This window comes from Nocardioides alkalitolerans, from assembly GCA_038184435.1.
Taxonomy (GTDB): domain Bacteria; phylum Actinomycetota; class Actinomycetes; order Propionibacteriales; family Nocardioidaceae; genus Nocardioides; species Nocardioides alkalitolerans_A.
On the sequence record CP116227.1, the window covers coordinates 2,435,466 to 2,493,136 of the forward strand.

A 57,671-nucleotide genomic window follows, 5' to 3' on the forward strand; every position below is an offset into this window, starting at 1 on the left:
CAGCGCCTTCAGACGCGCGCGCTCGGTGTCGGGCAGCTTGCGCGAGATGCCGCTCGTGGTGCCGTCCGGCACGTAGACGAGGAACCGGCCCGCCAGGCTGATCTGGCTCGTGAGGCGGGCGCCCTTGTGGCCGACCGGGTCCTTCGAGACCTGCACGAGGATCGTCTGGCCCGAGGAGAGGACCGACTCGATCTTGCGGGGCTGGCCGTCCTTGTGACCGAGGCTCGACCAGTTGACCTCGCCGGCGTACAGCACCGCGTTGCGGCCCTTGCCGATGTCGATGAACGCCGCCTCCATCGAGGGGAGCACGTTCTGCACCCGACCGACGTAGACGTTGCCGATGAGGGACGTCTGCGACTCGCGGGCCACGTAGTGCTCGACGAGCACCTTGTCCTCGAGCACGGCGATCTGGGTCAGGTCCTCCTTCTGGCGGACCACCATGACCCGCTCGACGGACTCCCGGCGCGCCAGGAACTCCGCCTCGCTCGCGATGGGGGCACGACGACGACCGGCCTCGCGGCCCTCGCGGCGGCGCTGCTTCTTCGCCTCGAGACGCGTCGATCCCGAGACCGCGGTGATCTCGTCCTCGATCGACCGACCCTGGCGCACCTTGGTGACGGTGTTGTCCGGGTCGTCGTGGGTGCCGCCCGACGCGTCGCCCGAGCGGCGACGGCGACGACGGCGGCGCGACGACGAGCTGCCGCCCTCCTCGCCCTCGCCGTCGGCCTCGGTGGCGTCGTCGGACTCGTCCGCGGACTCCTCGCCCTTGTCGGACGCGTCGTCCTGCTTCGGGCCCCGACCGCCGCCGCCCTGGCCGCCACGACCGCGTCCGCCGCGGTTCGAGCGGCGCTCGCCGCCCTCGCCCTGGGTGTCCGTCGCGTCGTCCGACGCGTCGTCGGTGGAGTCCTCGGCGTCCTCGGCGCCCGACGACGCGGCGTCGTCGTCGCTGTCACCGTTGCCGCCACTGCCGCCGCGACGACGGCGGCGGCCTCCCCGGCGGCGGCGACGCCTACCGGCGCCCGACGACTCGGAGTCGTCCGAGTCGTCGTCGCCGTCGTTCTCGCCGTCGTCCTCGGTGTCCTGCGAGTCCTGGGTGTCCTGCGTGTCCCCGTCGTTCGGCGTCTCGACCTCGGTGGTCGCGGGGGCCTCGGCGGCGACCTCGTCGGCCTCCTCCTCCGTCGGCTCCTCCGTCGGCTCCCCGGTCGCCTCCTTGGTCGGCTCCTCCGCCTCCACGGCGGGCGCCGGCGCAGCGACCTTGCGGGTGCGGCGGCGGGGGGCGGGGGTCGGCTCGGGCGCCTGGAACAGCGGTACGGCGAGGGCACCGCCCGCCGCCGGGGTCTCGGGCTCGGCCGGCAGGTCGACGGGCGCGTCGGCGGCCACGGTCGCCGTCTCGGCCGGCGGGGCCGTCTTCGTGGCGGCGGCCTTCTTCGCGGTGGTCTTCTTCGCCGTCGCGCGCTTCGCCGCGGCCTTCTTCGCGGGCGCGGCAGCGGGCTCCGCAGCGGGCTCAGCGGCGGGCTCGGCAGCGGGCTCGACAGCGGGCTCCGCCGGAGCGGCCTTCTTCGCCGCACGCTTGCGGGTGGCCTTCTTCGCCGGAGCCGGCGCCTCAGCGGACTCCGCAGCCTCCCCGGCGGCCGGCTCGACGACGGCCTCCACAGCGGGCTCGGCAGCGGGCTCGACAGCGGGCTCCGCCGGAGCGGCCTTCTTCGCCGCACGCTTGCGGGTGGCCTTCTTCGCCGCAGCCGGCGCCTCAGCGGACTCCGCAGCCTCCCCGGCGGCCGGCTCGACGACGGCCTCCACAGCGGGCTCGGCAGCGGGCTCGACAGCGGGCTCCGCCGGAGCGGCCTTCTTCGCCGCACGCTTGCGGGTCGTCTTCTTCGCCGGAGCCGCGGCCTCGGCGGGCTCAGCGGGCTCGGCGGCGGGCTCAGCGGCGGCCGCCTTCTTCGCCGCGGTCTTGCGCGGGGCCCGCTTGCGGGGCGCGGGCGCCTCGGGTGCCTGGAAGAGCGCGTCCTGCGGCGTCGCGCCGGCAGTGGTCTCGTCGGGCTGGTCGGACGGGTTCTCGTCGAGCACGGTGCTCCTGTCGGCCCCACGGCGAGCGCAGGGCGAGTCGGTACGCCGCAGCCGGGGTCTCCCCCGCCGCGGGCGCAAAGCCTGTCGTCGCACCGCCGGTGGCGGTGCGCGGCGGGCGGTCGTCGTGCTGCCGCGGTCGCTGACGCGGGGCCGCTGTCACCGACCTCCGAGCCACGTCGCGGCGGCGCGACCGAGCACGCTCACCGTCCGCGAGTATCGCACACGCCTCCGGAGGAGACCGGTTCCTCAGGCGACGGTCGGGGCGAGGGGGTCGCCGACCGTGGACGATGCCTCGTCGAACGGGCCCTGCGCCAGACGCGTCAACCGGGGCGACTCGCCGGGCTCGACGCCGCTGGTGGCGCGCAGCCCGGTGAGGACGTCGTCGGGCCGCACCGCGGGCACGGCGTGGCGCAGCACGAGGTCGAGCTGCGGCGTACCGGCGTCGTCCTCGACGACCGCGAGGCGCACGACGGCGGCGCGGCAGTCGAAGGAGCGGACGCCCTTCTTCGTCATCCGCTCGACGAGCACCTCGTCCGCGGCGAGGAAGGCGGCCACGCCGGCCTCGAGCTCCGCCCGCGGGGTCGAGGTCTCGATGCGCCAGTGGCTGGCCTGCAGCAGGTCGGCGAGGGACCCGCCGGGCGACTCGACCACCTCGACGACGTCGAGACCGTCGGGCAGCGCCTCGTCGAGCAGCGCGTGGACCTCGGCGGGGTCGACGACGGCGGCGAGGGCGATCTCGAGGTACTCCGCCTCGCTCGCCGAGCCCGTCGGCGCGGCGTTGGCGTAGGAGATGCGGGGGTGCGGGTTGAAGCCCGACGAGTACGCCATCGGGATCCGCGCCCGGAACACCGCCCGCTCGAACGCGCGGCTGAAGTCGCGGTGGCTGGTGAAGCGGAGCCGGCCGCGCTTGGTGTAGCGGATGCGGAGCCGCTGGACGGGCGGGGCTTGCTGCTCGGGCTGGTCACGCACGGAGGACAGGGTACGGACACTCCGCCGGGTCCTGCCGCATCGCCGTCGACGGGTAGACGGTGCCGATCCGGGTGCCGTCCAACCAGGCGGTCAGGCGTGCGGCCTCGACCCGGAGCGCCGCCACGGCGTCGGGGCCCAGCGGTTCGAGCGGGCGGACCTCCACGACGCCGTCCGGGTCCTGCACCCAGCAGCCGACGACGCGGCCGTCCCACCACGCGGTCGTGCCGGCGTTCCCGTTGCGGTCGAAGATCGCCGCACGGTGCGGCCCGAGGTAGAAGTCCCGCTCCTTCCAGCCCATGACGGTCGGGTCGAGCACGGGCAGGAGTGCCGCCCACGGCGCGACCGGCGCGGGCACCCCCGCCAGCAGCGGGTCGTCGGCGGCCACCCAGGCGGGGCGCCCGTCCTCGAGCGCCACCGCCACCGCGCCGACGTCGGCGAGCGCGCGCCGTACGACGCCCTTGGTGGCCCCCAGCCACCAGACCACGTCGTCCTCGGTGCCCGGGCCGAAGGTGCGCAGCCAGGCGGCGACGAGCCGCGCCCAGCCCTCGGCGGGGTCGAGGGGCGCCGGCACCTCGTCGAGCCAGTCGCCGATCGCCGTCCAGCGCGGCCGGGAGAGGCGCCAGTGCTGGGTGTTGGTGCCGCGGACGACGTGCGCGGACAGGCCCAGGTTGGTGACGACCCGGCCCGCGAGCTGGCGGACCTCGGCGGGCGCGCCCTCGGTCGTGAGCTCCGGCAGCACGGGCCGCAGCTCCTGCGCGGTGAGGCCCTCCGGCGCCGTCGCGAGGGCGGCGAGCACCCGACGTCGGGCGTCGTCGAGCCAGGCGTGGCCGTCGGACGCGACGCCCAGGACCACCGCGTCCTTGGCGACGCGGTTGCGCTCCGCGGCCAGCACCCGGGCGCTGGCGCTGCCCCACGCGGCCGGCAGGAGGTCGCGGGGGAAGACGAAGAGGGTGCGGCGCATCGCCAGCTGCTTCACGACGGCGCGGGTCTCGTAGAGCTCCACGTCGACGTCCGCGAGCGCCAGGTCCCGCACCCGGGCGTCCAGCGCGAGGTGCACGGTGGCGGGCTCGGTCGCGTGGAGCACCGTCATCGCGCGCACGGCGCCGAGCACGTCGTCGTACCGGTGCTGCGGCGCGACGCCGTGCCGCCGCGCGAGCAGGATGCGACGTTCGTCGTCGGTGACCGTGCGGACCATGGTGGGATCATGGCGCACCCCCGACGAGGGCTGCAGCCCGAGATGCCCCCTGCCGATGGAGCTGGTCCCGCGATGAGCGACCCGCACGACCCCTACCGCCCCGACCTCACCAAGCCGTCGCGGAGGCGGGGCCGCAGGGGTACGGCCCACCCCAGGGCACCAGCCCCTACCCGCCGCAGCAGACCCCCTGGGGCCAGGTGCACCCGGGCGGTGCACCGGCGCAGTGGACGCCGCAGAGCCCGTACGGCGCGCACCAGCCCGCACCGCGCGACGGCGTCTCCCTGACCGGCTTCTTCGTCAGCCTCACCTGCTGCCTCGGCCCCCTCGCCGTGATCCTGGGCCTCATCGGCCTCCGTCGCACCGGGCCGGGACGGCGGGAGGGCCGGTGGGCGGCCGTGTCCGCCCTCGTCATCGGTGGTCTCGGCACCCTCGGGATGGTCATGGCCGTCGTCGGCGGCGTCTGGTTCTGGAACAACACCAAGCTCATCGAGGAGACGTCGGTCGGCGGCTGCTACGACCGCTGGCTGGAGGACTCCAGCTCGGTCCCGCTCCTGGAGCCCCGGGACTGCGACGAGCCCCACGACGGGGAGATGGTCGCCCTCACCGACCAGGCCGAGGTCGACGAGGTGTTCGCGAGCCTCGGCGTCGACCAGGACGAGGCGTCGGGCGACCAGCGTCGGGAGGCGTGCGCCCTCCTCGCCCCGGAGCGGTACCGCGACGCGCTCGGCAGCGACGACGTGCGCGCGCGATTCCTCTCGGACTGGGAGGATCCGAGCGGGTACGACGTCATCGGTTGCTTCGTCGAGGGCGCCGACGGCCAGCTCACCGCACCGCTCGCCCAGCGGTGACCACGCAGCACACGAACCAGGAGCCTTGATGAGCAACCCGTACGAGCCGAACCTGAACAAGCCCGGCGACCAACCGCAGCAGCCGCAGCAGCCGCAGCAGCCGCCGGCGTGGGGGCAGCCGGGCCAGGGCCAGCCGGGCCAGGGGCAGCCGGGTCAGTACGGTCCCAGCTACCCGAGCTACGGCCAGCAGTGGGGCGGGAGCCCGTACGGCGCGCAGCAGCCCACGTCGACCGACGGCATCTCGATCACGGCGTTCGTGCTCAGCCTCACCTGCTGCCTGTCGTTCATCGGCCTCATCCTGGGCTTCGTCGGCCTCAGCCGCACGAAGAACGACCAGCGGAAGGGTCGCTGGGCGGCCGTCTCCGCGATCGTCATCGGCGCCCTCGGCACGCTCGCGGCCCTCGGCACCATCGCGGTCGCCGTGTTCGTCGGGACGAGCGCGATCGATCCGCGCGACGCCGAGGTCGGCGACTGCGGCAACATCCTCAGCGAGGACCGCGACACCATCACGATGACGTCGAAGGACTGCGGGGACCGCCACGACCTCGAGGTGGTCTACGTCGGCACGTTCGACGAGATCGAGGACTCGCAGTTCCTGCCGTCCGACCCCGACGACCTCACCGACGCCGGGATCTCCGCCGGTGTCTGCACCGACCTGATGCCCGCCGAGGACGTCGCCACGCTCGACGAGTCGGACGACGACCTCCGCTACGGCATCGTCACCGAGGACACCTCGCCCAGCGGCGACGAGGCGTTCTTCTGCTACGTCGAGCGCCTCGACGGCGAGAAGCTCGAGGGTTCCCTGCTCGGCTGACCCACCCCCGTGGGGTCAGCCCCCTCGGGGTCACCGGACCGTGATCGTGCGCTCCTGGTTGGCCCCGAGGGCGAGCGGCCCGCCCGAGTAGCCGATCGTCATGCGGTAGGTCCCCCTGGCCAGGGCGGGGAGCGCCGTGCGGTGGGTGCCGCCGGAGAGGGCGCGGGCGCCGGAGTACCAGACCTGGCGGCCGTCGGCGCGGTAGATGCGGATGCCCACCGACCCGGCGGGCCGGGGCACCGACGCCTTCCCGTTGCCGGTGAACGCGGCGCCGACGAGCATCGTCCCGGTCGCTCGCGGGGTCGGCATCCGGCTGATCGAGCTGCCCACGACGGTGGCGCCCTTGTGGACGGCGAACGGGCTCGTCTGGCGGGTGCCGTTGCCCGCACCGCTCGTCGCGAGCACGAAGGTCGCCGTGTAGCGGCCGGGAGCGAGCGCCGCCGGCACCCGGAAGGACGCACGTCCGTGGGTCACGGTGGCCGTCTGCCGGGCACCGACCCCCGTGAGGGTCACCGTCCCGGCCCCGTCCGCCACGCCGCTGACGCTGACGCCCACCCAGGTGGTGGTCGCGTAGCGCTGCCCCGTCGATCCCGCGAACGTGAGCGCGACCGGGGGCACCGGCGTACCCGTCGTCGGCTGGCTCGTCGGCGCGGTCGACGGCTCGGTGGTCGGGACGGGCTCCGTGGTCGGGTCGTCGGTCGGGGGGCTGGTGGGCTCGTCCGTGGGAGGCCCGGTCGGGCCGGGGCACGCGACGACGCTGCCGTGGTAGCTCCGGTCGGTGCTCCCCGAGCGGCTCGTCTCGCTCCACAGCACGGTCACGTTGCTGACGCCGAGGGCGGAGAAGTCGAACGCGGCGGGGGCGCTGGCGGTCCAGCCGTCGATCGTGCCGCCCGCGACCTGGCGCACCCCCGTGTAGGACCGCGTGCCGTCGCCGCGCCGGTAGGACACGTCGGTGAGGCGCACGTCGGTGGCCGTGGGCGCCCAGCGCACCGTGCAGCCGTCGACCGTCGTCGTCGTGCCGCGCGTGCCGGTGCCCAGCACGCAGTCGAAGGTGTCGAGCGGGGCGCTGCTCCACCAGGCGGCGTCGGGGTCGGCGCCGTTGCGGGCGTCGTACGTCGCGGTCGCACCACCGGCGCGGACCGTCGCCGTCGCGCCGGCACCCGACAGCGTGAGGGCGGTCGCGGGGTCGCGGCCCGCCGCGCCGTCGACGTACACCTCGACGGGCTCCGCGAAGCGGCTCGTGAAGGTGACGTCGCAGCCGGTGACCGTGGTGGTGACGAGGTCGTCGGCGCGGGCGGGACCGAGGTACCACTCCCACGACAGCTCCTCCGGCTCGGCCAGGGTGTGGCCAGCGGCGGCGACCGCCTTGAGGTAGACGGTCCCGGCCGTGCCCCCCGACGCGGCCGGGACCGTCAGGCGCCCCGTGACCGGGGAGCCGTTCGCGTCGACGTAGGTCACGCCGGGGACGCTGGGGACCTCGACGGCGTTCCACGCGACGTACGTCGGCGTCGCCGGCCGCACCGCCGCGGGGTCACCGGCCGTCGCGGGTGCCCCACCACCGGCGAGCGCCAGGGCGGCCAGCACGGTCACCACCGTGCCCGTGACCGCTGTGGCGCCTGCCGCGACGCCCGTCCGTGCCCGCATGTCGTGCCTCCCGAGTCGAGGGTCCTCGGCTGGTAGGTCGGCAGGCACGGGGCGATCTGGAGGAGAACGGTGGAACCGGCTCGGACCGGGAGAAGGAAAACGCGGACCGATCGCGAGCTGGTGCAGAAAAGTGCGGCTACGACACCCCGGACGACGCCAGGACGGTCCCAGCCGCACATTTCCAAGGGCGCACCACCACGGCGGCCGGAGCCGAGCCCCCGCTCACACCACCGAGAGCGGCAGCAGCGTGCGTCCGGTGGGGCCGACCTGGATCTCGGTGCCCATCTCGGGGCAGACACCGCAGTCGTAGCAGGGCGTCCAGCGGCAGTCCTCGACCTCGACGTCGGACGACCCGTCGGCCACCGCGAGGGCGTCCTCCCAGTCGGCCCACAGCCAGTCCTTGTCGAGGCCCGAGTCGAGGTGGTCCCAGGGCAGGACCTCGTCGTACTCCCGCTCCCGGGTCGTGAACCACGCGAGGTCGACGCCGGTCCCGGCGAGCGCAGCGTCGGCCGCGGCGACCCAGCGGTCGTAGGAGAAGTGCTCGCTCCAGCCGTCGAACCGGCCGCCGTCGCGCCAGACCGCCTCGATCACACGGCCGACGCGGCGGTCGCCGCGGGAGAGCAGTCCCTCGATCGTGCCGGGCTTGCCGTCGTGGTAGCGGAAACCGATGGCGCGGCCGTACTTCTTGTCCGCCCGCACCGTGTCGCGCAGCTTCTTCAGCCGCTCGTCGGTGGTCTCGTGGTCGAGCTGCGCCGCCCACTGGAACGGGGTGTGCGGCTTGGGCACGAACCCGCCGATGGAGACGGTGCAGCGCACGTCGTTGCGGCCCGAGACCTCGCGGCCCTTGGCGATGACGCGCTTGGCCAGCTCGGCGATCTGCAGCACGTCCTCGTCGGTCTCGGTGGGCAGGCCGCACATGAAGTAGAGCTTCACCTGCCGCCAGCCGTGGGAGTACGCCGCGGCGACGGTCGCGATGAGGTCGTCCTCGGTCACCATCTTGTTGATGACCTTCCGCATCCGCTCGCTGCCGCCCTCGGGCGCGAAGGTCAGGCCGGAGCGGCGACCGTTGCGCGAGAACTCGTTGGCGAGGTTGATGTTGAAGGCGTCGACGCGGGTCGAGGGCAGCGAGAGCGAGACGTTGGAGCCCTCGTAGCGGTCGGCGAGGCCCTTGGCGACCTCGCCGATCTCCGTGTGGTCGGCGCTCGAGAGCGACAGGAGGCCGACCTCCTCGAAGCCCGACTTGCGGATGCCGTTCTCCACCATCGTGCCGATGGTCTCGATCGACCGCTCGCGCACCGGGCGCGTGATCATGCCGGCCTGGCAGAAGCGGCAGCCGCGCGTGCAGCCGCGGAAGATCTCCACCGAGAAGCGCTCGTGGACGGTCTCGGCGAGCGGCACCAGCGGCTTCGCCGGGTACGGCCAGGCGTCGAGGTCCATCAGCGTGTGCTTGCGGACGCGGTGCGGCACGCCGGGCAGCGCGGGCTCGTAGGCCGTGATGGTGCCGTCCGCGCCGTACGCCACGGAGTAGAACTTCGGCACGTAGACGTTGCCCGTGACCGCTAGGCGCCGCAGCAGCTCGTCGCGGCCCGAGAGGCCGAGCTCGTCGTTGCCGGGGCGACCCTGGCCCTTCCACTCCCGCACGACCTCGGAGATCGCGAGCACGACCTCCTCGCCGTCGCCGAGCACGGCGGCGTCGAGGAAGTCGGCGATCGGCTCGGGGTTGAAGGCGGCGTGGCCGCCGGCGAGCACGACCGGGTCGTCCGCGCCGCGGTCGACCGCGTGCAGCGGGATGCCGGCGAGGTCGAGCGCGGTCAGCATGTTCGTGTAGCCCAGCTCGGTCGAGAAGCTCAGGCCGAAGACGTCGAAGGCGCCCACGGGCCGGTGCGCGTCCACGGTGAACTGCGGGATCGGTCCCCGCTCGTCACCGGCGCGCAGCACGGCCTCCATGTCGGGCCACACCGAGTAGGTGCGCTCGGCGACGATCCAGTCGCGCTCGTTGAGCACCTCGTAGAGGATCTGCACGCCCTGGTTGGGCAGGCCGACCTCGTAGGCGTCGGGGTACATGAGCGCCCAGCGCACCGTCGGGCCGGTGCCGGCCTGTTCGCCGCAGTCCCAGTCCTTGACCGTCGAGTTGAGCTCGCCGCCGACGTACTGGATCGGCTTGGAGACGCTCGCGAGCTTCGGCTCGAGACGGGCGAAGACGGACTCGGGGGCGGAGTCGGTCACGGGGGACGGCACGAGGACACCTCGGTGGTCGGGGGCAGGACGACGTCCCAGGGTACGGCGCGCGCCCGGCCCCGGCCTACTCCTCCCGCCCCTGCCGATCCCGTGCGCTACTTCACCACCGTCAACGTGAACGCCGACGAGCCGGACAGCGCCAGGTTGGGCGAGTTCGGGAGGAAGTAGGCGCGCAGCGCGTAGGACCCGACCTTGAGCTTCGGCAGGGTGAGCGTGACGGCCGTGCCGGCCTGCGCCGCCGTGACCGCGACCTGGCCGACGACGGCGGTGCCGCTGCGCACCTGCAGGACCCCGCTCGCGCCGCCGGGCAGCCCCGGCACGGTGAAGATCGCCTTCGGCTTGGCCTGCTGGGCGGTGGTCACCGTCGACGGCGACACGCCGCCGACGACCTTGGTGGCCAGCTTCGCCACCTGGCGCGCCGCCGACCGGGCGGTCGCGGTGCCGCCGTCCTCGCCGGTGGCCCGCACGTCGACGGCGAGCGACTGGTTCGCGTCCCCGACCTTGACCACGTAGGTCTTCCGGGTCGCACCGGCGATGGGCTGGCCGTTCTTCAGCCACTGGTAGGAGAACTCCAGCGCGTCGGAGTCCCACCCGCCGTCGGTCGCCGTCAGGGTCTGCCCGTACGCCGCGGTGCCGGTGACCGTCGGCGCCCCCGTGTTGAGCGGGACCACGGGGTCGGTGAGGCTGATCGCCGGGATGCGCACGAAGCCGGTGCTGGGCACGACCACGTGGTTGCCGGGACCGGGCGTCCCGGGGAAGGAGGCGGAACCGCCGAGGTAGCGGCGCCCGTAGCCCTCCTTCTCCACGCCGATCGTGATCGTGCTGCCGGGCGGGGCGTAGACCGTGTAGGTGCCGATGGAGGACGACGACGTGACGTCCTCCTCGTCCCAGACGCCCGAGGGGTACTGGCGGTAGGCCACGACGTCGACGTCGGAGGCCCCCTCGCCGTCGATCGTCACCTTGCCGCCACCCCCGGGCGAGACCGGGAGCGTGAAGGTGCCGACCGCGAGGGAGCCGCTGGTCGGGACGGTGCGGGAGTTGTCCGACGTCGGCGACGGGCCCAGGTCGCCCGTGCCGCCCAGGTAGCGCGTCTGCAGGCTCCGCTTGCCGACCCGGACGCTCATCGGCAGCCCGGGCGGGGCGTCCACCGGCAGCGAGAACGAGCCGCCGGCGGTCGTGGTGACCGTGTCGTCGGGCTCCCAGTGGTCGCCCTGCCAGAGCAGGGTCTGCACGTAGGCACCGGACACGCCCGCGCCCGCGGCGTCCTTCGCGACGCCGCTGAGCACCGGGCGCAGCGGGAGTTTGACGTTCCACTTCAGGGGCGTGCTGCCGCTGCCGCCGCTGCGGAACTGCACGACGCCCGGGTCGGTCCACGTGGTCGGCTCGGTGAAGATCTCCGGGCCCCACGCCGTACGGCGCGGCACGGCCACGTCGGAGTAGTCGGCGTAGATCACGTGGTAGACGCCGTACGTCGGCACCGACAGCGAGTAGGTCCCGTCGTCGCCGGTGACGACGGACGTCAGCGCGTCCCACTCGGTGGAGGAGCTCCACCGGGCGAGGGTGACGTCGATGCCGGCGATGGGCGAGCCACCCGGCGTGGTGACGGTGCCGCTGATCGTGCTGACGCCCGCAGCGCGGGCGGGCGACACGAGCGCCCCCAGCGCGAGGAGCGGCACGACGAGCGCCACGACGGTGAGCAGGACGCGGAGACGGTTGCGCATGGGTCACTCCCTCGGGACGGCAGCCGCATCATGCGCCTCCGCCGCCCCGGGTGGGAGTGGTACGAGCGTTTCTTTACCCGGCCTCGCCGCGCGTGCCGTTGCGGAGGTGGATGCTCTGCAGCACCCCGACGGCGAGCATGACCGCGAAGAGGGACGAGCCACCGTAGGAGACGAACGGCAGCGGCACCCCGGTGACCGGCATGATGCCGAGGCACATCCCGACGTTCTGGAACGCCTGGAACCCGAACCAGCAGGCGATGCCGCCCGCGGCCACGCGGCCGAAGGCGTCGTCGGAGGCCGACGCGATGCGCAGGGCGCGCCAGACGACGAGCGCCAGGAGCGCGACGATGGCACCAGCCCCGACGAGGCCCAGCTCCTCCCCCGCGACCGTGAAGATGAAGTCGGTCTGCTGCTCGGGCACGAACCCCGAGCGCGTCTGCGACCCCTCGAAGAGACCCTGGCCGAAGAGGCCCCCGTTGCCGATGGCGATGCGCGCCTGCTCCGTGTTGTAGCCCGCCCCGAGGGGGTCGCGGTTCGGGTCCATGAAGGCCAGGAAGCGGTCGAGCTGGTAGGGCTTGAGGACCCCGGCGCCGACGGCCGCGACGGCCGCGCCCGCTCCCGCGAGCAGGAGCCCGAGGAGCCAGCGCCGCGGCGTGCCGGCGATCGCGAGCACGCCGAGCACGGTCGCCGTCAGCACGAGCATGGTGCCGAGGTCGGGCTGGGCCAGGATCAGCGCGGCGGGCACGGCGGCGATGGCGAGCATGCCCACGACCTCGCGGGTGCCGACCGAACGGCGCCACGACGCCTGCGCGCGCTCGGCGACGAGGAGGGCCATGCCGACGACGACCGCCAGCTTCGCGAACTCCGCCGGCTGGATCGACATGCCGCCGAGGCGCAGCCACGACCGGGAGCCGTTGATGGTCGACCCCATGACGAGCACGAGCACGAGGCCGACCACCGAGACGAGGTAGACCAGGGGCGCCACGATGCGCAGCCAGCGGTGGTCGGTCGCCACGACGACGACCGCGAGCACCACCCCGATCGCGACGTTGACGAGCTGGCGGCGCAGGAAGGCGGTCGAGTCGTCCCCGACGAGCGAGGCGCGTGTCGCCGTGGCCGACCAGACGAGCAGGGTGCCGACGACGAGCAGCACGGCGACGGCGGCGAGGAGGACCCAGTCGAGACCGGGGATCCGGGTGCGGGTCGTGGCGGCGACCGCCCCGCGGCCGCCGAGCGGGCGGGCCCCGAGCGGGCGCAGCGGGGTGACGGTCACGAGCCCTCCTCCGGGTCGCGGGCCGGCGGGAGGATGGAGCCGTCGGGCGTGAACGTCGGGAGCTCCTCGCCGGCGACCACGCCCGGGATCGCGGCGGCGGCCGGGACGACCGCGTCGCCCTCGACGCCGTACAGCGACTCCCAGATCGCACGCACCGCCGGGCCGGACGTGCCCGAGCCCGTGCCGCCCTGCGACACCATCATCACGACGACGTAGTCGTCGGAGTACGACGCGACCCACGACGTCGACTGCTTGCCGTAGACCTCCGCGGAGCCGGTCTTGGACCGCACCACCACGTCGTCGAGCGGGAACCCGCCCATGCGCCAGGCCATCGTGCCCTCGCGGGTCACGCCCTGCAGCGCGCCGTCGATGTAGTCGACGACGTCGGACGGCACGTCGACCGTGGCCTTCACCTCGGGCTCGATCTCCCGCACCAGCTCGCCGTCCGGCGAGACGACGGCCTTCGCGACCCGCGGCTCGTAGAGCGTGCCGCCGTTGGCGAGCGCGGCGTACGCGTCGGCCAGCTGCAGCGGCGTGACGATCGTGTCGCCCTGCCCGATGGAGAAGTTGACGGCGTCACCGGCCCGGTAGGCGTACCCCTCCGCGCAGAACTCGCGCGCGAACCGGTGCTGGAAGTCGTTGCCGTCCTCCTCCGCGAGGTCGCAGTAGAAGTCCTTCTGCGCGTCGTAGTACTCCCGCTTCCAGGCGCGGTCGGCGATCCGGCCCGACGCCTCGCCGGGCAGGTCGACGCCCGTCGCGGTGCCGAAGCCCCACTCCTTGGCCTCGTCCACCAGCGGGTCGAAGGCGTCGACGTCCTCGACGTCGGAGCCGTAGGTGGCCCAGAAGTCGTAGCCGATCCGGTAGAAGAACGTGTTGCAGGAGACCTCGAGCGCCTTCGCGAAGCCGATGGAGCCGTAGGCCCCCGACTCGTAGTTCTTGAAGTCGCGGTTGCCGACCCGCAGGCTCGACGAGCAGTCGAGGCGGCTGTCGGTGGTGTAGCCGTTCTCGAGCGCCCCGGCCGTCATGAACGGCTTCCACGTCGACCCCGGCGCGAACTGGCCCTGCGTCGCGCGGGAGAGCAGCGGGGTGCCCGCCTCCTCCGAGTAGAGCCGGTCGAGGTCGGTCTGGGAGATGCCGCCCGTCCACACGCCCGGGTCGTAGGTCGGCTGGCTCGCCATCGCCACGATCCGGCCCGTGTCGGCCTCCATGACGACGACGGCGCCGGAGTCCGCGACGTAGTTGCGCCCCGTCACCGTGTCCCGGGTGTTCCGCGCCGTCTCGATCGTCGAAGCCAGCTGCTGCTCGACGACCGACTGCACCTGGGCGTCGATCGAGGTCACGAGGGTGTCGCCCGGCGTCGCCTCGATCTCCGAGTCGTCGCCGATCACCTGGCCCATGGAGTCGACCGCCACGCGCCGGTAGCCGGGCATGCCGCGCAACCACGCGTCGTACTCCTGCTCGATGCCCGCGCGGCCCACCACGGACGCGCCGTTGACGGACGCGTCGTCCGCGTCCTCCGCCGCGTCGAGCTCGCTCTCGGTGATGGGGCTGAGGTAGCCGAGGAGGTGGGCGGCGTTGACGCCGTACGGCGCGGGGTAGTCCCGCACGGTCTGCTCGTCGACCACGACGGCCGGGTAGTCCTCGGGCTGCTCGCGGATCGCGAGCGCCACCTCGCGGTCGACGTCGACGGCGATCGGGACGGGCTGGTACGGCGAGCCGTTCCAGCAGGTGCCCTCCACCGAGCCCGCGTCGCCGCAGTCGAGCAGGGCGCCGTCGAGCGCCGTGCGCTCGAGGCCGACCGCGGTGGCGACGCGGTCGAGCAGCACCTCCGCGGCGTCGTCCTCCATCCGTCCCAGCACGCTGCGGTCGACCGCGACGACCCACGCCGTCCGGTTGGCCACGAGCGGGCGGCCCTGCGCGTCGACGATGAGGCCGCGCTGCGGCTGCACGACGATGTCGCGCACCGACTGCGACGCGGCCTTCGCCTGGTAGAGCTCGCCGTCGAGGACCTGCACGTACCAGAGCCGCGCCAGCAGCGTGCCGAAGAGGGCGAGCACGAGCGCCTGCACGACGATCAGCCGGAGCCGGCTGCGCTTCGCGCCGGGGCTCTCCGGCGTGGCGCGACGCGTCGGCGACGCCGCCATCAGGCGAACCGTCGCTGCGGCTCGAAGCGCGTCAGCAGCACGAGGAGGGGCAGCAGCACGAGCGGCGCCACGACGACGTCGCTGACGAGGCCGACCCCCACCGCGGCGAGCACGTCGCCGACGGACGTCGCGGGGTCCTGCATGACGACGCCGAGCAGCGCGAACACCGACGACCCGACGAACGAGGCGACGGCCGCCGTCACGAGCACCACGGGCACGGTGGGCCGCTCGTCGCGGCGGACGCTGCCCGCGACGTACCCCACCACCATGAGCGCGAGCGCCCACCGGCCCGCCAGGTGGTCGGCCGGCGGGGCCAGGTCGAGCGCGAGCCCGGCGCAGAAGCCGAGGATGACACCGACGTTGGGTCCGCGGGTGAGGGCACCGGCGACGACGACGAGGAGCACGAGGTTGGGCACGACCCCGCGCCACGACAGCCCCGGCAGCAGCGCGGCCTGGAGCACGACCGCGAGGAGGACGGCCAGAGCGGTCACGGCGCTGCGGGCGGCGTTCATCGGCGGATCCCGTCGGGTCCGACGAGGGCGCGGTCGCTCTCGGTGTCGGGCGGCACGACGACGCCGACCGTGTCGAGCCGGCTGAAGTCGACGAAGGGCTCGATGACGGCGCGCTTCGTGGTGTCCCGCGGCGTCGAGAACAGCTCCGTCACGGTGCCGATCGGCACGCCCGCGACGTAGGGACCGGCGTTGCCGCTCCCCCAGGTCGCGACGACGTCGCCCTCGGCCGGTACGACGGTGGTGTCGACCAGGTCGAGGTCGAGGCGGCTCGGCTCGGACAGCGAGCCGCCGCCCGAGAGGAACCCGACCTCGTTGGAGCTGCCCACCCGGGCACCGACGGTGGAGTCGGCGTCGACGACGAGGAGCACCGTCGCGGTCGTGCGGGTCACGCCCACCACGCGGCCCACCAGTCCCGCCGGGGCGATGACGGTCATGTCGGGCTGCACGCCCGACGACGTACCGGCGTCGATGGTGACGGTGCGGGTGAAGGTCTGCGCCGCGCCGTACGCGACGACGCGGGCGGGGACGAGGTCCACCTGCTGAGCGCCGGCGGCGGTGAGGAGACCGTCGTACTCGGCCAGGCGCGCACGGTCGAGCGGCTCCGTCGCCAGCTGGTTCCGGAGCTCGTCGTTCGCGGCCTCGGCGGCCGCCAGGTCGTCGCGCAGGGACGACTGGGTCTGGAACCACGCCGGGACCGCCGCCACGGGGCGCACCGCCGCGGCGGCCACGGACTCGAGCGGTCCGACGACCTCGCCCACGACGGCGCGCGCGGGCTCGACGGGCGAGCTGTCGCCGCCGAGGTGGTCGAGGGTCATGAGCGAGAGGCCCGTGATGGCGAGCGCGGCCACGAGCGCGCGCGGGGGGCGTCGCTCCTGCGCCGTGCCGGGCGCCCACGACACCGTGAGGGGGAGGCGGCGCAGGCGGGCGAGGCCCCGGGGCCGGGCGGTGCGACCGAGGCGGTCGTCCTTGCCGGGGCGGGGGGCGCGGTCGCCGGGACCGGGACCGCCGGGGCCACCGGTGTCGGGGCCGGTCGGCGGGAGGGGGGTGCGGAGGGCCACGGTCAGTACCTCCGGCGGTCGGAGACGAGCACCGCCTGCAGGGCCTCGAACTCCTCGACGCAGCGGCCCGCGCCGAGCGCCACGGACGTCAGCGGGCTCTCGGCGACGTGCACGGGCATGCCGGTCTCGTGGCGGATGCGCTCGTCGAGGCCGCGGAGCAGGGCGCCGCCGCCGGTGAGCACGATGCCGCGGTCCATGATGTCGCCGGCCAGCTCGGGGGGCGTCTGGTCGAGGGTGACGCGCACGGCGTCGACGATCGCGTGCACCGGCTCCTCGAGGGCCTGGCGGATCTCCGACGTGCTCACGCTCACCGTGCGCGGGAGACCGGAGACGAGGTCGCGGCCCCGCACCTCGACGTCGGGCTCGCCCGACGAGGGGAAGGCGGAGCCGACGGTGGTCTTGATCTCCTCGGCCGTGCGCTCGCCCAGGAGCAGCGAGTGCTCCTTCTTCATCCACGCGATGACGGCCTGGTCGAGGTCGTCGCCGGCGGTGCGGATCGACAGGGACGTGACGATGCCACCGAGGGAGATGACGGCGACCTCGGTCGTGCCGCCCCCGACGTCGACGACCATGTTGCCGGTCGCCTCGTGCACCGGCAGCCCGGCACCGATGGCGGCCGCCATGGGCTCCTCGACGATGTAGACCCGACGGGCTCCCGCCTGGTAGCCCGCCTCCTTCACCGCGCGCTGCTCCACGGCCGTGATGCCGCTCGGCACGCACACGACGAGCCGCGGCTTCGCCAGGTAGCGCCGCTTGTGCACCGCCTGGATGAAGAACCGGAGCATCTGCTCGCAGGCCTCGAAGTCGGCGATGACGCCGTCCTTGAGCGGGCGGATCGGCATGATCGTGTCGGGGGCGCGGCCGATCATCCGCTTGGCCTCGTGGCCCACCGCGACGATCTCCTGCGTCATCGTGTTGAGGGCGACGACCGACGGTTCGTCGAGCAGCACGCCCTTGCCACGCACGTAGACGAGCGTGTTCGCGGTGCCCAGGTCGACCGCCATGTCGCGGCCGATGACGCCTCTCATCATCCGGTGTGCCTCGCTCTGGGTAGGACCCGTGCGGGTCCGATGGGGAAGTGGGGCGTCGACGAGCAGCCGAGCCCGGATCCCGAGCGTAGGAGCGTCCCCGGGGCTCAGCGGGGAGGCACGCCGGTGGGGTGGGGGCCCGCGCGTCGAGTTGTCACGTACGCCGCGGTGGGCGCGTCGAGTTGGGTCGTACGGCGCGGCGTGCGCGTCGAGGTGGGTCGTACGGCGCGGCGTGCGCGTCGAGGTGGGTCGTACGGCGCGGCGTGGGCGTCGAGGTGGGCGGCATGCCCGGGCCTCCCGGGGGAGGAAAACGCGGACGCGCTTCCGCCCGGGAAAAGAACGCGCGGACGCCGGACCGCGACACGCCGAGGGCGGACCCCCTCCGGTCCGCGTTTTCTTCCTCCGGGCCGGGGCCCGGGTCGGGCCCCGGCCGTTGTGAGAACTGTGCGCCTGGGACGGCCCAGGTCGCGTCCAGCGCGCACCATCGACACAGTCGCAGCCGAGCCCGCCCGGCGACCGCGCGCCCGATGCCAGCTCGGCGCCCCCGCCGCGGCGTACGTGACAACTCGGCGCTCCCACCGCGCCGCACGACCAAACTCGACGCAAACGCCGCGCCCTACAACCCAACTCGACGCGTACGCCGCGCCCTACAACCCAACTCGACGCGACGAACTACCGCGCCCGGGCCACACGCCCCTCGTCCCAGACGGGCTCGGTGGACTCGTAGACGGTGCCGTCGGCGCCGTACACGAGGAACCGGTCGAAGCCGCGCGCGAACCACCGGTCGTGGGTGACCGCGAGCACCGTGCCCTCGAACGCCGCGAGTCCCTCCTCGAGGGCCTCGGCCGAGGCGACGTCGAGGTTGTCCGTGGGCTCGTCGAGCAGCAGCAGGGTCGCGCCCGACAGCTCGAGCAGCAGGATCTGGAAGCGCGCCTGCTGGCCGCCCGACAGCGACTCGTAGGGCTGGTCGGCGCTCGCCGCGAGCTCGTAGCGGTCGAGCACGCGCGCCGCCTGCTCCCGGCCCATACCGGCCCGACCGTGGGGCGAGCCGTCGCCGCGGTGGAGGATCTCGGTCAGGGTGCGCCCCACCAGTTCCGGGTGCTCGTGCGTCTGCACGAACCAGCCCGGCCGCACCCGCGCCCCGAGCCGCGCCCGTCCCGTGTGGGGCACCGGCGCCGGCGGGGTCTCCCCCACCGGCCGGTGCTCGACGTCGGGGTCGGTGCCGCCGCCGGCCAGGAGGCGCAGGAAGTGCGACTTGCCCGACCCGTTGGAGCCGAGCACGGCGACCCGCTCGCCGTACCAGACCTCGAGGTCGAACGGGTCCATCAGCCCGGTCAGCCCCAGCTGCTCGCAGACGACGGCGCGCTTGCCCGTGCGTCCGCCCCGCAGCCGCATCGTCACCTGCTGCTCGCGCGGCTGCGCGGTGGGCGGGCCGGCCTCCTCGAATTTCCCGAGCCGCGTCTGCGCCGCCTTGTAGGCGCCCGCCATCCCGTCGTTGAACTCCGACTTCACCCGCAGCCGGTGCACGAGGGCCTTCAGCTTCGCGTGCTCCTCGTCCCAGCGCCGGCGCAGCTCCTCGAACCGCTCGAACCGGGCACGCCGCGCGTCGTGGTAGCCCGCGAACCCGCCCACGTGCGTCCAGACCGAGTTGCCCGCGCCCGCGCTGCCGAGCTCGACGGTCACGACCCGGGTGGCGGTGTTGGCGAGCAGCTCCCGGTCGTGGCTGACCAGCAGGATCGTCTTCGACGACGCCGCGATGCGCTGCTCGAGCCAGATCTTCCCGGGTACGTCGAGGTAGTTGTCCGGCTCGTCGAGGAGCAGCACCTCGTCGGGGCCCCGGAGCAGGTACTCGAGCACGAGCCGCTTCTGCTCACCGCCCGACAGCGTGCGCAGCAGCCGGTGCCGCGCCCGGTCCCACGGCATCCCCAGCGCGGCGACCGCGCAGGTGTCCCAGACGACCTCGATCTCGTAGCCCCCGGCGTCGGCGAGCTCGCCCAGCGCGGTGGCGTACCGCATCTGCGTCGGCTCGTCGTCGGTCTCCATGAGCGCGAGCTCGCACCGGTCGACCGCGGCGAGCGCCGCGCGCACCCGCTCGGGGGCGACCGAGGCGAGCAGGTCGCCCACCGTCGGGTCCGTGACCTCCGCGTCGTCGCCGTCCGCGCCCGTGCGCACGACGCCCTGCCCGACGAACTGCCGCATCACGCCGAGCCCGCCCGACCGCGTCACCGCGCCCTCGTGGGGCACGAGGTCCCCCGTCACGATGCGCAGCAGGGTCGTCTTGCCCGCCCCGTTGGCGCCGACGAGCGCTACCTTCTGCCCGTCGCCGACCCGGAACGACACGTCCGCCAGCAACACCCGCCCGTCCGGCAGCTCGTAGCGCACCCCGGCGACGTCCACGTGACCCACGAGGAGCCATCATCCGGTCCCCCGGCGCGCTGCGCCAGCCGATTACCGGGCCGCCGGCCGACTACCCTGCGCACCGTGCCGCTCGTCGTGTCCGCCCTCCACCGCTACCCGGTCAAGTCGATGCGGGCCGAGGACCTCGCCACCGCTGCCGTCGAGCCCTGGGGCCTCGCCGGCGACCGGCGCTGGATGGTCGTCGAGGCCGCCGAGGGCCGCGGGGGCCGCCAGCCGGGCGACTTCGTCTCGGCCCGCACCGACCCGGCCCTGCTGCTCGTGCGGGCGCGCCTCCTCGCGGAGGGGCACGGCGCGCTCGATCTGACCGCGGGCACCGAGGCCGGCACCGGAGCGGGCACCGGGGCCGCGTCGTCCTCGATCACGGTGCCCATCCCCGACCCGGTCACCCAGGTGCCCGTCGAGGTGTGGGGCTCCCACCTCACCGCGGCCCCGCAGCCGGCCGCGGACGCCTGGCTGAGCGACCTCCTCGGCCGCCCCGTGCACCTCGTCCACCTCGACGACCCGACCCGTCGCCCGGCCGACCCGCGCTACTCCAGCCCCGGCGACCGCGTGTCGTTCGCCGACGGCTACCCCCTGCTCGTCACGACCACCGCGTCTCTCGCCGCACTGAACGACGCGCTCCTCGAGCACGCCCAGGGCGCCGCGGAGCCGCTCGCCATGGCCCGCTTCCGGCCCAATCTCGTGCTGACCGGCGACGAACCGGCCTGGGCCGAGGACGACTGGCGCCGCCTGCGCGTCGGCGACGTGACCTTCCGCGCGGTGAAGGGCTGCGCCCGCTGCGTCATGACGACGTTCGACCCCACCACGGGCGAGCGCGGCCACGAGCCGACGCGCACCCTCGCGCGGCTGCGCCGATGGGACGGCGGCGTCTGGTTCGGCGTCAACCTGGTCCCGGACGTGCCCGCCCCCGCTCCCGGCGCACCCGCCCCCGAGATCCGGCTCGGTGACGAGGTGGAGGTGCTCGAGCGGGTGCCCGCGGGCGACGGCCCCCTCCGCTCGCCCGCCTGACGGGCACCTCGGACGGGGCGACCCCGATCTGGTAGGCATGGCCCAGGTCACACCGCACCGCAGGTCCCGCGACAGGAAGGCACCGCCATGCCCGCATCCCCCGGCCTCGCCGGCAAGACCGCCCTCGTCACCGGCGCCAGTCGCGGCATCGGCCTCGCCATCGCCCAGCGGCTCGTCGACGAGGGCGCCCGGGTCGTCATCACCGCCCGCAAGGTCGACGCCCTCGAGGCGGCCGTCGCCGAGCTGGGCGGCCCGTCGAAGGCGCTCGGCATCGCGGGCCGCGCCGACGACGAGGAGCACCAGGCGGACGTCGTCGCCCGCGCCGTCGAGACCTTCGGGAGCCTCGACCTGCTCGTCAACAACACGGGCATCAACCCCACCTACGGCACGCTCATGGACATCGACCTCGACGCGGCCCGCAAGATCCTCGAGGTCAACGCCATCGGCACGCTGGCCTGGACCCAGAAGGTCGTCGGCGGCTGGATGGCCGAGCACGGCGGCGCCATCGTCAACGTCGTCTCCGTCGCGGGCCTGCGCCCGGCGCCGGGCATCGGCTTCTACGGCGCGTCGAAGGCCCTGCTCGTGCACCTCACCGAGGAGCTCGCCGTCGAGCTCGGGCCCGGCATCCGCGTCAACGCCGTCGCTCCGGCGGTCGTGAAGACGCGCTTCGCCGAGGCGCTCTACTCCGGTCGCGAGGAGGAGGTCGCCGCGGCGTACCCCCTCCAGCGTCTCGGCGTCCCCGAGGACATCGCCGGCGCCGTCGCCCACCTCCTGTCCGACGACGCCTCCTGGACCACGGGCCAGACCCTCGTGCTCGACGGCGGCCTGACCCTGCGGGGCGGCGTGTGAGCACGTCCCCCGCCCCCGCCGACCGGCTGGCGGGCCTCGGGGTCGTCGTCACCGGCGGCGGGCGCGGCATCGGCCGCGCCCTCGCCGTGCGCGCCGCCACCGAGGGGGCACGCGTCGTCGTCAACGACCTCGACGCCGACGCGGCCGCCGCCGTGGCGGCGGAGGTCGGCGGCACCGCGGCTCCCGGGGACGTCGCCACGACCGACGGCGTACGCCGCGTGCTCGCCATCGCCGTCGCCGAGCTCGGTCGGGTCGACGTCTTCCTCGCCAACGCGGGCATCGACTCGACGTCCGGCGGGATGGTCGACGACGCGCCCAGCCTCGCGACCTCCGACGAGGCGTGGGCCCGCATGCTCGACGTCAACGTCATGGCCCACGTGCGCGCGGCCCGCGAGCTCGTCCCCGGCTGGCTCGCCCGTGCCGAGGAGACCGGCGGCACCGGGGGGCGCTTCGTCGTCACCGCGTCGGCGGCCGGGCTGCTGACGATGCTGGGCTCCGCGCCGTACTCGGTGACGAAGCACGCCGCCGTCGGTTTCGCGGAGTGGTTGAGCGCGACGTACGGGCACCGCGGGGTCGCCGTGCAGGCACTGTGCCCGCAGGGCGTGCGCACCGCCATGCTCGACAACGCCGGCCCGCTCACCGGGCTGCTCTCGCGGGACTCGGCGCTGGAGCCGTCCGACGTCGCCGACGCCTGGGCGCGGGCGTTGGACGAGCGGCGCTTCCTGGTGCTGCCGCACCCGGAGGTGGCGGACTACTACGCCGCGCGCGCCACCGACACCGACCGCTGGCTGGCGGGCATGCAGCGCCTCCAGGCGAAGCTGGACCGGGGCTGACCCCGGGGCTGAGTCCCGGGTCGAGCCGGAGGCTCAGTCCAGCGCGTAGGTCTGCACGAACTCCGTCAGCCGCTCGAGCTGGCCCGGGTCGGTCGACGGGATGACGCCGTGGCCGAGGTTGAAGATGTGGCCGGGCGCGGCACGGCCGGCCTCGATGACCTCCGCGGCCCGCGCCAGGAGCACCTCGGTCGGCGCGAACACGAGCGTCGGGTCGAGGTTGCCCTGCACCCCCCGCCCGCCGACGCGACCGATCGCGTCGGCCAGCGGCGTGCGCCAGTCGACGCCCACGATGTCGGCCCCGGCCTCGCCCATGAGGCCGAGCAGGTTCGACGTGCCCACGCCGAAGTGGATGCGCGGCACGCCCAGCTCGCCGATCGCGGCGAGCACGCGCGCCGAGTGGGGCTGTACGTGGGCCGCGTAGTCGGCGGGCGTCAACGCGCCGGCCCACGAGTCGAAGAGCTGCACGGCGGACGCGCCGGCCCGCACCTGCACCTCGAGGAAGGCCGCCGCGATGCCGGCGATCTTCTCCATGAGGGCCGCCCACACGTCGGGGGCGCCGAACATCATGGCCTTCGTGCGCGCGTGCTCCTTCGAGGGACCGCCCTCGACCAGGTAGGACGCCACCGTGAACGGCGCGCCCGCGAAGCCGAGCAGCGGCGTGCCGCCCAGCTCGCCCGCCAGCCGCCGGACCGCCTCCGTGATGAAGGGGACGTGCTCCGGCGTCAGGTCGGGGATCGCGGCGACGTCGGCCAGGGTGCGCACCGGGTTCGCCACGACCGGGCCGATGCCCGGCTTGATGTCGAGGTCGACCCCGACCGCCTTGAGCGGCAGCACGATGTCGGAGAAGAAGACGGCCGCGTCCACGCCGTACCGGCGCACCGGCTGCAGCGTGATCTCGGTGACGAGGTCGGCGTCCATGCAGGACTCGAGCATGCCGATGCCCTCGCGCACCCGCAGGTACTCCGGCAGCGAGCGCCCGGCCTGCCGCATGTACCAGACCGGCGTGTGCGGCACCGCCTCCCCGCGGGCGGCCTTGAGGAAGACCGAGTCGGCGAGGCGGGGGTCGGGCTGCTGGACGGGCTGGGGCGCGGACACCCCCCGATCCTCGCAGGTCAGGCGGCGTGGCGCACGGCCGACCCGGACGCCCCGGCTTACCCTCGGCCCATGGCCGCTGGACATGACGCGCGCCCGGGCACCGACGCCGGGCTCGTCCCGAGCGCCTTCCGCGACGCCGTGGCGGCGATGCGGGGGGCACGCGTGCGACCCGAGGTGCACCTGGAAGAGATGCCGGCGCCACGTCGGATCGCGCCGTACGCGGCCGCCGTGACGGGCGACGTCGAGGAGGGCGAGGAGGAGGTCGCGACCGGCCGCCTCATCCTGCTGCACGACCCCGACGGCAACGACGCGTGGGAGGGCACCTTCCGCTGCGTGACCTACGTGCGCGCCGACATCGAGGGCGAGCTCGCCACCGACCCGATGCTCGCCGAGGTCGGCTGGTCGTGGCTGCGGGAGGCCCTCGAGGCCCACGGCGCCGCGTACGGCGCGGCCGCCGGCACCGTCACCTGCGTGACCACCCGCGGGTTCGGCCAGATGTCCGACGACGAGACCACCGCGCAGATCGAGATCCGTGCCTCGTGGTCGCCCGCCGACCTCGCCCTCGACCGGCACACCGAGGCCTGGGCGGAGCTCATGTGCCAGGCCGCCGGCCTCCCGCCGCTGCCCGACGGCGTCGCGCTGCTCCCCAGCCGGCGCCAGCGGGGCCGCTCGTGACCGACGCCCCGTCGACGGGACCCGACGCGCAGGAGCCCGAGACCCCGGAGGCTCCCGACGCTCCCGAGGCCCCGCTGCTCGAGCTGCGCGACGGGCTCACCCCCGTCATCGAGACCGCGGAGGCCCTGGCGGACTACTGCGCGGCGGTGGCCGCCGCGGACGGTCCGGTCGCGATCGACGCCGAGCGCGCCTCGGGCTACCGCTACTCCAACCGCGCCTACCTCATCCAGCTGCGCCGCGAGGGCGCCGGCACGGCGCTGGTCGACCCCATCGCGTTCGAGTCCCTCGCCCCGCTGCAGGAGGCCATCGGCGACGCCGAGTGGATCCTCCACGCCGCGACGCAGGACCTGGCGTGCCTCGCCGAGGTCGGGCTCCACCCCACCCGGCTCTTCGACACCGAGCTCGCCGGGCGCCTGCTGGGCCACCCGCGGGTCGGCCTCGCCAGCCTCGTCGAGCGCCAGCTCGGGCGGCGGATGCGCAAGGAGCACTCCGCCGTCGACTGGTCGCGCCGCCCCCTGCCGGAGCCGTGGCTGGTCTACGCCGCGCTCGACGTGGAGGTGCTCGTCGAGCTGCGCGCGCTCCTCGTCGCCGAGCTCGAGGAGCAGGGCAAGACCGAGTGGGCGCGCCAGGAGTTCGAGCACCTGCTGTCCTTCACCCCCACCGTGCGGGTCGACCCGTGGCGACGGGTGTCCGGCACCCACAAGCTGCGCGGCCGTCGTGCCCTCGCCGCGGTCCGCGCCCTCTGGACGACCCGCGACGACATCGCCCGCACCCGTGACACCACGCCCAGCCGCGTGCTGCCCGACTCCGCGATCATCGCGGCCGCCGAGGCGCTCCCGACGACGCGCGGCGCGCTGCTCGCGACGCCGGGCTTCAAGGGTCGGGGCGCGGACCGGTACGCCGCGCGCTGGGTCGAGGCCGTCCAGGAGGCCCTCGACCTCGACGAGTCCGCCCTGCCGGCACGCACCCTGCGGGGTGACGGACCCCCGCCCGTGCGGGCCTGGGCCGACAAGGACCCGGCCGCCGCCCGCCGCCACGCCGTGGGCCGCGACGCGGTCGCCGCCCTCGCGGAGGAGCGCTCCGTGCCGGTCGAGAACCTGCTGACGCCGGACTACCTCCGGCGGTTGCTGTGGTCGCCGCCGCGCACCCGCGACCGTGCGGACCTCGTGGAGGCCGTGGGGGCGCAGCTCGCGTCGTACGGCGCCCGGCCCTGGCAGGTGGAGCTCACCGCACCCCTGCTCGCCGACGCGGTCATCGCCGGCGACGCGGAGCCCGCGGACTCGTCGGCCGAGGACTGAGCCCTACTCCTCCTCGGTGCTGCCGCCGAGCAGCAGCCGCGATGCCTCGTCGAGCTCGGTGACGGTCGAGAGGATCGTCTCCTCGTTGAGGATGGCGTCGTTGAGGAGCGCGTCGAGGTACGGCGCGACCGCGGCGTCCAGCGCGGCCTCGTCCGGCACGGCCGGCAGGAAGTAGGTGTAGCGCAGGTTGTTGGTCCAGACGCTCGCGGACTCCGGCAGCTGGTCGGGCTGCTGGTAGGCGTCGGACTGGGCCACCTCGAGCAGCACCGGCACGATGTAACCGGCCTCGGTGACGCCCGCCATCGCGTCGGGGCTGGTCAGGTCGACGATGGTGTCGGCCGCCGCCTCCTTCGCCTCGGAATCGAGCGACATGCAGATGCCGCCGGCGGTGCCGACGGTGGCACGCTCGTCCACCGAGGGCGGGAAGATGACGTCGAAGTCGAGCCCGTCGACGGCGCGCAGCGCGGGCACCTCGGAGCGCGGCGCCATGATCATCCCGAGCCGGCCCGAGGTGAACCACTCCATCGCGTCGGCCTGCGCCAGCTCGTCGGCCGTGAGGGTGATCTGGGGCTCGCGGAGCACCTGCAGGGCCTGGGTGAGCGCGCTGACCGAGGACTCCTCCGACAGCGCGGTCGAGGTCGGCGGCGTCTGGTCGTCGAACACCGCGCCACCGCCCGACAGCACGAACGGGGCGAGCTGCTCGAGCGTCGGCCCCACGTAGAGGCCCTTCGTGCCGGCCTCCGGGTCGGACGCGAAGCGGGCCGCGGCCTCGAGCTCCTCGAGGCCCCAACGGCCGCTGCTCGGCACGGGCAGCCCCTCGGCCTCCATGGCGTCCCAGTCGACGAGCGCCTTGTTGTAGAAGATCACGAGCGGGTCGATCGAGTAGGGCATGCACGCCAGGCGGTCGTTGACGGTGAACGCCTTGACCCCGTCGTAGGACAGCGTGTCGCCGAAGTCGACGTTGCGGTCCACCATGTAGGAGTCGACGGGCTCGATGAGGTCCTGGCCGTCGAGGTAGGCCAGGTCGCTGTTCGACGCGAAGAAGAGGTCGGGCAGGGCCTCGCCCGCCGCGACGGCGTCGCGCAGCGAGGAGTTCGAGGCCTGCACCTGCACCTGGCGGGTCTCGGTGGCCTCGTTGAGCTCGGTGGTCTCGGCGACGAGGGCCTCGACCTCCGCCTCGGGCATCCCGTAGGTGCCCAGCGTGAGGTCGGCGGCCGCGGCGGTCGTCGGGGGCGTCGGCTCCGGCGTCGCCTCGCCGTCGCCCTGGCAGGCCGCGAGGGTCGGGACCAGCAGGGCCACCGACGCGACCGCTCCGACCGCAGCTCTGCGACGCTCCACGTTGCCCCCGTTCGTCTCCGCGCCCCGGTGCCGGGACGCGCCGTCACGATACCCGTGGGTCACCCCCGGCCGGCCGGGCGGGAGCGGGGCGCTCCTCAGCCCGTCGCCCGGTGGAAGCGCTCGAAGTCCCGCTGGTCGCCCGCCTTCCACAGCGGGACGCTGGCCTTGAGCACCATGGTCAGCGACACCACGAACTCCGGGTCGTGCAGGTCCTCGCCGAACAGCTCGTTGATCCGCTTCCAGCGGTAGCGCACCGTCTGGGCGTGCACCCCCAGACGCGCCGCGATCGCCGGCGCGCTGTCGCGCGACTCGAGCCACGCGAGGAGCGTCTCCGACAGGATCTCCCGCGAGTTGGGCGTCTCGGCCAGCAGCGGCGACAGCAGGTCCTGGACCAGCCCCTGGCGCAGCAGCGGCTCGGCGTGCAGCCAGATCTGCGTGCGGTGCTCCGCACAGCGGAGCAGCGGGCCGTCGGGCACGATCCCCGACCCGGCCAGCGTCAGCATCTTCCGCACCCAGCGCAGGGCGTCGCGCAGCTCGGCCGGACCGACCGGCCAGCCCAGGCCGACCCGGTGGCCCGTTTGCGCGAGCAGCGGCTCGAGCACCTCGACGACCTCGTCGACCTCCGGCGCGGGCGCGAGCAGCACGAGCCCCGACCCGTCGGGACGCACCAGCACCCGGTCGAGGACGCCCCCGGCGGCCAGCACCTCGCGCACCTGCTGGCGCAGGGTCGCCGACTGCTCGTCGGCGACGGTGACCTCGCGGTGCTCGAGGCCCAGCACGACGAGCCGCTCCGGCACGCGCCACTGCGCGGCGTTGGCCAGCGACCGCAGGGCCTCGCCGTCGACGCCGCGCAGCAGGGCGTCGAGCAGCCGGCGCCGCGCGCGGCCACGGTCGCTCTCGAGCCGGCGTCGCGCGACGTCGTACCCGATGCGGGTCTGCTCCACGAGGTGGTCGAGGTAGGCGAACATCCGGTCGCCGAGCACCCCGAGCGCGTGGGCCGAGAGGCCGTGCGTGCGCGCGAGGTCGCGCAGGTGCCGCCACGCGTCCTGGGTGGCGACGCGGAACGCCGCCTGCGTGGCGTCGAGGTCGCCCTCCTCCCAGGCCTCCCCGTGGCCCATCTGGCGGAAGAGGTCGTCGACGCGCGCGTTCGCGAACGGGCGCCCCTCCGCCACCGCCATGAGGTGCTCGATCGCCGCGGCGACCGCACCCTCGATCAGCTGGTGGCGGCGACCCTCCGGGTGGCCGGCGTAGCTCGCCACCTTGGCCTGGATCTCGTCGGCGATCTCCAGCGCCAGCTCGGGCGCCACCGAGCGCACGGCGCTGGTCAACCGCGCCGCCGCCTCGGCGTCCTCCGCCCTGATGGGCAACGTCACCGCACCCATGTCTGCTCCCCCATGTGGTCCCTCCCTCGTCGACGGCCGCACGCGCGGCGCGTCCCTTCCTGCGGCTGGCGCAGCCCTCCCGCTCACACCAGCACCCCCGCGACGACGAGCACGGCCCCCACCAGTGCCGTCGCCCCGCTTCCGACCCGTACGGCGCGCAGCCGCCCCGGCAGTCCCCGCAGCCGCGCGAGGAGCACCTCCACGCGGTCGACCGCGACGTCGGGCAGCACGACCACGGGCACGTCCCCCGCGCGCGTCGTCGCGGCACCGGCGGCGTCGGTGAGCGCGAGACGCGCTCCAGCGGGCACGGTTCCGGCGCCTCCCGCCACCCAGACCACGGACCGACCGGCCTCCGCGAGCCCGGCGACCAGGGCCCGGCGGCCGTCGGCGTCCGCGACGGCACGGACGTCGCCGCCGGTCTCCGCGGCCAGCCGCTGGGCCTCGACCTCGCCGGCGGAGCTCACCATCGTGGTCGTCCAGCCGTCGGCCGTGAGCCGGGTCAGGGCTCCCGTGGCCTCGGGCCGCACCCGGTCGGCGACCGTGATGGAGCCGAGCATCCGGCCGTCCACCTCGACCGCCACGGTGCGTCCCCCGCGGGTGGCGGTCGGCGCGGCCACCCCGAGCCACCGCGGGTCGCCCACGCGCACCGGGTGGCGGTCGACCGAGCCCTCGATGCCGGCGCCGGGGACGCGGCGTACGTCGGTGACCCGGCCGCTGCCCGCCAGCCGGGAGATGGCCCGCGAGACCGGGCCCTCGCCCTGGTGCTCCAGCGCCCCGGCGAACCAGCGCAGGTTGCGGTCGTGGTCGGGCTCGACCGGCTCGACCGCCACCACCTGCAGCTCGCCGTCGGTCGCGAAGCCGCCGGCCTCGGCGACGACGACGTCCCCGTGGCGCGCGGCGGCGAGCAGCACGCCGCCGCGCGGGACCACGGCGCCGTCCGCCCGGAGCGGGGCGAGGGCGAGGGTGTCGGCCAGCACGACGAGGAGGGCGGAGACGAGCAGCAGGACGGCACCGACGGCGAGCAGCACGGCGCTCATGCCGGTCGGCCGGTCCCACGCAGGACGTCGTCCACGCACTCACTCCCCGATAAGTCAGTGTGGTTGCGGTCACAGTAGAGCCGCCGGGTGGGTCGTCCGTCAACGCCCTCCTGCCGTACCGGATACGGGCACCCGCCTGCCACGCCGGCGTCCTACGGCGCCGTCGAGGGCAGCGGGAGCGGGGACGGGACCCCCTCGACGCCGTCCCGGAGGTCGGGGGCGCACCCGGCGTCCGCGATGGCGGTGTCGGGCTGTGGCGGCAGCGGGGCATAGGTCTGGTCGTCGAACGCGTAGTAGCACCCGAGGATGCCCAGCTTCACCGTGACCGGGTTGTCCGGTCCCGAGACGAGCGAGGTCAGGACGGCCGAGAGGTCGTCCCCGTCGGTCGTCGTGCAGCCAGCGAACGCCGGGATGTCGAGCGTGCCGTTCAGGGTGCCACCCTCCGCACCCGAGAACCCTCGGTCCTGCACGAACTGCTCACCCGCCGCCTGGTCGATCACCACCGCCTCACTGGCGAGCTCGATGCGAGCCGTCGGACCCGTCGCGCACGAGTCCTCCACCGGCACCGGGACGTCGTCGACCGTGAGCCCCACGACGGCGACGTCCACGAGGTCCTCCAGGCCGGTCGGCGGGTAGATCTGGAGCTGACGGGTGAAGTTGGTCGTCAGTCTCGTGCGGATGTAGAACCCCACGGGAAGGTCGGCCTCGTCGCGCCGCTGGCGCAGCTGCAGACGCACCTCGGTCGGGATCGACCCGAAAGCGACCGTGCGGATCACGATCTCGGGCGACAGCCCGTACTGGTCGCCACCGCCCCCGGTGGGTTGCAGGTAGGCGTGGATGTCGAAGTCACCGTCGACGATGAGGTCACCGTTCTCGTCCGTCCGCTCCGTCGTGGCGAACTCGATGTTCGTGGCGAGGAGCCCGACCGGGACCCGGCCCCACTGCTGGGAGACGGGCGAGTAGGCACGGCCCACCTGCGCCACGCCCAACCAGCCGTAGGTGTTGCGCGTCGCCGGATCGTTGCCGGTGGTGATGAGGGGCAGGCCGTCGTAGGGGCCCGGTTCCTGGGCGCTACCTGCCGCGGGCAGGAACAGCAGAGGTGCCGCGAGCGCTGCGGCGACCAGGGCACGACGGGAACGCAGGGAGAACCTCACCGGCGCACTGTGACAGCGGCCGCGCCGGGACAGCCAGGCTTCACCCGGCGGCCCGGGACACACTCCGAAAAGTTGTCACCCAGGTGACAAGTCGGCGTGACGCGTTGTCACGCGCGTGACAATCCAGCGCCCCAATTCGAGCTCGGGACGCCCGCGCCCTGGACCCGGTCGACGGCGGCGGGGCTTGATGTGCCCGTGACAGCCGTCACGCTCGGAACCTAGGAGGAACGATGAAGTTCAAGACCCTCGCTGCCGCCGCTGCCGCCGCCGCCGTCATCACCGTCTCCAGCCCGGCCTTCGCCGCGGGGCCGCCCTACACCGTCTCGGTCGGCGGCAGCAGCGCTGCCGGATCGCACGCGATCACCGCGGCGAGCACCGGCACGGTGCAGTTCTCGGCCCGCAACGCCGGCGGCACTGTCATCAACATGAACTGCACGTCCGTCCGCGGTGCGGGCACGGTCACCTCGGGCACGGGGGTCAACCCCGTCGCGGCGATCACGTCCACGACCTGGACGGGGTGCAGCATCCCGGGTGGCGCCGCCACCGTGACCCACAACGGCACGTGGAACATCACCGGCACGGGCACCAACGCGACCACCGGCAACGAGTCGATCGCCGGCTACGTGGGCGGCGCGAACGCCTCCGTCCAGACCACCGCCAACCCGAACATCTGCCGCTTCACCGTCACGGGCCAGGCGAACGGCTCCTTCAACGAGGCCACCCAGCAGCTCAACATCAGCCAGACCGGCTACACGAGCAACCTGACCCTCTCCAACGTGGTGGGCTGCCTCGGGCAGCTGCAGAACGGCAACCCGGCCAACATGGTGGCGAACCTGGCCGTCACGTCGCCCGACGGCGCCATCAACCTGTCGTGACCCCGAGCGGGCGGGCCGTCCCCCTCCCCCGGCCCGTCCGCTCCTCGGCTCGACCCCACCCACGTCAGGAGACTGCCCGCATGACCACCAGCACGCTCACCCGCCGCGTACGCCGCGCTCTCGCCACCGCCGGCGTCGGCGCCGCCGTCGCCCTCATCCCGCTCGCCGCCCACGCCGCGACCATCGTCCCCATCGAGTACGACGCCGTCGGCACCAGCACCATCGCCAAGACCGGCTCCGACGTCGGCCTCGGACCCACCACCCTCAGCACGGACCTCGACGTCGAGACCGGCGACTTCACCGGCTCCCTGCCCCTGCCCGGCACCCGCACCAGCTTCAAGGCCGCCGGCTTCCTCCCCGTCCAGGCCGACGTCGCCTTCGTCGAGGTCGCCCCCGTCACCGGCCACATCAACCTCTCCGGCGACATCGCCTCCGTCGACGCCACCGCGACCTACAACGTCAAGCTCTCCAACATCAAGGTCCTCGGCTTCCCCACCTTCACCGGCAACAAGTGCCAGACCACCACCCCGGTCACCATCCCCGTCGGCACCGAACCCGGCGTCGGCTTCGACCTCACCGCCGGCGGACGCCTCGTCGGCGAGTACACCATCGGCAAGTTCTCGAACTGCGGCCTCAACACCGGCCTCATCAACCTGCTCGTCCCGGGCGCCGGGAACACCGTCGAGATCGACGTCTCGAACGGCCGCTTCCTCTGATCGACCACGTCTCGGAGCGGGTGGGCCGACCTCTCCCCCCGGCCTGCCCGCTCCGCCGTCCCCCCCCACTCGCCTCCCGCACGTCAGGACGTCCCATGAGCAGCACCACCCGCCGCGTACGCCGCGCTCTCGCCACCGCCGGCGTCGGCGCCGCCGTCGCCCTCATCCCGCTCGCCGCCCACGCCGCGACCATCGTCCCCATCGAGTACGACGCCGTCGGCACCAGCACCATCGCCAAGACCGGCTCCGACGTCGGCCTCGGACCCACCACCCTCAGCACGGACCTCGACGTCGAGACCGGCGACTTCACCGGCTCCCTGCCCCTGCCCGGCACCCGCACCAGCTTCAAGGCCGCCGGCTTCCTCCCCGTCCAGGCCGACGTCGCCTTCGTCGAGGTCGCCCCCGTCACCGGCCACATCAACCTCTCCGGCGACATCGCCTCCGTCGACGCCACCGCGACCTACAACGTCAAGCTCTCCAACATCAAGGTCCTCGGCTTCCCCACCTTCACCGGCAACAAGTGCCAGACCACCACCCCGGTCACCATCCCCGTCGGCACCGAACCCGGCGTCGGCTTCGACCTCACCGCCGGCGGACGCCTCGTCGGCGAGTACACCATCGGCGACTTCGCCGACTGCGGGGCGAACACCGGCCTGATCAACGCCCTCGTGCCCGGCCCCGGCAACACCGTCGAGATCGACGTCAGCAACGGTCGCTTCCTCTGAGGCGTCGCGTCGCCCGAGAGCCGCGAACTGTGCGGCTGGGGTCGGCCCGGTTCGGTCCGGACTGCCCCAGCCGCACAGTTCAGCGCCCGCGCCCGACGCTCACGCCTCCGTGTGCCCCGCGGGCCCGGCGCCCCGCCGGTGCAGCACCCACGACGCGCCCATCGTCAGCACGGCGCCGGCGACCGCCCAGGCCGCGATGACCAGCACGGGGCCACCGATCCCGGCCGCGTCGAAGTAGACCGCGCTGCGCACCGCCTCCGTCGCCGCCCCGTTGGGCAGCCACGGCCCGACCGTGCGCCAGAAGGTCGGCAACAGCGCCGCGGGCACGGCACCGCCGGCGCTCGGGTTGCCGATGACGACGAAGAGCAGGATGGCGACGGCGATGCCCACCGTGCCCAGCAGCACCTGGAGGGCCACCGTCATCGCCGCTCCGGCGAGCACCACGAGGGTCCCGATGCCGGTCAGCACCCAGACCGGCCCGTCCAGGGCCCCCAACCAGGGACCGACGACGAGCGCGCCGCCGAGGCCCGAGGCCGCGGCGTACGGCACCAGCGAGGCGAGCCGCACCGCCGCCCGGCGGGGCGTGGCGGGACGGCTGCCCCGCGCGACCCCGAGCAGGGAGGCGACGAGGTAGCCGCCCACCATCCAGCCGACGACGAGGTAGAAGCCGGTCAGCCCGCGGGCGTCCCCGCCCTCGAGGGGCACGACGTCCTCCGTCGTGAGCGTGCGTCCCTGCGACGCCTCCGCCTGCGTGAGCACCGACTGCACCGCGGTCACGACGGACGACCCGCCGCCCGAGGCGACGAGCAGCGTGTCCTCGGTGCCGTCGGCGGAGACCACCAGGGCCGCGGCGAGGTCGCCGTCCTGCACCTGCGACCGCGCGGCCGCCTCGCTCGTCGCCGTCGCTTCGAGAGGGGACCCGTCGATGCCGTTCAGCCGGTCGACGACCTGCGTCGCGACGCCGTCCGGCGCCACCACCCCGACCTCGATCTCGTGGGGCGTCGGGTCGTGGAACGCGCCGACGTACGACGCGACGAACGCCAGCTGCAGCACCAGCACGCCGAGCACGAGCCCGACGGACCGCAGCGGTACGGCGTCGCGGAAGGTCCGCAGGGCGGCGCGGCCCCGCGCCGATCGGGTCGTGGTCATGTCGTCCTCCATTGCGCTACCAGCGGTTTCGTAATCGACGGTACGCCGCCGGCGGCCATTCCGAAACTCCGGGTAGCGATATAGACTGGTGACGTCGGCGACAGCCGCCGGCGACCGTCGGAAGGGGCAGCCGTGAGCAGGACCGCGGGCCGACCCCGCCGCGCCGGCATCAGCCGCGCGGTGCTCGACGCCGCCGTCGAGCTCGTCGCGCGCGACGGCTACCGCGCCACCTCGCTCGACGACATCGCCCGCGCCTCGGGGGTCGCCAAGACGACGGTCTACCGCCGGTGGGACTCCAAGGGCGCCCTCGTCGCCGCCGCGCTCCTCGACCGGCTCGGCGACCTCCCCGGCGTCACCGGGGAGAGCGACCTGCGGGCCACGGTGGCCTGGCTCGCGGGCGCCGCGAGCCGGCCCGACGTCCACGCCCTCCTGCTCGGCGTGCTGGCCGAGACCACCGACTCGGAGCTCCGCGCCGAGCTGCGCGCCCAGGTGCGGGCCCCGTTCCTCGCGGCGCTCACCCAGGGCTGGGGGGTCGAGACCGACGCCGCCGCCACCGCGTTCGACCTCGTGGTCGGCACGCTCCTGTTCCGCTTAGCGGGGTCCGAGCCCGTCGAGCGGAAGCTCGTCACCGACCTCACCGACCTCGTGGTGGGTTACCTGGTGGACCAGCGACGCGGTACCTGAGGGCGCCCGGTCGGCACCTGCGGACGAGGCGCCCACGGCTTGCCGTTCCCTACGGTCGGGACCGTGTTCCGCCAGGCCCCCGTGCTCCCCGTCGTCGTGCCGATCGCTGCTCTCGTGCTCCTCGGCCTCCTCCTCCACCTGCGCCGTCGGGGCCTGCTCAGCCTGCCGCGGGCGAGCGTCGCGCTCGCCCTGGCGGTGTACGTCGCGGGCGTCGTCGCCAACACGGTCTTCCCGGTCTACCTCGACAAGCCGACCTCCACGGTGCCCTGGCACGCGGGACTCGCCCTCGTCCCCTTCCACGACTACGAGGTGGCCGACGCCCTCATGAACGTCGGCGTGTTCCTCCCGGTGGGTGTGCTCGCGTCCCTCCTTCTGGCCCGACCGTCGTGGGGACGGGTGCTCGCCGTCGCGGCGCTCTTCAGCTTGGTCATCGAGGTGACGCAGTACGTCACCGCCCGCACCCTGGGGGGCGGGCACATCGCCGACGTGAACGACCTGCTCTGGAACGTGGTGGGCGGCGTGCTCGGCTGGGCGCTGCTGCGCCTGGCCGTGCGCGCACCGGCGGTGGCACGGCTGCACGACCGGTTCGCCTGGCGCTGAGGCGGACGGCCCACCCGCACGTCCGGCGCCTCACCCCGACCGGGCGCCCGCGCGCGCACGCTCGGCGTCGAGGGCCGGGAGCAGCACGGAGGCCATCGCCGGGTCGTCCACCGCCTCGCCGAGGAGGTCGCGGAGCCGCCGCATCCGGTGGCGCACGGTCTGGTGGTGCACCCCCAGCTGCTCCGCCAGCACCGGGGCGCTGCCCCGGGTCTGCAGCCACACGAGGAGGGTCTCCGCGAGCGCGTCGCGCTGGGCGGGCTTGCACGCGTCGAGCGGCGCCAGCAGGTCGGAGGTGACCTGCTCCAGCAGCGCCTCGTCGGCGTGCAGCCACAGCGTCTCGCGGTGCTCGGCGCAGCGCACCACCCCGTCCGGCGGGAGCGGGATGACGCCGCTCCGCACCAGGCGCAGGGCGCGGACCGCCCACCGCACGCCGTGCGGGACCTCGTCCGGCCCTCCGCCCCAGCCGAGGGCGACCGGCCGCCGACCCCGGTGCGCGAGCGCCGCCGCGACGTCGGCCGCGACGCGCTGGGCGACCACGAGCACCGCCCGGCCCCGCAGCACTCCCGCCAGCAGGTCGTCCCGGAAGGGCTCGACGGCGGCGACCTGGGCCGCACGCGCGGCCCCCTGCACGGTCTCCGTGACCACGGCGACGAGCGGCCCCTGCGGCGGCCAGGACAGCCCGGCGTCCTGCGCCAGGGCGCCGAGCCGGGTCGGCGAAGCACCGGCGAGGAGCGCCGCGAACAGGCGGGTGCGGGGCTCCTCCGTCGCCACCCGGGGCGCCACGGTGCGCCGCTCCTCGACGTACCCGCGCACCGCCTGGTCGTGCAGCCACCGCTGGTAGGCGAGCAGGACGTCGGCGATCCGGTCCACGAGCGCCGGTGGCGTGGCGAGCTCGGCGGCGCGGTGGCGCAGCTCGACCCATCCGCTCTGGGTGACCACCTGGTGCGCGGCCTGCATGGCGTCGAGGTCGTGCCCGGCCGCGGCCTCGAACCGACCGAGCCGGTCGAAGTGCCGGGCGAGCTCGCTGGTGCGGACCGGCGCGCCCGCGAGGGCGTCGACGAACGCCGTGACGGCCAGCGCCACCGCCTCGGCGACGACGGGACGCAACGTCGGGTGCGCGAAGCCGGCGACCGTCTCGACCACCTGCTCGGCGAGGCGGCGGCTGAGCTCGGCGACGCGGGGCCGGTACGCCGCGGCCAGCCCCGGCGCGAGGCCGTGGGCGCGCGCGAGCGGGCACGGCGCCGCGTCCCCGTCGACCACGGCGCCTCCCCTGCTCCCCCGGCGCGGTCGTCGACCTGCGCTCCCCTGACGTCCGCAGTGAACGGTCGGCGGGGCGACGTGGTCCAGCCTTCCGGCCCCGGCGAGGGCGACGGACCCGCTCGCCGAGCAGAAGTTGTCAGGCCCGTGACAACTTCTCCGCCGTCTTCCGTCGGTGGCGCCCCCAATTCGCTCCGAGCGGTGACAGGTGACCGGCACCACACATAGTTTCGCCGCGCTGCGGCCCCCTGGTCGCGGCGCGAGGACGACAGGGGGAACCGCGATGGGCGGCACGGTCGAGGTCACCGGCCTGACGAAGAGCTACGGACGCCAGAACATCTGGCGCGACGTGAGCCTCACGCTCGAGCCCGGGGAGATCACGGCGCTGCTGGGCCCGTCGGGCACCGGCAAGTCCGTGTTCCTCAAGTCGGTGATGGGCCTCGTGCGCCCGGAGGCGGGCCGCATCCTCGTCGACGGCGTCGACATGGTCTCCGCCAAGGAGTCCCAGCGTCTCGAGCTGCGCCGCCGCTTCGGTGTGCTCTTCCAGGACGGCGCGCTGTTCGGCTCGATGAACGTCTACGACAACGTCGCGTTCCCGCTGCGCCAGCACACGAAGCTGCCCGAGCGGGAGATCCGGCAGCGGGTGCTCGAGAAGCTCGACATGGTCGGCCTCGTCGGCCAGGAGCACAAGGTGCCGGGCGAGATCTCGGGCGGCATGAAGAAGCGCGCCGGGCTGGCGCGCGCCCTGGTCACCGACCCCTCCATCATCCTCATCGACGAGCCCGACTCGGGCCTCGACCCGGTGCGCACCTCCAACCTCGCGCAGCTGCTCATGGAGGTCAGCACCGCCACCGACGCGACGATGCTCGTCGTCACCCACAACATCGAGCTCGCCCGCACGCTCCCCGACAACCTCGGGATGCTCTACCGGCGCGAGCTCGTCATGTTCGGCCCCCGCGAGCAGTTCCTGCTCACCGACCACCCCGTCGTCTCGCAGTTCATGAGCGGCGACCCGGACGGTCCGATCGGGATGAGCGAGGAGGCCGACCACCGCCGCACCGACGCGACGGACCCCTATCCCGCGGCACCCGTCGGGCCTGGGGGGCCGACGGGGACCGCGCTGCTCTCCCGTCACGCGGGCGCGCGGTCGATCGAGGTGCTGCCCCGGCAGCTGGTGTCACGCACGGGCTTTCCCCGCGCGGCGACGACCCGTCACCGCGAGCGCATCGACTCCGGCGCGGCGCGCCTCCACGTCGCGCCCGACGACGAGGTCGACCGAGAACCGCCGCTCCCGCCCCGGAGCGCCGCGGTCACGCGGGCGCTCCGCACCACCGGCGACCTCTTCGCGCTGGCCCTCGACACCGTGCGCGCCATCTTCCGTCGCCCCTTCGCGGCGCGGGAGCTGCTCGAGCAGTTCTGGTTCGTCGTCAGCGTCTCCTGGGTGCCCGCGATGCTCGTCGCGATCCCGTTCGGCGCGGTGATCGCGCTCCAGCTCGGCACCCTGACCCGCCAGATCGGCGCCCAGTCCTTCACCGGCGCCGCCAGCGTGCTCGCCGTCGTGCAGCAGGCGGCGCCGATCGTCACGACCCTCGTCATCGCCGGTGCCGGCGGCGCGGCCATCTGCGCGGCGCTGGGCGCGCGCCGTACCCGGGACGAGATCGACGCCCTGCGGGTGATGGGCGTCGACCCGGTGCAGCACCTCGTCGTGCCCCGGGTCATCGCCTGCATCTTCGCCGCGGTGCTGCTCAACGGGCTCGTGTCGGTCGTCGGCGTCATCGGCGGCTACGTCTTCAACGTGATCGTGCAGGGCGGCACCCCGGGCGCCTACCTGTCGAGCTTCACCGCGCTGGCCCAGCTGAACGACCTGTGGGTGGGCGAGCTCAAGGCCGTCATCTTCGGCTTCATCGCGGGCATCGTGGCCTGCCACCGCGGCCTCAACGCGGCCGGCGGGCCGAAGGGCGTCGGTGACGCGGTCAACCAGGCGGTCGTCGTGACCTTCCTGCTCCTCTTCTTCGTCAACTTCGTCATCACGACGCTGTACCTGCAGCTCGTGCCCGGCAAGGGGGCCTGATGGCGCTCCCCCTCGGCCCCCTGACCTCGGTGGTCACCACGCCGCTCGACCGGCTCGCGTCGCTCGGCGCCGGCCTGCGGTTCCACCTCACGGTGCTCGCGTCCGTGCCCCGCACGCTGCGCCACCACCTCAAGGAGATCGTGCGTCTCCTGTCGGAGGTCAGCTTCGGCACCGGTGCGCTCGCCGTCATCGGCGGCACGATCGGCGTGATGGTCGGCATGACCCTCTTCGTCGGCACGGTCGTCGGCATGCAGGGCTACTCGGCCCTCGACCAGATCGGCACCGCGGCCCTCAACGGCTTCGTCTCGGCGTACTTCAACACCCGTGAGATCGCGCCCCTCGTCGCCGCGCTCGCGCTGTCGGCCACGGTCGGTTCGGGGTTCACGGCCCAGCTCGGCGCGATGCGCATCAACGAGGAGGTCGACGCGCTCGACGTCATGGGCGTCTCGAGCCTGGCGTTCCTCGTGACCACCCGCGTCATCGCCGGGGTCGTCGCGATCGTGCCGCTCTACGTGGTGGGCCTGCTCGTCTCGTGGGCCGGCTCCCGCGCCGTGACGGTCTACTTCTACGGACAGTCGGCGGGCACCTACGACCACTACTTCGGGCTGTTCCTCCCCCCGGCCGACATCCTCGGCTCGTTCGTCAAGGTCGTCGTCTTCGCCGTGCTCATCATCCTCATCCATTGCCGGCTCGGCTTCACCGCGACGGGCGGCCCCGCGGGCGTCGGCGTCGCGGTGGGCACGGCCGTGCGCCGGAGCATCGTGACGGTCGCGATCCTCGACCTGGCGCTCTCCATGGCGCTCTGGGGCACCACCACGACCGTGCGGGTGGCCGGATGAACGAGCACGCTCGCCGTCCCGTGGACCTCGTGCTCGGCCTGGTCCTCCTGCTCGTCGTCGCGCTCGGCGCGGGCGGCGTCGTGCTGGCCTACGACCAGGCGTTCACCTCCCGCACCGAGGTCGTGCTGACGACCGGCTCGGTCGGCAACGCGCTGCAGAAGGGCTCCGACGTGAAGCTGAACGGCGTGCCCGTCGGGGAGGTGACCGAGGTGCGGGCGACCGCCGACGGCGCCCGCCTCGTGCTGGCCCTCGAGCCGGACGTCGCCGACGGGCTCCCCCCGGACACGGTGGCCCGGCTCCTGCCCAAGACGCTGTTCGGCGAGCGCTACGTGCAGCTGCTCGCGAAGGGCGCGCGCACCGGCAGCGGCCTGGCCGACGGTGCGACCATCCGGCAGGACGACTCCGACGAGGCCGTCGAGCTCGAGGAGGTGCTCGACGAGCTCCTGCCGGTGCTGCAGGCCGTGCAGCCGCAGAAGCTCGCGGCGACGCTGGGCGAGCTGACGCTGGCGCTCCGCGGCCAGGGCGCCTCGATCGGCGAGTCGATGGAGCTGTGGGGGTCCTACCTCACCGAGCTCGCGCCGTACGTCCCCACCCTGACGGAGGACCTCCAGCGGCTCGCCGAGGTGGCGGACGTCTACGACGTCGCCGCGCCCGACCTGCTCGCTGCGCTCGAGGACCTCACCGTCACCGCGACCACGCTCGTCGACGAGCGCACGACCCTCGACGACCTGTACGCCGGGGTGACCGCAGCCGCGACCAGCACCGACGCCTGGCTCACCGCCAACCAGCAGACCATCGTCGTGCTCGCGGAGGAGAGCCGGGAGGCGCTGGCCGCGGTCGCGCCGTACGCCGCGCAGTTCCCCTGCGTGCTGCGGTCCGTCGCCGACTTCGAGCCGGTCATGGAGGAGGTCCTCGGGGTGGGGACCGCGGAGCCCGGCGTGCAGGTCACGCTGAGCATCGGCGACGTCAGCGGCGCCTACCAGCGCGGGGCGGACCGGCCGACCTACCGCACGGACGGGCAGCCGCGCTGCCCCTACACGGTGTCCTCGCGGTCGAGCGCGCGGGAGACCGCCGGCTCCGAGCCCGCCAGCGTGCGACCGCCGACGGCCGACCTCCTGGAGTCGTACGTCGCGGGCGAGGGCTCGGCGACCCCGGCGCAGCAGGCGCTCGCGGTCGGCCTGGGCGACGCCAACTCGCCCGCCGAGAACCAGCTGATCGCCGAGCTCGTGGCCCCCGGCCAGGGCCTGGCGCCCGACGAGTACCCCGACTGGGCGAGCCTCCTGCTCGGCCCGTCGCTCCGGGGTGCGGAGGTGGTGCTGCGATGAGGAACGGACTCGGTCCGGTCGCGGTGAAGAGCATCGTGTTCACGCTCGTCACCGTGCTCGCGACGCTGGCGCTGGCCGCCACGATCCGCAACGGCAGCGGGGGCGGCGGGGAGTTCACCGCGCGGTTCACCGACGCCACGAGCCTCAACGAGGGAGACGACATCCGCATGGCCGGCGTCAAGGTCGGCGCGGTCCGCGACATCGCCGTGGCCGACGACGGCCTCGCCGAGGTCACCTTCACCGTGAGCGACGAGGTGGCCGTGCCCGCGGGCACGACCCTGGAGCTGCGGTTCCGCAACCTCGTCGGGCAGCGCTACATCGCGTTGCAGCCGCCGACCACGCCCGAGGGCGGCGACCCGATCGCCCCGGGCCACGAGTTCGGGCTCGACGCCACCTCGCCGGCGCTCGACCTCACGCTCCTGTTCAACGGCTTCCACCCGCTCTTCCGGCTCCTCGACCCCGAGGACGTCAACACCCTCTCCGGCCAGGTGCTCGCCGTCTTCCAGGGGGACGGCGCCTCCGTCGACACGCTGCTGGAGAGCACCGGCCGCCTCACCACCACCCTCGCCCAGAAGGACGCCGTGATCGGCCAGCTCATCACCAGCCTCGGATCCGTGCTCGAGACCGTCGAGAGCCGCACCGACGAGGTCGACGCCACCATCGTGACGCTCCAGCAGCTCGTCAGCGGGCTCGCGGCCGACCGCGACACGATCGGCGCCACCCTCGACGGGCTCGGCTCGCTCTCCGTCAGCGTCGCCGACCTCCTCGACGAGGGACGGGCGCCACTCCAGGAGTCGATCGTCGGGCTCGGCGACCTCGCCGGGAACCTCGCGGACGCCAGCGACACCATCGACACGCTGCTCGCCAACCTGCCGGGACGCCTCGACGCGCTGGGCCGGGTCGGGAGCTACGGCTCGTGGCTGAACTTCTACGCCTGCTCGGTGCAGGGGCTCATCCCGCTGCCCGAGGGCTACACGGGCGACCTGGGCATCGAGCCGGTGGCAGCGAGGTGCCGGTGATGCGGCGCCGCCACCCCACCGCCTTCGCGGAGCGCAACCGCGTCGTCGTCGCCATCGTCGGCGTGCTCGCCCTCGTCGGCGTCTTCCTCCTCACCTTCAACGCCGCGGCGCTGCCGCTCGTCGGCGGGGGCCGCACCTACACGGCGGAGTTCGCCGAGGCGGGCGGGCTGCGCGCCGGCAACGAGGTGCGGGTCGCCGGCGTGCGCGTCGGCGAGGTGACCGGCCTCGAGCTCGACGGCGACGTCGTCGAGGTCACCTTCCGCGTCAAGGACGTCGAGCTCGGTTCCGAGACCCGCGCGGCGGTGAAGGTGAAGACGCTGCTCGGCCAGAAGTACCTGGCCGTGGAGCCCGCGGGGCGCGGCGACCTCGACGGCACCATCCCGGTCGAGCGCACGAGCACGCCGTTCGACGTGACGGCCGCCTTCTCCCAGCTCTCCACGACGGTCGGCGAGATCGACACCGAGCAGCTCGAGGCCAGCTTCGAGGCCCTCACGACCGCCTTCGCCGACACCCCCGAGGCGGTCCGCGCGACCGTCACCGGGCTCGCGGAGCTCTCGCGCACCGTCTCGAGCCGCGACGAGGAGCTCGCGGGCCTGCTCGAGGCGGCCGAGCAGGTCACCGGCACCCTGGCGAGCCGCAACGAGGAGATCGCCGACCTGCTCGTCGACGGCGACCTGCTGCTCGAGGAGCTCGCCGCGCGGCGGGCCACCGTGAGCGCCCTCCTCGAGGGCACCACCCGGCTCGGCGAGCAGCTGCAGGGCCTCGTCGCCGACAACGAGGCGACCCTGGCGCCGGCGCTCGCCCAGCTCGACACCGTCGCGGAGATCCTCACCCGCAACCAGGGGGGGCTCGACGCGTCCCTGGCGCGGCTCGGGCCCTACTACCGCCTGCTCGCCTCGGCGACCGGCAACGGCCGCTGGGTCGACGCCTACGTCTGCGGCCTCTACGCGGCCGACGGCTCCCCCCAGCTCGACAACGACGTCGAGCGCACCTGCGCCCCGACCGCCGGAGGTGGCTCGTGAGCACCCGCGCCCAGCGCTCCCGCGACCGCCGCGCCCGGCTGCTCCGCAGCGGCGCCCTCCTGCTCGTCCTGGCGGCCGTCGTGCTCGCGGTCACCGCACGCTCGGCGTACGTCGACGGGCGGAGCACCACCGTCGTCGCCGACTTCGACTCGGCGGTGGGCCTCTACGTGGGGTCCGACGTGCAGGTGCTCGGCGTGCCCGTCGGGGAGGTCACCGAGATCGAGCCCGGCGTGGAGGCCGTCCGCGTCACGATGCGCCTCGACCCCGGCCGCAAGGTCGCGGCGGACACCGCCGCCGTGATCGTGGCCCCGACGGTCGTGAGCGACCGCTACGTGCAGCTGACCGAGCCGTGGACCGAGGGCGAGGCCCTCGCCGACGGCGACGTCATCGATGCCGACCGCACCGCAGTGCCGGTCGAGATCGACGAGCTCTACACCAGCCTCGAAGACGTCAGCACCCGCCTCGGCCCCAACGGCGCCAACGCCGACGGCGCGCTCTCCGCCTTCCTCGAGGTCGCCGCCGAGAACCTCGACGGCACGGGGGCCGACCTCAACACGATGATCGGCGAGTTCAGCGACCTCTCCGCCACCGTCTCCGGGGTCGACGCCGACCTCTTCGCGACCATCGGCCACCTCGCCGAGCTGAGCGAGATGCTCGAGGTCAACGACGAGACCGTCGGCTCGGCCACCTCCCGGTTCGCCGAGGTCGCCGACTACCTCGCGGCCGACCGCGACGACCTCGCCACCGCCGTGCAGGAGCTCGGGGCGGCGCTCGCCGTGCTCGACGACTTCATCGCCGACAACCGGTCCGCGCTCCGCACGAGCGTGGACAACCTCGTCGGCCCCACCCAGACGCTCGTCAACCAGCGCGCGTCGCTCGAGGAGCTGCTGCGCATGGCGCCGCTGACGCTGCAGAACTTCCTGCAGGCCTACGACCCCGCGTCCGGCAGCCTGCAGGGACGCGCCAACCTGAACGAGGCCAACCTGTGGAGCTCCGACGGCCTCAGCGCCCGCTCCTCGAGCGACGCGCCGCCCGTGCTGCTGCCCGGCATCGGGGAGACGGACCGATGAGGCGCGGGCTCGCGACCCGGGCCGTCGGCGTCGCGCTCGGCGCGGCCCTGGCCGCCGGCGCGCTCACCGGCTGCGGCATCCTCGACGACGGGATCTACGAGGCCCCCCTGCCCGGCGGTGCCGACGTGGGCGACGACCCCGTCACCCTCACCGTCGAGTTCACCGACGTGCTCGACCTCGTGCCGCAGTCGGCCGTCAAGGTGGACGAGGTCGCCGTCGGCCGGGTCACCGCGGTCCGGCTCGCGGACGACGGTCTCGGCGCCGAGGTCGACCTGCTCGTCAACGGCGACGTCCCGCTGCCTGTCGGCACGACCGCGCGGCTCCAGCAGACGTCGCTGCTCGGCGAGAAGTACGTCGCGCTCGTGCGCCCGGCGGGTTCCTCGGGCACCTCGGGTCCCGCGGGCGCGTCGGGTGACCGGCTCGTCTCCGGCGACCGGATCGAGCGGGCCGACAGCGACGAGGCCGCGCAGGTCGAGCAGGTGCTCGGTGCGCTGTCGATGGTGCTGAACGGCGGTGGCATCGCCCAGTTCCAGGAGATCTCCACCGAGCTGCAGGCCATCTCGGGCGACGACCCCGATCGCGTGCGCACCTTCATCCAGCAGCTGAGCGGCTTCGTCACCCAGCTCGACGCCCGCAAGGAATCGATCACCGCGGCGATCGACTCGCTCGCCGACCTGTCGGCGACCCTCGAGGCGGACCAGGAGCGCATCACCACCGCCCTCGACGGTCTCCACCCCGGCCTCGCCGCGCTGGAGGAGCAGCGACCGCAGCTCGTCGCGATGCTGGAGGCGCTCGACAGCCTCTCCGACGTCGCGGTCGACACCCTCGACGCCGCGCAGGAGGACATCGTCGCCGACCTCCAGACCCTCGCGCCCGTCCTCGAGCAGCTGGCCGCCGCCGGCCAGGACCTCCCGGACGCGCTGGGCCTCCTGCTCACCTACCCGTTCCCCGACGCGGTGACGGGGGCGATCCGGGGCGACTACCTCAACGTCTTCGTCACGACCGCCTTCGCGAGCGTGCCCGAGGACTGCGCCGCGATGGGCTGCGCCTGGCTGCAGCCGTCGCTGGAGCCGCCGGCAGCGGGGGGCAGCGCCGCGCGGGGCGCCTACCTGCTGCCCCCGACGAGCTCGGCCACGCCCGGCCTGCCGTCGCCGACCGTCACCGTGCCGACGTCGGACGCCACGACCGCTCCGCCGTCGACCCCGCCGTCGGCGTCCCCGTCCGCGTCCCCGTCCGCGTCTCCCTCGGCTCCCCCGACCGGGCCCACGGGCTCGCCGACGGCGCCCGCGACGACCGGGCCCAGCGGCGTACCCACGTCGCCGGACCGCGAGCCGACGGGCAGTCCGGCGCCGACGACCGCCCCCACGACGCCGAGGAGCGAGCCGTGATCACCACCGCCGTGAAGGTCAAGGTCGCCGCCTTCCTCGTGCTGGGGCTGCTGGCGACGGGCTACCTGCTGCGCACCTACGTCGGGATCGACCCGTTCCGCGACGACACGCGGGTGACGATCGAGCTCGGCGACGCCTCCGGCCTCTTCGAGGGCAGCGAGGTGACCTACCGGGGCGTGTCGATCGGGACGGTCGACGCGCTCGAGGTGACGGACACGGGCACCGACGTGCGGATCGTGCTCGACGCCGACGCGCCCCCCGTGCCCGCGGACGTCGCCGTCACGGTGGCGAACCGGTCGGCGATCGGCGAGCAGTACCTCGACCTGGTGCCGCGCGAGGCCGGCGGCAGCGGGGACGGCGCGGACGGTGACCACACCGTGCTGGCCGACGGGGACCGCGTGGTCGCGGCCGACGCGACGGTGCCGCCGGCGTTCGACGCGGTCCTCCGCTCGGGCCGCGACTTCGTCGCCTCGGTGCCGGAGGACGCGCTGCGGACCGTCGTCGACGAGACCTACCTCGCGGCCCGCGGGGTCTCCCCCGACGTCGCACAGCTCGTGCAGACGTCGCTGGAGTGGGCCCGCACCGCCGACGCCAACTTCCTCGTCACCACGCGGCTCATCGAGAGCTCGGCGACCGTGCTGGACCGCCAGGTCGCCTCGGCCGACGCGATCCGCTCGTTCAGCGGCGACCTCGAGCTGCTCGCCGCCACCCTGGCCGACTCCGACGGCGACCTGCGCGCCCTCATCGGCGCGACCCCGCAGGCCGCCCTGCAGCTGCGCGACCTCGTCGCCGAGGTCGGCCGCCCGCTCGGCCTGCTGCTCACCAACCTGGTGACGCCGGCCCAGGTGTTCGGCGTCAACAGCGCCGGCGTGGAGGACCTGATGATCCGCCTGCCCGACGCCGTGAGCGCCGGTTGGGCCGTCACGAGCACCGGCAGCCTGAACCTGTCGCTCGTGCCCAACTTCGCGAACCCGCTGCCCTGCACGACGGGGTACGAGGGCACGCCCCGACGCGCCGGCGACGCCACCGGGGGCGGCGCGTTCGACACCGACGCCGGCTGCACGCTGACCAGCGGCCCGTCGAACGTGCGCGGACCCGGCGCCGTGCCCAGCAACCTCGACGACCTGGCCGTGCCGGTGGACCCCGGTACGGCGCGCCCCACCGGAGGCGCACCCGTCGTGATCCGCGACGCCACCAGCCTGGAGGACCTCATGGGAGGAATCGGATGACGCTCGACACGCGCACGGAGCAGGAGGCCGAGCCGGGGTCGGTCCCGGAGTCGGACTCGGAGTCAGATTCGGGGGCGGCTGCGGGTTCCGCCTCTCCCGGGGACGCGGCGCGGACGCGGCAGCAGCGGCTCCGCGCCGGCCTCCCCTGGCTGGTGCTGGTCGTGGCCGTGGTGGTCGCCGCCCTCGGCGGCCGTTCGTGGTGGCTGGCCGAGCACGACGACGGGCTGCACCGCGCGGCCGAGCGGGACGCCGTGCTCGTCGCGGCCCGCACCCACGTCGCGACGCTGACCACCATGGACAGCCGCGACGTGGCCGGCGGCCTCGAGGCGTGGGGCGCGGCGACCACCGGCATGCTCCACGACCAGATGACGGACGTCGACGACGGCAGCCGCGGCATGCTCGGCGAGCTCGGGACGACGTCGGTGGGCCGCGTCGTCGACGCGGCGGTACTGGACCTGGACGGCGCGACGGCGACCGTGCTCGTCTCGGTCGAGGTGACCGTCACCGAGAACGACGACGCCGGCGCGGAGCCCACCGTCAAGCGCAACCGCTTCGCCGCCGACCTCCGCGAGGTGGACGGCGCCTGGCTGCTGGAGAACCTCCAGCAGGTGGCGGTGACGCTGTGAGCGCGGCGACCATCGGGCGACGCGTCGCCCTGCTCGGGCCGTGGGTGGCGGCGGCGCTGCTCGTCGCGTTCGGCGTCTACGCCTTCACGCAGGCCGACGGCCTCCGCTCGACGCCGGCCGCCGAGAACCACGCCCTCGTCGACGCCACCGGTACGGCGGAGGTGCAGGCCGCGGCGACCCAGACGCTGACGCGGGTGCTCAGCTACGACCACGCAGCGCCCGAGGCCACCACGGCAGCCGCCGACGAGCTGCTCCGCGGCGCGGCGCGCGAGGAGTTCGACGTGCTCTACTCCGGGCTCGCCGAGCAGGCACCCGGCCAGGAGCTCGTGCTGACCGCCCGGGTGTCGTCGGTCGCGGTGCAGGAGCTCACCGAGGGGACAGCCCAGGTGCTCGTGTTCCTCGACCAGACCAGCCAGCGGGCGGGCGACGCCGAGACGACCGTCTCGGCAGCGCAGCTCTCGGTGGGGCTGGAGCGTGACGGCTCCGGCTGGACCGTCACGGAGCTCACGCCGCTCTGAGCGGCGGGGCAACCCGTGACCCTGACCCGCGCGGGGGGCGGGTCAGGCGAGCGCGCCGGCCAGCTCGAGGTGGCCGGCGTGCTCGAGCTGCTCCGACATGAGCAGCACGCGCTCGACCTCGGGCCCGGCGTCGGCGCGACCGGGCTCGGTGCGCCCCGCGGCGACGACGCGGGCGAACGCGGCGGCGCGGAGCAGCACGTCGGCGAACTCCCGCTCGACGATGCCGCGCAGCACGTCGTCGATCATCCGGCGCAGCTCGTCGGGACCCGGCGGCTCGGCGACCCCCGCCACCACGCGGGCGACCGGGGCCAGACGGCGTCCCGCCTCGAACTGGCGCGCCGCCTCGTGCGGGTCGGCGTGCACCCAGGCACGCAGCACGTAGAGCCGCCACAGGCACCCCGACAACGTGTCGGCCGGGGCGCCCGACCACAGCTCGGCGAGCGTCTCGAGCCCCTCGGTCTCCGCCAGTCCCACGACGCGCTCCGCGAGCGCTCCGGTCTCCCCCTCCGCCTCGCGCGGCCCCCGCACGAGGGCCGTCGCGGCCCGCTCGGCGGCGGCGCCGAGCTGCGCGGGATCGACGCCCCCGGTGCGGGCCTCGAAGAAGGCGGACCCGGGACGCGTCGGACGGTGGTGACGAGGCGTGGTCGATTCAGGCATCGCCGTCGAGGTTACGCCCCCGGCCCGAGGGGATCGTGCGTCGAGCTTGCTCGTACGTCGCCGGCGTGGACGTCGAGTTGTCATGTACGGCGCGGCGAACGCGTCGAGATGGGTCGAACGGCGCGGCGGACGAGGCCGGGAAGAAAAACGCGGACACGCTCCCGGACGGGACGAAGGAAAGGCGGACCCCTGGTCCCGACACGCCGAGGCCCGAGCCTGCGCGGTCCGCGTTTTCCTCCCCGACGCGGGCGGCCGGCGCACTTTCCTCCGCCCGGGCGGGAGCCCGGCGAGCACGGAGCTCCCGGCGTGGGCTCGGCCGCGCCGTACCGCTGACCGGTGCGCAACTGCCAACTCGGCGCGTACGCCGCGGCGTACGTGACAACTCGACGCACCAGCCGCGCCGTACGTGACAACTCGACGCGAACGCCGCGCCGTACAACCCAACTCGACGCAGCAGACCTCAGCCCGCGAGCGCCTTGCGGATGCGGGCGTCGCTGACGGCGACGGCGGTGCCGAGCTGCTGCGCCCAGAGGGAGACGCGGTACTCCTCGAGCAGCCACCGCACCGTCCGCAGCGCGGCGCCGGGCGGGCGGCCAGGCGGGAGCGCCGCGACCTGGTGGGCCCACGAGCCCTGCAGGTCGACGATCTGGCCCATGAGCTGACGGTCCTTCTGCACCGCGGGCACCCCGCCGGTGACGAGCCGCTGGTGCCGTTCCTCCATCGCCCGCAGGTAGGTCGGGTAGCGCCGCAGCTGCGCCGGCCCCGCCTCCGCCACGAACCCGACGTGCACGAGCCCGGCGAGCTGCTCCTTGAGGTCGGTGAGCGCGTCGAGCAGGTGGATCTCGGCGCGGCCGGTCAGCCGCTTGTCCACCGCCCGGTGCGCGGCCAGCGCCCGCACGACGTCGGCGACGACGCCCCGCACCCGCGCCTCGAGGTCGCCTCGGACCACCCCGAGCAGGGCCGCGAAGGCCCGCTCGTCCCGCACCGCCGGGCGCGCGTCGACGGCCTCGGTCACCACCGCGGTGCGGCAGTCCTCGAGCAGGTCGGGGATGGAGGGGTACGGCGAGCCCACCAGCCCCAGCTTGTCCGTCGTGCTCAACGAGTCCGCCACCCGCTTGAGCAGGCCCGGCTGCTCGGCCGCGAGCGCCAGCAGGAGCAGGCGCCGCACGCCGAGCCGGTGCCGCGCCTCCTGCTCGTCCTTCGAGCCGACGACCCGCAGCGCGACGCTCGCGCCCTCGTCGTCGAGCGTCGGGAAGCCCCGCACCTCGTGTCCCGCCCGCTGCTGCGTGAACGACGGCTCGATCGACCCGAAGACCCAGGTCGTCGCGCCCGTCACCGTCTGCCCGGCGTCGGCGGCGACGTCGGCGATCGCCTGCTCCAACGACGGTCGCAGCGGCTCGGCCAGCGTCACCAGGTCCTTGCCGCGCGCCACCTCCCCGCCGTCGGGGTCGACGACGCGGAACGTCGGGCGCAGGTGCGGCGCCACCTTCGACCAGTCCCACGCGTCCCGCGGCACGATCGCACCCGAGGCGTGCCGGGCGTACCGCTCCAGCGCGTCCAGCAGCGGCTCCTCCCCCGGCGGCGTCTCCGCCAGGAAGCGCCGCGCGTGGTCGGGCGCCGGCACGAGCGACGTGCGCAGGTGCTTGGGCAGCGACCGGATGAGCGCGGTCACGAGCTCCTCGCGCAACCCGGGCACGTTCCACGAGAAGTCCCCGGGCTCGAGCTGGTTGAGCGACGCGAGCGGTACGTCGATGGTGAGGCCGTCGTCGGCGGCCCCGGGCTCGAAGTGGTAGCTGATGGGGAAGGTCAGGTGCCCGCCGCCCGCGCCGGTGGCGCGCCACTCCTCCGGGTAGTCGTGGGCCTGGATCTCGGCCGCCGTGTCGTGGGTGAGCATCGACGGGTCGAAGACGAGGAGGTCGGGCCGCTTCTGGCGCTCGCGCTTCCACCACTGGTCGAAGTGCGCGGCGCTGACGACGCTCGCCGGCACGCGCGCGTCGTAGAAGTCGAAGAGGGTGTGCTCGTCGACCACGATGTCGCGGCGGCGCGCCCGGTGCTCGAGCGCCTCCGCCTCCTCGAGCAGCCGCTGGTTCTCGGCGAGGAAGCGGTGCCGGCCGGTCTCGGCGGCGCCCCACTCCCCGTGCACGAGGGCGTGGCGGAGGAACAGCTCGCGGGCGAGCTCGGGGTCGACCCGACCGAGCTGCACGGTGCGGTCGGCGGCCAGGGGCACGCCGTACAGGGTCACGCGCTCGTTCGCGACCGCACTGCCGCGCTTCTTCGACCAGCGCGGCTCGGCGTAGGTGCGCTTCACGAGGTGCGCGCCGAGGCGCTCGGCCCACAACGGGTCGATGCCGGCGACCTGACGCGCCCACAGCCGACCGGTCTCGACGAGCTCGGCGGCCATGACGAACTGCGGGTTGCGGCCCTTGAGCACGCTGCCGGGGAAGATGGCGAAACGGGTGGAGCGGGCGCCCAGGTACTCCCGCGCGCCCGGGCGGCGCCCCTTCGTCCGCGACGCCTCCTTGTCGCGCTCCTCGAGCAGACCGATCTGCGAGAGCAGGCCCGACAGCAGCGCCTGGTGGATGCCGTCGGCGTCGGGCTGGTCGGCGGGCTGGCCGATCTCGACGCCCATCTCCTTGCAGACCTGGCGCAGCTGGGACTCGAAGTCCTGCCACTCCCGCACCCGCACGTAGTTGAGGAACTCCGCCTTGCACATCCGCCGGAAGGCGCTGCCGGAGAGGTCGCGCTGCTGCTCCTTCAGGTGGCGCCACAGCTGCAGCCAGGTGAGGAAGTCGCCCGACTCGTGCTTGAACCGGGCGTGGGCCTGGTCGGCCTGCGCCTGCTGCTCGGCGGGACGCTCGCGGGGGTCCTGCAGGCTGAGCGCGGCGGCGATGACGATGACCTCACGCACGCAGCCGCGCTGCTCGGCCTCGAGGATCATCCGCGCGAGCCGCGGGTCGATCGGCAGCCGCGCCAACCGACGGCCGACGTCGGTGAGGCGACCGTCCCCGAGGGCGCCGAGCTCCTCCAGAAGCTGCGTGCCGGCGGTGATGTTGCGCTTGTCCGGCGGCTCCACGAACGGGAAGCGCCCGATGTCGCCGAGCCCGAGGCTGGTCATCTGCAGGATGACGCTCGCCAGGTTGGTGCGGAGGATCTCGGGGTCGGTGAACTCGGGGCGGCTCTCGAAGTCCTCCTCGGAGTAGAGCCGGATCGCGATGCCCTCCGCGACGCGGCCGCACCGGCCGGAGCGCTGGTTGGCGCTCGCCTGGCTGATGGGCTCGATGGGGAGGCGCTGCACCTTGGTGCGGGCCGAGTAGCGCGAGATGCGGGCGACGCCGGAGTCGACGACGTACCGGATGCCCGGCACCGTCAGCGAGGTCTCCGCGACGTTGGTCGCCAGCACGATGCGGCGCCGCGAGCCGGTCGGCTTGAAGACGCGGTGCTGCTCCGCGGCGGAGAGGCGGGAGTAGAGCGGCAGCACGTCGATGCCCCGCGGCCCCTGCACCTTCGCCAGGTCGCCGAGGGCCTCCGCGGTGTCGCGGATCTCGCGCTCGCCGGGCAGGAAGACGAGCACGTCGCCGGGTCCCTCGCCCGAGAGCTCCTTCACCGCGTCGACGATCGCCTCGGTCTGGTCGCGCACGACGGCCTCGCCGTCCTCGTCCTCCTCGGGCAGCTCGATGAGGGGGCGGTAGCGCACCTCCACCGGGAACGTGCGGCCCGAGACCTCGATGATCGGCGCGGGCTTCCCGTGGCGGTCGGCGAAGTGCGCCGCGAACCGCTCCGGGTCGATCGTCGCCGAGGTGATGACGAGCTTCAGGTCGGGCCGCCGCGGCAGGAGCCGGCGCAGGTAGCCGAGCAGGAAGTCGATGTTGAGACTCCGCTCGTGGGCCTCGTCGATGATGATCGTGTCGTAGCGGCGCAGGTCGCGGTCGCGCTGGAGCTCGGCGAGCAGGATGCCGTCCGTCATCAGCTTCACCCGGCTGCTGCGGGACGTCTTGTCCGTGAACCGCACCTGGTAGCCGACGAGGTCGCCCAGCTCGGTCGCGGTCTCCTCGGCGATGCGCTCCGCGACGGAGCGGGCGGCGATCCGGCGGGGCTGGGTGTGGCCGATGAGGCCGCCGCGGCGACGTACCTTGCCGTCCCGCCCCGTGTGCTCGGTGACCTGGCCGCGGCCCAGCTCGAGGCAGATCTTCGGCAGCTGGGTGGTCTTCCCCGACCCGGTCTCGCCGGCGACGATGACGACCTGGTGGTCGCGGATGGCGGCCGCGATGTCGTCGCGGCGGGCCGAGACCGGCAGCTGGGGTGGGTAGTCGATGCGCACAGCGCCGACCATCATCCCCCAGGGCCCCAGGCCGCCGCGAACCGATTAGCCGGGCGGACCCGGCACCTGCCCCTGCTGTCCCTGACCCGGCTGGACCTGACCCGGCGCGAACCCGCCGCCCGGACCGCCCGCCCCGCCGAACCCGCCCGGCCCGCCGTCGTCCGCCGCGGACCCGCTGCTGAGGGCACCGACCGCCAGCGCTCCGCCGGCGCCCAGCACGACGGAGGCCAGGGCGACGCCGGCGGTGGCGACCAGGCCCAGCCGGCGGGGGGCCCGGTCCGCGGGGGGCGCGACCGTGTGGGGCACCGGCGGCAGGGGCGGGTACGGCGGGGGCTGCGGGCCCGGCGGGGGCGGGGTGGCGGCGTACGGGGGCGGGGCGGTGCGGTGCTCGTCGTCCATGGCGACGACGGTGCGGACGGCGGCTGTGCCGCGGCTGTGCGTGCGCGCAGGGGGAACTGTGGAACCGTCCACAGGCGACGCACAGCGAACTCACACGTTCGTCCGGCAGGCTTCCGTGCATGGAGCTCACCCGCGCCGACGGATCCCCCCTGCGCGTCCTCGTCGTCGACGACGAGGTCAACCTCGCCGAGCTGGTCGCGATGGCGCTGCGCTACGAGGGGTTCGAGACCCGGATGGCGCACGCGGGCGCCACGGCGGTCGCGGCCGCGAAGGAGTTCGGGCCGGACGTCGTCGTGCTCGACATGATGCTGCCGGACTTCGACGGCCTCGAGGTGCTGCGCCGGGTGCGCGTCGTCGACCCCCACGTGCCCGTGCTCTTCCTGACGGCCCGCGACGCGGTCGAGGACCGGGTGGCGGGCCTGACGGCCGGCGGGGACGACTACGTGACGAAGCCGTTCTCGCTCGAGGAGGTCGTCGCCCGTCTGCGCGCGCTGCTGCGCCGGGCGGGGGCGCGCGCGGCCGAGCTGGAGAACGTGCTGGTCGTCGGCGACCTCACGCTCGACGAGGACAGCCACGAGGTGCGGCGCGACGGCACCGAGATCGCCCTGACCGCCACGGAGTTCGAGCTGCTGCGCTTCCTCATGCGCAACCCGCGCCGGGTGCTGAGCAAGGCGCAGATCCTCGACCGGGTGTGGAACTACGACTTCGGCGGCCAGGCCAACGTCGTCGAGCTCTACATCTCCTACCTGCGCAAGAAGATCGACGCCGGGCGCGCGCCGATGATCCACACCATGCGCGGCGCCGGCTACGTGCTGAAGCCGGCGGACTGACCCCGTGCGGTCCCCGGCCCCCGTGCGGCGTCGCTTCGCGACCCTGACCTCGCGGCTCGTGCTCGCCACGGTGCTGCTCACCACGCTGCTGGCCCTCGCCATCGGCGCGGCGACCACGCTGGCGATGCGGGCCAACCTCACCGACCGGCTCGACGACGAGGTCACCTCGATCCTGCCGCGGGCCGGCGGCGGCAGCTTCCGGCCACCGGAGGGCGACCGGCCGCAGGAGTCCACGGGGGGATCCGCGGGGGGCGGCTGCGACCGCTTCGTGCCCGGCAACCAGGGCCCCGGCACGCTCCTCGCGGTGCTGCCGGACGGCAGCGCGACGGCCGACGGCGCCCGCGGCGGGGTGCTGACCGAGCAGGTGTGCGGCGAGCGGGCGGTGGCGACGGCAGCGCTCGAGCAGCTCGCCGACGTGCCGGCGGACGGCTCCGTCCACGCGGTCGACCTCGTCGCCCTCGGCTCCTACCGCGTGGTCGCGACGCGCGGGGACGACGGCACCGTGGTGGTCGCCGGCCTCCCCACCGACGCGGTCGACGACGCCGTGCGCTCGCTCGTCGGCTACGAGCTCCTCATCGGGCTCGCCGCGGTGCTCCTGGCGGGTGCGGCCGCGACCCTCGTCGTACGCCGCCAGCTGCGCCCCCTCCGCGACGTCGCCGCCACCGCCCACGAGGTCGCCACGCTGCCGCTCGCCGAGGGCGAGGTCGACCTCGCCGGCCGGGTGCCCGCGCACCTGCGCGACGCGCGCACCGAGGTGGGCCAGGTGGGCGCCGCCCTCGACACGCTGCTCGCCCACGTCGACGCCGCCATGACCGCGCGGCACCGCAGCGAGCAGCAGGTGCGGCAGTTCGTGGCGGACGCCTCCCACGAGCTGCGCACGCCGCTGGCGACGATCGTGGGGTACGCCGAGCTGGCGCGCCGACGGCCCGACGACGCCGACGCCGCCCGCACGGCGCTGGCGAAGGTGGAGGGCGAGTCGGGCCGCATGCGGCGGCTCGTCGAGGACCTCCTCATGCTGGCGCGCCTCGACGCCGGACGTCCGCTCGGCCACGAGCCCGTCGACGTCACGATGCTGCTCCTCGAGGCGGTCGAGGACGCCCGCGTGCTGGCCCCGGCCCACCGGTGGCGTCTCGACCTGCCCGACGAGGCCGTCGAGGTGACGGGCGACGCGCACGGCCTCCACCAGGTGGTGACCAACCTGCTGTCCAACGCCCGGCGCTACACGCCCGACGGCACCACGGTGACGGTCGCCGCGGTCCTCCAGGCCGACCGCGTCGCGCTGCGCGTGCACGACGACGGCCCCGGGTTCCCGCCGGACCTGGCAGCCTCGGCGTTCGACCGGTTCGTGCGCGGCGACACGGCCCGGGTGCGCGGGAGCGCGGACGACCCCGGTCGCGGCCCCGACGGCGGCGCCGCCGGCGGTTCCGGGCTCGGGCTCGCCCTGGTCCGCGCCATCGTCGAGGCGCACGGCGGGACGGTCGGCCTCGCCAGCCGCCCGGGTGACACGACGGTCGAGGTCGTGCTGCCGCGCTGAGCGCCCGGCTTGACTTCACGCGTCGTCCTGCGACGGTGGAGGTGGCGCTCCGGCGCAGAGACGCTAGGGTGAGCGCCGGTCCGATTGTCCGACAATCCGGACCTGCCGCAACCAGAGGAGGCGACGCATGACCAGCACGATCGACGAGGGCCGCACCACCGCCGACGGCAACGGCGTGCCGCGCAGCCAGGCGTTCTTCCAGCAGGCACAGGAGCGCACGGCGCACAACTACCACCCGCTCCCCGTGGTGGTGTCCCACGCCGAGGGCGCCTGGATGACCGACGTCGACGGCACGCGCTTCCTCGACATGCTGGCCGGCTACTCCGCCCTCAACTTCGGTCACGGTCACCCCGAGCTGCTCGCCACCGCCCACGCCCAGCTCGACCAGCTGACGCTGACCAGCCGCGCCTTCGTGCACGACCGCTTCGGCGAGTTCTGCGCCGCGCTCGGCGACCTGTGCAGCAAGGAGCTCGTGCTCCCCATGAACACGGGCGCCGAGGCTGTCGAGACCGCCATCAAGGTGAGCCGCAAGTGGGGCTACGACGTCAAGGGCGTCGAGGTCGACCGCGCCGAGATCATCGTCGCGACCGGCAACTTCCACGGCCGCACCACCACGGTCGTCGGCTTCTCCGACGACCCCGACGCGCGGGACGGCTTCGGCCCGTTCTCGCCGGGCTTCACCAGCGTGCCGTACGGCGACGCCGCGGCCCTCGAGGCCGCCATCACGCCCAACACGGTGGCGGTGCTGATCGAGCCCATCCAGGGCGAGGGCGGCGTGGTAATCCCGCCGGCGGGCTACCTGCGCGACGTCCGCGAGATCACCACGCGGCACAACGTGCTCTTCGCCGCCGACGAGATCCAGGCCGGGCTGGGCCGCACGGGCCGCACCTTCGCGTGCGACCACGAGGACGTCGTGCCCGACCTCTACGTGCTGGGCAAGGCCCTCGGCGGCGGCATCGTGCCGGTCTCGGCCGTCGTGGCCGACCGCGCGGTGCTCGGCGTGCTGCACCCGGGCCAGCACGGCTCGACCTTCGGCGGCAACGCCCTGGCCTGCGCGGTCGGCACCAAGGTCGTCGAGATGCTGGCGAGCGGGGAGCCGCAGGAGCGCTCGCAGCGCCTCGGGCTCGTGCTGCGCGAGCGGCTCGAGGCCCTCGTCGGCCGCGGCGTGCTCGCCGTACGGGTACGCGGCCTCTGGGCGGGCGTCGACATCGACCCGACCGTGGGCACGGGCCGCGCGGTCTGCGAGGCGCTGCTCGCCCGCGGCGTGCTGGCCAAGGACACCCACGGCTCGACCATCCGCCTCGCGCCGCCGCTGGTGGTCTCCGAGGAGGACCTGCACTGGGGCCTCGACCAGCTCGAGGCGGTCGTCACCGGGGGCTGATGCCCCGGCGACGACCGCCTCGGCGGTCGAGCGATCAGCGGGCGGTCAGCCCAGCTTCACGTTGACCTGCTTGATCTGCGTGAACGACTCCATCGCGCCCTCGATGGAGAACTCGCGCCCGATGCCCGACGACTTGTAGCCGCCGTAGCTCTGGCCGACCATCTGGCCGCCGCCCTGGTTGACCTGGACCCACCCGGACTCGATCCGGTGGGCCGTGTCGAGGGCGGCGGTCAGGTCCTGGGACCAGACGTACGCCGCGAGCCCGTAGTGCGAGTCGTTGGCCATGCGCACGACCTCGTCGCGGTCGGACCACGGGATGGCCACGAGCACGGGGCCGAAGATCTCCTCCTGCGCGATGCGCCAGTCGTTGGAGACCGCCGAGAAGATGGTCGGGCCCTGGTAGAAGCCGTCGAGGCCGTCCGGCACCTGCTCGGAGCGGTCGAGCGGCACCTCGACGCCGGCCTGCGAACGGCCGTCCGCGATGTAGGACTTGATCTGGTCGAACTGCTTCTGGTTGATGATCGCGCCCATGTCGGTCGCCTCGTCCAGCGGGTCGCCGACGACGAGCCGGTCGACCTGGGAGACCAGCTCGGCGAGGAACTCGTCGTACACGTCGCGGTGCACGAAGAGCCGCGAACCGGCGGTGCACGACTGGCCCTGGCGGGTGAAGCGCATCGCGGTGAGCACGCCCGTCGCCGTGGTGGCGAGGCGGTCGCCCGCGACCGCGTCGGGGAACACGATGTTGGGGCTCTTGCCGCCCAGCTCGAGCGAGACGTGCGCCAGCCGCTCCCCCGCCGCGGACGCGACGTGGTGACCGACCCGGCTCGACCCCGTGAACGAG

The 57,671-nt window shown here is 74.3% G+C and carries 48 protein-coding genes and 1 pseudogene (2 of these 49 cut by a window edge); 26 read left to right on the forward strand and 23 right to left on the reverse strand.

The features are described from left to right. From PIR53_11650 to PIR53_11660, 3 genes are all read right to left on the reverse strand, one after another. Positions 1-2,067, reverse strand: partial view of an Rne/Rng family ribonuclease gene (locus tag PIR53_11650; protein WZH50677.1) — the 5' portion only. The gene continues 1,371 nt to the left of window position 1, outside the view; 2,067 of the gene's 3,438 nt are visible here — the first part of the coding sequence; the start codon lies at positions 2,065-2,067; its stop codon lies beyond the left edge, outside the window. Positions 2,068-2,313: 246 nt separating this feature from the next. Next, positions 2,314-3,036: a TIGR03936 family radical SAM-associated protein gene (locus PIR53_11655; protein ID WZH50678.1), complete on the reverse strand. Its 723-nt coding sequence runs from the start codon at positions 3,034-3,036 to the stop codon at positions 2,314-2,316. After that, positions 3,029-4,231 carry a winged helix DNA-binding domain-containing protein gene (locus tag PIR53_11660; GenBank protein ID WZH50679.1) on the reverse strand — a complete coding sequence of 401 codons (1,203 nt, stop codon included), beginning with the start codon at positions 4,229-4,231 and terminating at the stop codon, positions 3,029-3,031. The genes PIR53_11655 and PIR53_11660 overlap by 8 nt, the downstream gene beginning before the upstream one ends. A gap of 197 nt (positions 4,232-4,428) precedes the next feature. Between PIR53_11660 and PIR53_11665 the strand changes: the two genes are divergently transcribed. Beyond that, positions 4,429-5,079, forward strand: a complete 651-nt coding sequence (locus tag PIR53_11665) for a DUF4190 domain-containing protein (GenBank protein ID WZH50680.1) — start codon at positions 4,429-4,431, stop codon at positions 5,077-5,079. A gap of 28 nt (positions 5,080-5,107) precedes the next feature. Next, entirely contained in the window at positions 5,108-5,893 is a 786-nt protein-coding gene (locus PIR53_11670) for a DUF4190 domain-containing protein (protein ID WZH50681.1), read from the forward strand. Positions 5,894-5,923: 30 nt separating this feature from the next. On the opposite strand, the gene PIR53_11675 is transcribed toward PIR53_11670, so the two are convergent. From PIR53_11675 to PIR53_11715, 9 genes are all read right to left on the reverse strand, one after another. After that, on the reverse strand, positions 5,924-7,537 hold the full coding sequence (locus PIR53_11675) for a hypothetical protein (GenBank protein WZH50682.1): 1,614 nt from the start codon (positions 7,535-7,537) through the stop codon (positions 5,924-5,926). 222 nt (positions 7,538-7,759) lie between these two features. Continuing rightward, positions 7,760-9,775: a TIGR03960 family B12-binding radical SAM protein gene (locus tag PIR53_11680; GenBank protein ID WZH50683.1), complete on the reverse strand. Its 2,016-nt coding sequence runs from the start codon at positions 9,773-9,775 to the stop codon at positions 7,760-7,762. A 95-nt stretch (positions 9,776-9,870) separates the two neighbouring features. Beyond that, positions 9,871-11,496, reverse strand: coding sequence for a carboxypeptidase-like regulatory domain-containing protein (locus PIR53_11685; protein ID WZH50684.1), 1,626 nt, complete (start codon positions 11,494-11,496; stop codon positions 9,871-9,873). 73 nt (positions 11,497-11,569) lie between these two features. Then, entirely contained in the window at positions 11,570-12,769 is a 1,200-nt protein-coding gene (rodA, locus tag PIR53_11690; protein WZH50685.1) for a rod shape-determining protein RodA, read from the reverse strand. Then, entirely contained in the window at positions 12,766-14,913 is a 2,148-nt protein-coding gene (gene mrdA / locus PIR53_11695; protein ID WZH50686.1) for a penicillin-binding protein 2, read from the reverse strand. The genes rodA and mrdA overlap by 4 nt, the downstream gene beginning before the upstream one ends. Then, complete coding sequence (mreD, locus tag PIR53_11700; GenBank protein ID WZH50687.1) at positions 14,913-15,425, reverse strand: rod shape-determining protein MreD; 513 nt, start codon at positions 15,423-15,425, stop codon at positions 14,913-14,915. The genes mrdA and mreD overlap by 1 nt, the downstream gene beginning before the upstream one ends. Continuing rightward, positions 15,422-16,483 (reverse strand): rod shape-determining protein MreC, encoded by a 1,062-nt coding sequence (locus PIR53_11705; GenBank protein WZH50688.1) that lies wholly within the window; start codon positions 16,481-16,483, stop codon positions 15,422-15,424. The genes mreD and PIR53_11705 overlap by 4 nt, the downstream gene beginning before the upstream one ends. A gap of 2 nt (positions 16,484-16,485) precedes the next feature. Further along, the gene (locus PIR53_11710) at positions 16,486-17,514 is read right to left on the reverse strand and encodes a rod shape-determining protein (protein ID WZH50689.1); all 1,029 of its coding nucleotides are present in this window, start codon (positions 17,512-17,514) and stop codon (positions 16,486-16,488) included. A gap of 669 nt (positions 17,515-18,183) precedes the next feature. After that, positions 18,184-19,917, reverse strand: coding sequence for an ATP-binding cassette domain-containing protein (locus PIR53_11715; GenBank protein ID WZH50690.1), 1,734 nt, complete (start codon positions 19,915-19,917; stop codon positions 18,184-18,186). A gap of 75 nt (positions 19,918-19,992) precedes the next feature. Here PIR53_11715 and PIR53_11720 point away from each other — a divergent pair, with 75 nt between their 5' ends. The 3 genes from PIR53_11720 to PIR53_11730 all read left to right on the forward strand — a co-directional run bounded on the left by PIR53_11720 (position 19,993) and on the right by PIR53_11730 (position 22,619). Then, positions 19,993-20,937, forward strand: a complete 945-nt coding sequence (locus PIR53_11720; protein WZH50691.1) for an MOSC domain-containing protein — start codon at positions 19,993-19,995, stop codon at positions 20,935-20,937. A gap of 87 nt (positions 20,938-21,024) precedes the next feature. Beyond that, positions 21,025-21,786 carry an SDR family oxidoreductase gene (locus PIR53_11725; GenBank protein ID WZH50692.1) on the forward strand — a complete coding sequence of 254 codons (762 nt, stop codon included), beginning with the start codon at positions 21,025-21,027 and terminating at the stop codon, positions 21,784-21,786. Further along, entirely contained in the window at positions 21,783-22,619 is an 837-nt protein-coding gene (locus PIR53_11730) for an SDR family NAD(P)-dependent oxidoreductase (GenBank protein ID WZH50693.1), read from the forward strand. Before PIR53_11725 ends, PIR53_11730 begins: the two co-directional genes overlap by 4 nt. A gap of 33 nt (positions 22,620-22,652) precedes the next feature. Here PIR53_11730 and hemE read toward each other — a convergent pair whose 3' ends face one another. Beyond that, positions 22,653-23,714: a uroporphyrinogen decarboxylase gene (gene hemE, locus PIR53_11735; protein WZH50694.1), complete on the reverse strand. Its 1,062-nt coding sequence runs from the start codon at positions 23,712-23,714 to the stop codon at positions 22,653-22,655. Between the two features lie 69 nt (positions 23,715-23,783). On the opposite strand from hemE, the gene PIR53_11740 reads away from it, so the two are divergent. Both PIR53_11740 and PIR53_11745 read left to right on the forward strand, forming a co-directional pair. Continuing rightward, positions 23,784-24,389, forward strand: coding sequence for a DUF3000 domain-containing protein (locus PIR53_11740; GenBank protein WZH50695.1), 606 nt, complete (start codon positions 23,784-23,786; stop codon positions 24,387-24,389). Next, positions 24,386-25,687, forward strand: coding sequence for an HRDC domain-containing protein (locus tag PIR53_11745; GenBank protein ID WZH50696.1), 1,302 nt, complete (start codon positions 24,386-24,388; stop codon positions 25,685-25,687). Before PIR53_11740 ends, PIR53_11745 begins: the two co-directional genes overlap by 4 nt. Before the next feature lie 3 nt (positions 25,688-25,690). Here PIR53_11745 and PIR53_11750 read toward each other — a convergent pair whose 3' ends face one another. From PIR53_11750 to PIR53_11765, 4 genes are all read right to left on the reverse strand, one after another. Further along, complete coding sequence (locus tag PIR53_11750; protein ID WZH50697.1) at positions 25,691-27,025, reverse strand: extracellular solute-binding protein; 1,335 nt, start codon at positions 27,023-27,025, stop codon at positions 25,691-25,693. A 95-nt stretch (positions 27,026-27,120) separates the two neighbouring features. Then, the gene (locus tag PIR53_11755) at positions 27,121-28,398 is read right to left on the reverse strand and encodes a helix-turn-helix domain-containing protein (protein ID WZH50698.1); all 1,278 of its coding nucleotides are present in this window, start codon (positions 28,396-28,398) and stop codon (positions 27,121-27,123) included. 92 nt (positions 28,399-28,490) lie between these two features. Further along, complete coding sequence (locus PIR53_11760; protein ID WZH50699.1) at positions 28,491-29,444, reverse strand: HAD family hydrolase; 954 nt, start codon at positions 29,442-29,444, stop codon at positions 28,491-28,493. Between the two features lie 152 nt (positions 29,445-29,596). Then, the gene (locus PIR53_11765; protein WZH50700.1) at positions 29,597-30,598 is read right to left on the reverse strand and encodes a hypothetical protein; all 1,002 of its coding nucleotides are present in this window, start codon (positions 30,596-30,598) and stop codon (positions 29,597-29,599) included. Positions 30,599-30,828: 230 nt separating this feature from the next. Between PIR53_11765 and PIR53_11770 the strand changes: the two genes are divergently transcribed. From PIR53_11770 to PIR53_11780, 3 genes are all read left to right on the forward strand, one after another. Next, positions 30,829-31,473 carry a hypothetical protein gene (locus tag PIR53_11770; protein WZH50701.1) on the forward strand — a complete coding sequence of 215 codons (645 nt, stop codon included), beginning with the start codon at positions 30,829-30,831 and terminating at the stop codon, positions 31,471-31,473. 80 nt (positions 31,474-31,553) lie between these two features. Next, positions 31,554-32,189: a hypothetical protein gene (locus tag PIR53_11775; protein WZH50702.1), complete on the forward strand. Its 636-nt coding sequence runs from the start codon at positions 31,554-31,556 to the stop codon at positions 32,187-32,189. Positions 32,190-32,284: 95 nt separating this feature from the next. Next, positions 32,285-32,914, forward strand: a complete 630-nt coding sequence (locus PIR53_11780; GenBank protein WZH50703.1) for a hypothetical protein — start codon at positions 32,285-32,287, stop codon at positions 32,912-32,914. A 99-nt stretch (positions 32,915-33,013) separates the two neighbouring features. Here the strand turns inward: PIR53_11780 and PIR53_11785 are convergent, their stop codons facing one another. Then, a complete protein-coding gene (locus PIR53_11785) occupies positions 33,014-34,063 on the reverse strand; it encodes an ABC transporter permease (GenBank protein WZH50704.1) in 1,050 nt (349 codons plus the stop codon). Between the two features lie 132 nt (positions 34,064-34,195). Here PIR53_11785 and PIR53_11790 point away from each other — a divergent pair, with 132 nt between their 5' ends. Beyond that, entirely contained in the window at positions 34,196-34,747 is a 552-nt protein-coding gene (locus PIR53_11790; protein ID WZH50705.1) for a TetR/AcrR family transcriptional regulator, read from the forward strand. 63 nt (positions 34,748-34,810) lie between these two features. Further along, positions 34,811-35,347 (forward strand): VanZ family protein, encoded by a 537-nt coding sequence (locus PIR53_11795; protein WZH50706.1) that lies wholly within the window; start codon positions 34,811-34,813, stop codon positions 35,345-35,347. A 30-nt stretch (positions 35,348-35,377) separates the two neighbouring features. On the opposite strand, the gene PIR53_11800 is transcribed toward PIR53_11795, so the two are convergent. Beyond that, complete coding sequence (locus PIR53_11800; GenBank protein ID WZH50707.1) at positions 35,378-36,607, reverse strand: helix-turn-helix domain-containing protein; 1,230 nt, start codon at positions 36,605-36,607, stop codon at positions 35,378-35,380. Between the two features lie 280 nt (positions 36,608-36,887). Between PIR53_11800 and PIR53_11805 the strand changes: the two are divergent. The 11 genes and pseudogenes from PIR53_11805 to PIR53_11855 all read left to right on the forward strand — a co-directional run bounded on the left by PIR53_11805 (position 36,888) and on the right by PIR53_11855 (position 47,711). After that, a pseudogene (locus PIR53_11805) lies at positions 36,888-37,484 on the forward strand (ATP-binding cassette domain-containing protein). A gap of 468 nt (positions 37,485-37,952) precedes the next feature. Next, positions 37,953-38,675, forward strand: coding sequence for an ABC transporter permease (locus PIR53_11810; GenBank protein ID WZH54444.1), 723 nt, complete (start codon positions 37,953-37,955; stop codon positions 38,673-38,675). Then, positions 38,675-39,514 (forward strand): ABC transporter permease, encoded by an 840-nt coding sequence (locus tag PIR53_11815; GenBank protein WZH50708.1) that lies wholly within the window; start codon positions 38,675-38,677, stop codon positions 39,512-39,514. Before PIR53_11810 ends, PIR53_11815 begins: the two co-directional genes overlap by 1 nt. Beyond that, complete coding sequence (locus tag PIR53_11820) at positions 39,511-40,839, forward strand: MCE family protein (protein ID WZH50709.1); 1,329 nt, start codon at positions 39,511-39,513, stop codon at positions 40,837-40,839. Before PIR53_11815 ends, PIR53_11820 begins: the two co-directional genes overlap by 4 nt. Beyond that, positions 40,836-41,858: an MlaD family protein gene (locus PIR53_11825; protein WZH50710.1), complete on the forward strand. Its 1,023-nt coding sequence runs from the start codon at positions 40,836-40,838 to the stop codon at positions 41,856-41,858. Before PIR53_11820 ends, PIR53_11825 begins: the two co-directional genes overlap by 4 nt. Then, a complete protein-coding gene (locus PIR53_11830; protein WZH50711.1) occupies positions 41,858-42,880 on the forward strand; it encodes an MCE family protein in 1,023 nt (340 codons plus the stop codon). Before PIR53_11825 ends, PIR53_11830 begins: the two co-directional genes overlap by 1 nt. Continuing rightward, a complete protein-coding gene (locus tag PIR53_11835; GenBank protein WZH50712.1) occupies positions 42,877-43,950 on the forward strand; it encodes an MCE family protein in 1,074 nt (357 codons plus the stop codon). Before PIR53_11830 ends, PIR53_11835 begins: the two co-directional genes overlap by 4 nt. Then, positions 43,947-45,338 carry an MCE family protein gene (locus tag PIR53_11840; GenBank protein ID WZH50713.1) on the forward strand — a complete coding sequence of 464 codons (1,392 nt, stop codon included), beginning with the start codon at positions 43,947-43,949 and terminating at the stop codon, positions 45,336-45,338. The genes PIR53_11835 and PIR53_11840 overlap by 4 nt, the downstream gene beginning before the upstream one ends. Then, positions 45,335-46,567: an MlaD family protein gene (locus tag PIR53_11845; GenBank protein ID WZH50714.1), complete on the forward strand. Its 1,233-nt coding sequence runs from the start codon at positions 45,335-45,337 to the stop codon at positions 46,565-46,567. Before PIR53_11840 ends, PIR53_11845 begins: the two co-directional genes overlap by 4 nt. Next, positions 46,564-47,193 carry a hypothetical protein gene (locus PIR53_11850; GenBank protein ID WZH50715.1) on the forward strand — a complete coding sequence of 210 codons (630 nt, stop codon included), beginning with the start codon at positions 46,564-46,566 and terminating at the stop codon, positions 47,191-47,193. The genes PIR53_11845 and PIR53_11850 overlap by 4 nt, the downstream gene beginning before the upstream one ends. After that, complete coding sequence (locus tag PIR53_11855; protein WZH50716.1) at positions 47,190-47,711, forward strand: hypothetical protein; 522 nt, start codon at positions 47,190-47,192, stop codon at positions 47,709-47,711. The genes PIR53_11850 and PIR53_11855 overlap by 4 nt, the downstream gene beginning before the upstream one ends. Positions 47,712-47,753: 42 nt before the next feature. Here the strand turns inward: PIR53_11855 and PIR53_11860 are convergent, their stop codons facing one another. The 3 genes from PIR53_11860 to PIR53_11870 all read right to left on the reverse strand — a co-directional run bounded on the left by PIR53_11860 (position 47,754) and on the right by PIR53_11870 (position 53,085). After that, positions 47,754-48,368, reverse strand: coding sequence for a hypothetical protein (locus PIR53_11860; protein ID WZH50717.1), 615 nt, complete (start codon positions 48,366-48,368; stop codon positions 47,754-47,756). A 460-nt stretch (positions 48,369-48,828) separates the two neighbouring features. Continuing rightward, positions 48,829-52,698 carry an ATP-dependent RNA helicase HrpA gene (gene hrpA / locus PIR53_11865; protein WZH54445.1) on the reverse strand — a complete coding sequence of 1,290 codons (3,870 nt, stop codon included), beginning with the start codon at positions 52,696-52,698 and terminating at the stop codon, positions 48,829-48,831. 33 nt (positions 52,699-52,731) lie between these two features. Next, the gene (locus PIR53_11870) at positions 52,732-53,085 is read right to left on the reverse strand and encodes a hypothetical protein (GenBank protein ID WZH50718.1); all 354 of its coding nucleotides are present in this window, start codon (positions 53,083-53,085) and stop codon (positions 52,732-52,734) included. 119 nt (positions 53,086-53,204) lie between these two features. On the opposite strand from PIR53_11870, the gene PIR53_11875 reads away from it, so the two are divergent. The 3 genes from PIR53_11875 to rocD all read left to right on the forward strand — a co-directional run bounded on the left by PIR53_11875 (position 53,205) and on the right by rocD (position 56,830). Next, positions 53,205-53,915, forward strand: a complete 711-nt coding sequence (locus PIR53_11875) for a response regulator transcription factor (protein ID WZH50719.1) — start codon at positions 53,205-53,207, stop codon at positions 53,913-53,915. Between the two features lie 4 nt (positions 53,916-53,919). Further along, the gene (locus PIR53_11880; protein WZH50720.1) at positions 53,920-55,449 is read left to right on the forward strand and encodes a HAMP domain-containing sensor histidine kinase; all 1,530 of its coding nucleotides are present in this window, start codon (positions 53,920-53,922) and stop codon (positions 55,447-55,449) included. A 127-nt stretch (positions 55,450-55,576) separates the two neighbouring features. Next, a complete protein-coding gene (gene rocD / locus PIR53_11885) occupies positions 55,577-56,830 on the forward strand; it encodes an ornithine--oxo-acid transaminase (GenBank protein ID WZH50721.1) in 1,254 nt (417 codons plus the stop codon). A 45-nt stretch (positions 56,831-56,875) separates the two neighbouring features. Here rocD and PIR53_11890 read toward each other — a convergent pair whose 3' ends face one another. Next, positions 56,876-57,671, reverse strand: the 3' portion of a protein-coding gene (locus tag PIR53_11890) for an aldehyde dehydrogenase family protein (protein WZH50722.1). It continues 689 nt past the right edge of the window; the window shows 796 of its 1,485 coding nt (coding positions 690-1,485); its start codon lies off the right edge, out of view; it ends in the stop codon at positions 56,876-56,878.

Excerpts from the sequence above, each read along its gene's own strand:
- PIR53_11660 (WZH50679.1), bottom strand. The coding sequence starts at position 4,231 with ATGGTCCGCACGGTCACCGACGACGAACGTCGCATCCTGCTCGCGCGG.
- PIR53_11670 (WZH50681.1), top strand. The coding sequence starts at position 5,108 with ATGAGCAACCCGTACGAGCCGAACCTGAACAAGCCCGGCGACCAACCG.
- PIR53_11675 (WZH50682.1), bottom strand. The coding sequence starts at position 7,537 with ATGCGGGCACGGACGGGCGTCGCGGCAGGCGCCACAGCGGTCACGGGC.
- PIR53_11685 (WZH50684.1), bottom strand. The coding sequence starts at position 11,496 with ATGCGCAACCGTCTCCGCGTCCTGCTCACCGTCGTGGCGCTCGTCGTG.
- mrdA (WZH50686.1), bottom strand. The coding sequence starts at position 14,913 with ATGGCGGCGTCGCCGACGCGTCGCGCCACGCCGGAGAGCCCCGGCGCG.
- mreD (WZH50687.1), bottom strand. The coding sequence starts at position 15,425 with ATGAACGCCGCCCGCAGCGCCGTGACCGCTCTGGCCGTCCTCCTCGCG.
- PIR53_11710 (WZH50689.1), bottom strand. The coding sequence starts at position 17,514 with ATGATGAGAGGCGTCATCGGCCGCGACATGGCGGTCGACCTGGGCACC.
- PIR53_11725 (WZH50692.1), top strand. The coding sequence starts at position 21,025 with ATGCCCGCATCCCCCGGCCTCGCCGGCAAGACCGCCCTCGTCACCGGC.
- PIR53_11740 (WZH50695.1), top strand. The coding sequence starts at position 23,784 with ATGGCCGCTGGACATGACGCGCGCCCGGGCACCGACGCCGGGCTCGTC.
- PIR53_11760 (WZH50699.1), bottom strand. The coding sequence starts at position 29,444 with ATGAGCGCCGTGCTGCTCGCCGTCGGTGCCGTCCTGCTGCTCGTCTCC.
- PIR53_11770 (WZH50701.1), top strand. The coding sequence starts at position 30,829 with ATGAAGTTCAAGACCCTCGCTGCCGCCGCTGCCGCCGCCGCCGTCATC.
- PIR53_11775 (WZH50702.1), top strand. The coding sequence starts at position 31,554 with ATGACCACCAGCACGCTCACCCGCCGCGTACGCCGCGCTCTCGCCACC.
- PIR53_11780 (WZH50703.1), top strand. The coding sequence starts at position 32,285 with ATGAGCAGCACCACCCGCCGCGTACGCCGCGCTCTCGCCACCGCCGGC.
- PIR53_11785 (WZH50704.1), bottom strand. The coding sequence starts at position 34,063 with ATGACCACGACCCGATCGGCGCGGGGCCGCGCCGCCCTGCGGACCTTC.
- PIR53_11815 (WZH50708.1), top strand. The coding sequence starts at position 38,675 with ATGGCGCTCCCCCTCGGCCCCCTGACCTCGGTGGTCACCACGCCGCTC.
- PIR53_11820 (WZH50709.1), top strand. The coding sequence starts at position 39,511 with ATGAACGAGCACGCTCGCCGTCCCGTGGACCTCGTGCTCGGCCTGGTC.
- PIR53_11825 (WZH50710.1), top strand. The coding sequence starts at position 40,836 with ATGAGGAACGGACTCGGTCCGGTCGCGGTGAAGAGCATCGTGTTCACG.
- PIR53_11830 (WZH50711.1), top strand. The coding sequence starts at position 41,858 with ATGCGGCGCCGCCACCCCACCGCCTTCGCGGAGCGCAACCGCGTCGTC.
- PIR53_11840 (WZH50713.1), top strand. The coding sequence starts at position 43,947 with ATGAGGCGCGGGCTCGCGACCCGGGCCGTCGGCGTCGCGCTCGGCGCG.
- PIR53_11850 (WZH50715.1), top strand. The coding sequence starts at position 46,564 with ATGACGCTCGACACGCGCACGGAGCAGGAGGCCGAGCCGGGGTCGGTC.
- PIR53_11860 (WZH50717.1), bottom strand. The coding sequence starts at position 48,368 with ATGCCTGAATCGACCACGCCTCGTCACCACCGTCCGACGCGTCCCGGG.
- hrpA (WZH54445.1), bottom strand. The coding sequence starts at position 52,698 with ATGGTCGGCGCTGTGCGCATCGACTACCCACCCCAGCTGCCGGTCTCG.
- PIR53_11870 (WZH50718.1), bottom strand. The coding sequence starts at position 53,085 with ATGGACGACGAGCACCGCACCGCCCCGCCCCCGTACGCCGCCACCCCG.
- PIR53_11875 (WZH50719.1), top strand. The coding sequence starts at position 53,205 with ATGGAGCTCACCCGCGCCGACGGATCCCCCCTGCGCGTCCTCGTCGTC.
- rocD (WZH50721.1), top strand. The coding sequence starts at position 55,577 with ATGACCAGCACGATCGACGAGGGCCGCACCACCGCCGACGGCAACGGC.